This is a genomic window from Metabacillus fastidiosus NBRC 101226, assembly GCF_001591625.1.
GTDB lineage: Bacteria > Bacillota > Bacilli > Bacillales > Bacillaceae > Metabacillus > Metabacillus fastidiosus.
In genome coordinates this window covers 1-57,671 of record NZ_BCVG01000008.1, presented here as the reverse complement: position 1 = coordinate 57,671, position 57,671 = coordinate 1, and the positions used below count along the sequence as shown (strand labels likewise).

The following is a 57,671-nucleotide window of genomic DNA, read 5'->3' as shown; positions in this document are numbered from 1 at the left end:
AAGAGAAATAAAATTATTACCCAGTTGAATAGTATTGGAGTATCTGTTACTGAAGAAAATAATTCTTTTATTACTTCAGATCCTTCAGGTAATCGTATTTACTTACAAGTCTAATTGCTGGGGGAAATACTATTATGGGAAAAGAAGAGAAATTTAAAAATTCAGGAATAGAAATTGGCATTTATACGCTTGGAGATATCGGTCCGGATCCACATAACGGAAAAACAATTAGTTCCGGGCAAAGAATAAAGGAAATAATCCAAGCTGCAAAACTTGCTGACGAAGCTGGACTGGACATTTTTGGTGTAGGTGAGCATCACCGCTTAGACTATGCAACTTCCGCACCTCCTGTTGTTTTAGCTGCTATCGCCCAAATAACGAAACAAATCAAATTGACAAGCGCGACAACAGTATTAAGCACTATTGACCCTGTTCGTTTGTTTGAAGACTTTGCTACCTTGGATTTACTTTCAGATGGACGGGCGGAAATAATCGCAGGTCGTGGTGCATTCGCGGAATCTTTTCCTCTTTTCGGTTACGACATAAATGACTATGATACATTATTCTCAGAACATATCGATTTATTTTTACAACTCAATAAAAACGAGAGAATTACATGGAATGGTCAATTTCGCTCATCATTAAGAAATGCTGAAATTGCACCTAGACCTCTACAAAACCAAATACCAATCTCAATCGGTGTTGGAGGCACACCTGGAAGTGCAGTTCGTGCCGGTGAGCTAGGGATTGGAATGACTTTAGTAATACTTGGCGGCGATCCAATGCATTTTAAGCCATTAGTTGATTTGTACCGCCAAACAGGGATAGAGGCTGGGCATGATCCGGAAAATCTGAAGGTATGTCTAACAGGTCATGGGTACATTTCGAAGACAACTCAACAAGCGAAGGAAGAATTTTATCCATATTATTCAAATTACTGGTCATATGTAAACGTTCAGCGAGGGATGACTGCAAGAAGAATATCCAGAACAGATTTTGAACAATTAACAAATAAGGATACAGCTTTATTTGTGGGAAGCCCACAGCAGATCATCGAGAAAATCCTTCGGCAATATGAGCTTTTTGGCCATCAGCGTTTCATGGCTCAAATAGATATAGGCGGTCTGCCTTTTAAGAAAGTAGCTGAGGGCATTGAATTGCTAGCGACGGAGATAGCTCCAATTGTTCGGAAAGAAACAAGTAAGTAAAAAATAATGGTGGTGTAATAAATGGGATTTTTAAATAAATTATTTGGAAAACAAATCAAGGAGGAAAAAACTATGACAACTAAAAAATTAAACATTGGAATCATTTTAGGCAGTACACGTGAAGGACGTGTTAGCCCGCAAGTAGGAGAATGGGTAAAAAATATTGCTGACAAACGTGGAGATGCTAACTACGAAATTGTCGATATTGCTGATTATAATCTTCCGTTTTTAGGAACAACTGATGGAACAGAACCAGGAATTGCTGCCTGGAATGAAAAACTTGCTGAGTTGGATGGATTTGTATTCATCGTCCAAGAATATAATCACAGCATTACAGGAGCACTGAAAAATGCGCTTGATTTCGCTCGTGAAGCATGGAACAACAAAGCGGCAGGTATCGTAAGTTATGGTTCAACTGGCGGAGCTCGTGCAGCTGAACATTTACGTGGAATTATGGGAGAATTAATGATTGCTGATGTTCGTGTACATCCAACATTGTCCTTATTTACAGATTTCGAAAACGGAACAGTATTCAAACCAGCTGAACTTCATCTAACCAATGTTAATGCTATGCTTGATCAAGTGATCGCTTGGAGCGGCGCATTAAAAACTTTGCGCTAAAAGTCTTAAATGATAAGTAAATAATGAATGGACTATCAGGCACTGATAAAAGTGTCTGATATTTTTAAACTGTTTAACGAACAGCAGGATGTTAGCAGACATGATTAAAAACGAAAGATAAAATATCAAAAACATGCCTAGATTTCTTGGGCATGTTTTATTTTAATAAACAGGATGAGCGGTAGCAATGGGATAAAGTTTTCCGTCAAGCGCGAAGGAAACTCTGCCTGTTTCTTCTGAGACAACTAATACAAGTGCATCAGACTGCTCTGATAAACCTAATGCAGCACGGTGGCGGGTACCAAGCTTTCTTCCTATTATCACTTTATTTGTTAAAGGGAGAACATTCGCTGCTGAAACAATTTGATTGCCATGAACTACCGCTGCCCCGTCATGAAGAGGATTACCGGGATAAAAGATAGCTTCCAGCAATTCAGGTGTTAAAGCAGCTCCTATATCTGTTCCTTTTTGGATAATAGAGTGAATAGAGTCACGCCGCTGGACTGCGATCAACGCACCATGCTGACGGACAGACAGTCTTTGAACACAGAGAGAAAGATCTGCATATTTATCTGTAAAAGCAGATAAATAACAGTTTAAATAAAAAGAAGTAGCAATGGATTCGACTTCCAAAAATTTATCCTTAATTTCTCCGAGCTTGCTTAAGAGACAGTTCTTCTCATTTCCTAATGATTTCAGTTCGCGTAATTTATTAGTAATTTGCTTTATTTCTTCTGAAAATTGCTGTTCCATTATAGAGAAATCACAATTACCTGTGTTCATCTTTTACCAACTCCAATTGATAAATTTTCAAGGATTAAACTTGTCATTATTTTTATATTTATTAGTATTAGGCAAATGAAAAGTTTTATAAATTATTTTTATTTTAAATGAGTGCCTTCGTTAAAAACCTCCTCATGCTTTTGCAAGAGGAGGATATAAATTTATGGTTTCAAGACAACTTTTACAACTTCATCCTCATGATTATTGAAAATTTGGTATGCTTTTGCTGCATCGTCAAGTGGAACTTTATGTGTAATAATTTCAGTCGGATCAAATTCACCATTCGTAATCTTATCAAACAGCAAAGGCATATAGTGGATAACAGGAGCCTGTCCCATTTTAAGTGTGAGGTTACGTTCCCAAATGTGACCGAGCGGGAAAGCGTTGTAAAGGGAGCCATATGCGCCAGTCATCTGAATTGTTCCAAACTTTCTGACTGCATCCATCGCGATCTGAATCGCACTAAGCGTTCCACCCTGCAGATGGAGCTTTTGCTGAACTTTTTCCATTGGCGATTTTTTACCGTCCATTCCGACGCAGTCAATGACAATATTGGCACCACCGTTCGTCAGTGCACGTAAAAACTTTCCAGTATCATCATGTTCTTCAAAATTGCAGATTTCTACATTGTTCATATGTTTCGCTTTTAAAAGACGATAAGGCAGATTATCAACCGCAATAACCCGGTTCGCACCTTTCATCCAGGCGAACTTCTGAACCATTAGCCCGATTGGACCACATCCTAAAATAATAACGGTATCACCATTTTTTACACCGGCATTTTCCACACTCCAATAGGCAGTCGGAAGAACATCTGACATAAACAAAAGAGCCTCGTCTTCAAGCTCGCATGATTCTGGAATAACAAATGGCATGAAGTTTCCGTATGGAACGCGCAAATATTCCGCCTGGCCTCCAGGATAATTCCCATACCTTTCCGTAAATCCGAAGTAACCCGCCGAATCAATGGCAGGATTAGGGTTAGAATCATCACACTGGCTTTCCATATCATGCTTGCAGAAAAAACATTCCCCGCAAGAAATATTGAATGGAATAACAACACGGTCTCCCTTTTTCACCTTCGTTACATCAGAACCAACCTCTTCCACAATTCCCATTGGCTCATGTCCAATAACATAATCAGGATGGGCAGGTAAAGCACCTACATAAATATGGAGATCTGATCCACAAATGGCCGTCGATGTAATTTTGACTATAATATCATCCGGCTTTTCGATCTTTGGATCTTCCACATTTTTAACTTGGATATCCTTTGCTCCTTGAAACGTAACTGCTTTCATATTTTCCCCTCCTCGTACAGACTCTTTCCTCTATACCCTTATTTTTTATGGAATACTTGAAAAAGTGAATTTTCCCATTAGAAGATTCAAAATTTTAATATGACTAATTTTAAAAAATGGGATTGATTTAATAGATTGCGGGTAATCCAACAATATGAAGTTAATGAAAAGGAGTGAAAAAAATGGCAAAAAAAGAATTAGCGATGCATGAAAAGCTTGAGGTGCATGAGGTACTTTTATTTAAAACTGCTTGTGCGACTAAAAGTACAGCAATGCTTGAACTTGTAAAAGACAGTGAGTTGAAAAAATTATTAAAGGATGACATAAAAAACTCTTCAAAAGCAATTGAGGAATTAAAAGAAATTTTGAAGAATGCTAAATAAGGAGGAGATTTGTTATGGCCCAAACAAAGACAGAAACAGAGAAGAAAACAAAAAAAGAGAAAAAAACGAAAAAAAGTAATGCTTTTGCGGAGACAATGGACGATATGGCTATCGCAACTGATTTGTTATTATCAGCAAAGGCAGGTGTAAGAAATTACGCTGTGGCGATTACTGAAACAGCGACACCTGAAGTAAGAGAAGTTCTCAAAAAACAGCTCGATAAAGCAATTGATGCCCATGAAAAGATTGCTCAATATATGATTGATAATGAAATGTATCATGCTTATGATATTAAAGAACAAATATCTCATGATCTTAAGAAAGCTGATAAAGCTTTAGAACTTACAGAACAATAATATTCAAAACTGCCGGCCCCAGTGCCGGCAGTTTTTTTGCAGTTGACTTTTCCCTTAGGGGAAGGTGTATAAAAGAATGGAAGAGATTATTAATATATAAAAACGGAGGTGACCTCTTGATAACGATTGGAGAATTTTCAAAAATATGCGGAGTATCTACCAAAACACTTCGATATTATGATGAAATTGGATTAATTCATCCTGAAGAGATTAATCCTGACAGCGGTTATAGATATTATTCCATCAGCCAGTTAAAAAAGATGATCTTTATTAATCGTTTGAAATCTTATCATTTTTCTCTCGAAGAAATCAAAGCCATTCTGGAATTGGAAGAGGATCAATCAGAAGAGAAGCTTTGGTCTGCTCTTAATCGGAAGAGAAAAGAAATACAGGAAAGGCTAAATACTTTTGAATCTACTCTAAAACAAATGAGCAACGATATTTCAAATTTAGAAAAGGGCATATCCATTATGTCATCCCTTGACAATATAGAAGTACAGCTTGTGGAAACGGAAACTATGAATATTCTTTATACTCGTCAGATGATGAGCAGTGATGACTATGCTTTAGGATATGGAAAGTATTTCAGCAGGCTATATGAAAAGATTGCCACTGAAAAACTAACGTTGCTTGGTATGCCAATAACTATTTATCACAGTCCTGAATATAATCCGACCGGCAATGATACAGAGTTTGCCATCCCGATAGAGGAAACTGTAAAAGGAACAAGAGATTTGCCTGGAGGCCTTTGTGCAAAATCTGTTTTAAAGGGGCCGTATTCGGAATTGACATCCGTATACGCCAAGCTGATGGAATGGATAGAAAAGGAAGGATATGAGCTTGTGAAATCACCATATGAGGTATATGTAACCGACCCAAATCAAGCCGCTGTTCCTGAAGATATTGTGACCGAGGTGTATTTTCCTGTAAAGAAAAAATAGCAATAATAAAAAATGTTTTTTAGAGAGGGATTTATCATGCAAAGAAACTACTGGCCGTCTACAGAATGGCAAGTTGCAGACCCTAAAACTTTAGGAATGGATGCTGAGAAGCTTTCAAAGCTTGATCCTGCTATAAAATCTGAGTACAGCAATATAAACGGCATTGTTATTGTGAAAAATGGATATATTGCCTATGAAAGATATTATAACGGTTATGGAGCGGATAATGCGTACCATATGACATCTGTAACGAAAAGTATCATATCAGCCCTCATCGGTATTGTAATAGAGGCAGGATATATTAAAAATGCAGATCAGAAAGTACTCGATTTTTTCCCCGAATATGTGCCCGACCCTGCTGATAGACAGAAACAAGAAATCACGATACGCCATCTTCTCACTATGACGGCTCCTTATCCATTTGAGGACTGGCATGAACCACTGGACAAAATGTGCATGCAGCCTGATTGGATAAAGTATACGCTGGATATATTAGGTCAAAAGGGAAGTATCGGAACTTTTAAATATTCCACTGCGGGAGCACACCTGCTTTCAGCCATTATTACTCGTAGTACAGGGAAAAGTGCCCGTGAGCTTGCCAACGAATACTTATTTAAACCTATTGGTATGAAAGAAATCCCTGATCATGAAATGAAGTCATTTGGATTTGAAGATTTATTCGGGGAAAATGTGAAAGGGTGGGTGAAAGACCCAAACGGTAACTCTACAGGAGGATGGGGACTCACATTAACTGCACAGGATATGGCAAGTTTCGGTTTTTTATATATAAACAGAGGTATTTGGGACAATAAGCAAATTATCTCAAACAAATGGATTCGTGAATCAACAGTGATGAACCCTAATAATTACGGCTATTTATGGTGGCTGCGTGAAGAGAACGGAATTTTTGCATACTTGGCACTGGGCGATGGCGGCAATGTCATTTGCTGTATTCCGGAAAAAGACCTGGTCATAGCCATTGCATCGGAATTCATCATGAATCCTAGTGACAGGTGGACATTGATTAAAGAACATATTATTACAGCTATAATAGAGTAAGCTTAATAGATTTGGCATATAAAAATTATTTTATATGCTCTTTTTAATAGTTACATAATGTTTTAAAGACAAATGATATAATCTATTTAAAATAGTATGGGGGTGTTCGTTCTGATTAAGATGATAAAGCAAGTGGATGATGAAGTTTTATATTGGGAAGTATGGCAAGATGGTAAAACTTTAATAATCCACTATGGCCCTGTTGGAAATACCGGAGAAACGGAAGAAAAAAAGCTGAGCTTATTTCAAAGAGCGGAAAAAGTGATGGATACATTAGCCGAGGAAAAAACTAATGAAGGTTATAATTATGTTGATGAAGATGAACTAATTGAATTAGTTGTTCAATATAGCTATGAAGAAAAAGACATGGAAGCGGTACTTGAAAAGAGACATCATGTGGAAGACTTAATGAATGAATGTTTAGGATGGACAGGTAATGGTTTTTGCGATGGCGGAGATATTGGCAGTGGAACAGCTAATATTTTCAACTATGTTGTAGATATAGAGAAGGCTGTAACAACGATTATAGAAGAACTAAAGAGTAACGACCTTCTTGAAGGATTAAAAATCGGTTACTCGAACCCTGAAGAAGAATATATTGCTTTATATCCTAAAGGAACAGAATTTGACCTGATGTGAAATTAGTACAAAAATAAGCTTGCTGTATTTCTTCTCGTGCTATTATTGTTTAGTCAGGAGGAGAAAGAGATGAAACAATACATAGGTGACGGAATGCTGCTCACTACAGCGATTATTTGGGGTAGCGGATTTGTTGTGACTGCCATTGCATTAGACTATTTAACCGCTTATCAAGTGATGGCAGGAAGATTTGTTTTAGCTGCACTTATACTTACAATTCTATTTGGCTACAAATTTAAAAAATTCACAAAAACTGTCGTGTGGAAAGGCGCTGTCTTAGGAACTATTTTATATATCGCCTTTGCTTTGCAAACGGTCGGGTTACACTATACAACACCATCTAAAAACGCATTTTTAACAGCAGTCAATGTTGTCATTGTACCACTCATTGCTTATCTCATTTACAAGCGTAAAATTGATCGATATGAAATATTCGGCTCAGGTATAGCGATCATAGGTATCGGCTTTTTATCATTGCAAGGTTCTATGACGATCAACATAGGGGATCTATTATCCCTTGCTTGTGCAGTTGGCTTTGCTTTTGATATTTTTTATACAAATCGTTTTATTCAAAAGGAAGATGCGATTTCACTCACAATTGTACAATTCATAACCGCAGCTCTCATTAGTGTAGTCGTGATGTTCACTCAAGGGGATATACCGACAACGATAGAAAAAGAAGCGGTGTATTCGATTGTATATTTAGCAGTCTTTTCAACAACAATCGCCTATCTTTTGCAAAATATCGCACATCAATACACAACCGCTACAAAGGCAGCTATTATTTTATCAACAGAATCATTTTTTTGTATGCTGTTATCGGTTTTATTGTTACATGAAATGCTGACAGGCCGCATGATTATGGGAGCTGTATTAATTATGACGGCAATCTTAATTGCTGAACTAAAGCCGGCATACTATAAAAAGCATGCATTATGAAATAAGAAATGGTATTTTAAATGATTCCATATAGGTATAAAAATGTTGCGATGTTTTCTGCCTTAGATATATTTATCTAATAATATGAATGAAAGCAGAATAGGAATCTAAGTACGCATTTTCTCGTGAAGGGAGAAATCTTATGAATAAATTAATAAATGACAATCTGTATGAAACGAGAAAGAACCTAGTAGAGGAAATTGATTTATTAAGTAATGCTCAATTTAATAGTAAGCCTGATATGAATATGTGGAGTATAGCACAAGTTTGCCATCACTTAGTTTTAGTGGAAGAGGCATCTATAAAGGCTATAGCATGGGGATTAAAAGAGAATGATCATACTCAAAAAGAACGGAAAAATGTTCACTTTATATTATTGGATAGAACGAAAAAGATTAAAGCTCCAAAAATCGTTGAACCAGATGTAAAATCATTTGAAGTACCGCAAATAATTGATTTGTTAAACGATTCGAGAAAAAAATTGATTACTTTTCTTAGTACTATAGAAGATAAAGCCATATTGAAGGAAAAATCAATGAAGCATCCTGCTTTAGGTGAATTACCTCTTGACCAATGGATTGAACAGATATATTTACATGAACAGCGACATATAGAGCAAATAAAAGAGATAAAATTACTTTTAGATGTGAAGCAATAAACTTAGGGATATAAGCGGGTTCTTCTAATCAAATTGAATTTAAAAACAACAATGTTAGTTAAACTAGAATTTCAAAAGTAATCAAATATTTTATAACCTTTCAAGTCTAATAAGAGCATGTTTTGATCAATCTTTTATCAAAACATGCTCTTTCTGTTTGTTTATTTATGAAAGCTGATGGTGCTAATTTGATCAAATAGTTAGATATGAGTAATACAGTATCTTTTAGATAGCTTTTTGGATAGGTATATGTAATTTCCTTTCATTTCAAATAAAACGGTTGCATGATGTTTCACAGATGTATATAATGTTAATATAGTATATATACATTATATAAAAAGTGTAGTTAATTATATGTAGATCGTTCTTCAATGACAATTAATGAAAGGGGAACAACGACTACACTCGGAGTTGAATTTAGTAAATACTCAAAATGATGAAACATGAGAGGAGCAGTGTTCAAATGACGGGCACAGAAAAAAACACATAATATTAATCTAGCAAAACACTGGATGATCACCATTGGTATTTTTTAATTGTTCAATTGACCTTATTTCTTTCCGTTTTTTTACATGGTCATGACAATTCACTTTACTGTTACACTGATTCCAGTAGTACAGGACATTATTTCAAGTATGTTTCCAAAAAAATAAAGAAGAGGGATTGGCATGCAAATAATTATTTCCAATAGTTCAAAGGAACCTATTTATGAACAAATTACGAATCAAATTAAATCGTCTATTTTAGCAGGGGAATTACAGGAGGGGACAGCAATACCTTCCATGCGTAAGCTCGCAAAGGATTTACAAATTAGTGTTATAACGACGAAACGTGCCTATGAGGAATTGGAGAAGGCGGGATTTATCTACTCCATTGTCGGAAAAGGGTCTTTTGTGGCAGAGCAAAATTTAGAGGTTATAAGAGAGAAGAAACTGAAGGTCATTGAGGAGCAGCTGAGTGCGGTCATAACGAATAGCAGAGAAGTTGGCCTGTCACTTGATGAGCTGCAGCAATTATTAAAGATTTTATATGAGGAGTGAGATGAATGGAGAATGTGGTTGAATTAAAAAATGTAACGAAGAAATTCAAAGATTTTTCCGTTAAAAATATTGATTTACAAGTGAAACAAGGCTTTGTAACGGGATTCATTGGAGCAAATGGGGCTGGTAAGTCGACAACGATAAAAATGATGATGAATCTATTAAAACCAGATGCCGGAGAAGTTAAGATTTTCGGGTTGGACTATAAGACGCATGAGAAGGCGATCAAGGAGCGCATTGGGTTTGTATACGATGGCAATGTATTTTTTGAAGGACTGAACTTAAAGGATATAAAACGCATTGTAGCACCAGCTTACAAACAATGGAATGATACACTATTTTATCAATATGTTGAAAAATTCGAATTACCGCTTAATAAAGCAATGAAAACTTTTTCAAAAGGGATGCAAATGAAGGCATCATTGGCGGTAGCACTATCACATCATGCAGAGCTGATCATTATGGACGAACCAACAGCAGGCTTAGACCCTATTTTTAGACGAGAGTTATTGGATCTTTTACAGGAATTAATGATTGATGGTAATCGTACCATTTTCTTCTCTACGCATATTACAACTGATTTAGATCGTATCGCAGATTATATAGCTTTAATACAGAGAGGTGATTTAGTATTTAATCAGTCCATTCATGACGTAGCTGAAAACTATGCGCTCGTTAAAGGAGGATTGGAACTTCTGGATAGAGACACTGAAAAGGCATTTATTCATGTTCATCGTGCATCAACAGGATTTGAAGCATTAACGGATAATATTAAAGCAGTGAAAAATACTTTCGGAGACACAGTTGTCATTGAACGTGCCTCTCTGGAAGATATCATGTATTACTTGAAAGGAGGAATACAACATGCTTAATTTAATCAGACGTGATGTCATACTACAAAAAAGACAGCTATTAATCTTTATTCCTTTTATTTTATTCTTTATCATTATAGACGTATATCCAGCTTTGACTTTTCTCGTTGCCAGTATTTTTATTCCCTTTAACACATATGCTTACGATGAAAAAGCAGAGACAAATATATTATTAAATTCCTTACCTTATACACGTACGGAAATTATCGCATCACGCTATCTTGGCGCTATTGTTTATATGGTTTTAGCAATTGGGGTGACAAGTCTAGCATTATTTGCTTTCAATAAACCGTTTACGATGACTGATATTGCGATTGGCAGTAGCTTATTCTTATTATTTGCTGCATTTACCTTCCCATTATTTTATATATTTAAACCAGGCTATATTACAACAGTTGTTCTCATTAGCTTTGCTCTTTTAACATGGATAGCACGGCCTATTGCATCGTTTATAGCTGAACATTTAACAGCAATAACTGATTTTATTGTTAATTTATCCGTCCCGGCTTTATATACAGGAGCGACACTTGTTATCGTGATAGTCTATGCTATTTCTTGGGGGATTACCATTATTATTTACCAACGAAAAGCATTCTAAATGCGTTCTTTGTACTAGCTGAAAAATTCAAAATCAACTTTGACTAGATGTATGATGCAAGAAGCAGAGATATTCCTTAAAGATAGATTCATTGGAAGAGGATTAAACGATATATGTTAGAATGATAGAAAATGGGGGTGTTATATTGAATAAAGATAAAGAAACTCCTGCAAGAAAAAGAGAAAGATTAAGACAAGAAGAATTAAAGAGAAATCCAACCGGAAATATGAATGATGCGTTTAATAGGACGGAAACTGGAAATCTCGCTGATTTAGTATCCAGTTTAGGTTGGAAAGGCACCGGAATACTTATCCTTGTAATCATAATAGGTTTTGTAGTCGCATCAATATTCTTAAAGTAAACAGGCCTCTTTTTGAGGTCTTTTATTATTCACTTCTTAACATTTCTACTGTTGTATAATTTGATTTATAAAATTACTGCTTATCTCTCCATAATTACAATTGTTGCGAATAGTATTAGTACGGGTTTTTGTTTTATAGCAATTTTTGCAGAGTTTTTTATGGGACCACCCGCTTAAGCTAATAAGCATGTTGCTCCAACCCTCTTAAACAATATTCACATTTCGAATATTACTAAATGTGAATATTAACATAAGGAAAAATCGATGAAAATCTTAATAAAATAAGAGAATCATTGTTTTTATGGGAGGGAGTTAAATACTTCCTTTTATTCTTTAAAGGGAGCTTTATTAACAAGGAATTAAATTAAGGAGTAGCTGAGCATGGGAAGAATAGAAAGAAAGCAACAGCAAAAGTTATTAAGAAAAACATGGAGTTGGTGGTTCTCTAAAAGCCTCCTATTAAAGATAGTATCAATAATGCTGGCATTTACTTTATGTATTTTATTCGTTCTTAATATCATTATTTGGACGAGCGATGTAAGTAAGTTAGAAGATCCTGTTCCGCAGCCAACTATTATTTACGATCAAAATGGGGACGTAGCAAGTAAGATTTCTGCTTCGAATATCGAGGGAGTGAGTATAAAACAAATTCCCAAACATATGATATATGCTGTTATTTCAACAGAGGACCAGCGCTTTTATAAACATAGCGGGATTAATTATATAGGCATTGGTCGAGCGATGATCATGAATATGACAAAAGGGGAAATTGTAGCAGGAGGAAGTACAATAACACAACAGTTAGTAAAAAACGTCTTTCTCTCACAAGAACGTACATATACAAGAAAATTGAAAGAGGTAGTACTAACTAAAAAAATTGAACGTACTTATTCAAAAGATGAGATCATGGAGCAGTATCTAAATCATATCTATTTTGGAGAAGGGGCATGGGGAATTCAGCGAGCAGCTCATGCTTACTTTGGAAAAGATGTAAGCCAATTAACATTAAGTGAGTCTGCTATACTGGCTGGTTTGATCAAAGCACCGTCTGTCTTGTCGCCTTATAAGAATTTTGATAAGGCAATAGAGCGGAGAAATATTGTATTGTCATTGATGAAGAAGGAAGGATATATCAATCAAAAAGAACTTGAAAAGGCAAGGGAGCAAAAGATTGTATTAAAAGAAATGGAGAATGAAGATTATAAAGGAAAATATCCTCATTATGTAGACCATATAGTCGATGAGGCTATTAACAAATATCATCTTACACCAAATGAAATCCTTTCTGGCGGACTTCAAATTTATACAGAACTAAATCCTGGGATACAGAATGCTGTTGAAGAGGTATATAAAGATGATCACGTATTTCCAAATAGCCAACCAGATCAGCTTCTTCAAAGCAGTGCAATCTTTATTAATCCATCTACAGGAGGAATCAGTGCCCTTATTGGCGGTAGAGGAGAGCATACATATCGCCAATTTAATCGTGCTACACAATTGAAAAGACAGCCAGGGTCAATTATGAAACCTTTGTCAGTGTATACCCCTGCTTTAGAACAAGGTTACGATATCTTTGATACATTAGAAGATACTCCTCTTAATATAAATGGATACGAGCCTCAAAATTATGATAAAACATTTCATGGACAAGTCTCTATGTATGATGCAGTCATTCATTCTTATAATATTCCGGCAGTCTGGTTATTACAAAATATAGGAATAGAGTATGGAGGTAAAACAGTTGAGCGGTTTGGAATACAATTAGATGAAAAAGATTATATTCCCGGTTTAGCTTTAGGAGGAATGAACGAAGGAACTTCTCCATTACGAATGGCTCAGGCGTTTTCAGCATTTCCTAACAACGGGATGATGGTAGAAGCGCATGCAATTGATCAAATCGAGGATATTAATGGAGAGACAATTGGAAAGTGGAATAAAAAAGAAACTCAAGTAATGGACACATTAGTTGCTCAAAAAATGACTTTTATGCTAAAAGGTGTTGTAGAAGAAGGAACAGGGGTAAAAGCTAATATGGAAGATAGAGACATAGCTGGTAAAACCGGAACGACACAGCTTCCCTTTACTACTGAAAATGGAGCAAAAGATCATTGGTTTGTAGGATATACTCCTCAAATTGTAGGAGCCGTTTGGTTAGGATACGATAAAACTGATCAAAACCATTACCTTACTTCTTCCAGCAGCGGAACGGCCACTGTTATTTTCAAAGAAATTTTATCTAAAGCAGACAATAATATATCTTCAAAAACCTTTGATCTCTCATTACTGGGAGGTAAATATAAGAAGGAATTAGGAATAGAAAAGAAAAAAGAAAATATAAAGAAACAAAAAGAAATGCAGAAAAACAAAGAGAAGACAAGCGATGATGAATGGAAGAAAGATGATAAATCAAATCATAAAGAAAACCATTCTAAAAATGATGATAGAAAAAAACATGAAAAGAAAGAACAAAAACAGAAGAAAAACAAGAAAGATAAAGAGAAAGAAAACAAACATGGTAAGAAAGACGATTAAATAATAAACAGTACAAAAAAGTTTATTCATAAGAAAAGGAAGTTTTATTAAATGGAAGCGATGCTTTAGTAAAAGCATCGCTTTGTTCTTCAACAGCCGAAAAATTTATTATCGGCTCTCGAATTTGCTGTACATAATCTCATTCATGGTCTCTTTTAATAATTTTTAAGCTATTTTCATTATCGTTTTCAACAACATGTTTAAGAATTGACAATTTATTATTCCAAAATTGTTCATAATAAGAAAGCCATTGTTGGACTTCTGTTAAGGGTTCTGGCTGCAACTGATAGATTTTTTCTCTACCTACTTTCTTTCCACTTACTAATTTTGCTTCTGAAAGTATATGAAGATGTTTGGCAACGGCTGTCCGACTAATGGAAAAATGAGATGTAATTTCTGAGATAGGTAATTCCTTATTAGCAAGTAATTGAAGCACTGCTCTCCTAGTAGGATCAGCAATAGCTTGAAATACATCATACTTTGCTGCTGCCATTTACCCTTCAACAACCTTTCGAAGTCGTTCATTTACAATTCCGATCCAACCATTGTTCATTCTGTCACGAATAACAGAGCTTTTTTCATTCGGTTTTGGAAGAACAGTATCAGGAGATTTCCATCCACTATGTATAAGTGTAAACTCCGTCTTTTCACCCAGCTCTTTTAAAAGAAATGTAACGACCCATCCATCTGTGTCCCATGAAAAGGAAATTTTATTCGGTTCATTAATCTCTAATACTTTACAGGGTGATGGACCAAATGGAGATTGAATATGAAATTCATGTCCTACTTTAGGTTCAAAGTCGTTTGGCATGAACCATAATGCAATACCTTCCGATGTTGATACTGTATTCCATACTTTTTGAATAGGAGCTTCAAAAGTAATTGTTTGCTTAATATCTTGTAATGTTTCCAAATTATCTTCTCCTTTTTTAAAATCATAAAATAAAACCATTTGGTTTCGCTTTTTGATAATATAACACCTTTTGGTTTCGTGTCAATATTGATTCCCCTTTAATAATATTTATTGAAGAATTTAAAAGAAACTTAAATCTAAATAATTTTAAAATATATTAATATAATATATAAAAAGTAATAACCCGTGATTTTTCGCATTTTCGCTATATTTAAGCATATTAATATATTAATAAGAAGACGTAATAAAATAAAACTCATTTATTATTTGGAGGTATAGATAATCAGCTCTGCAAAAGAAAGAAAATAGATAAAATAGATTAATTAAATTAATTTATAATAATGTTAGGAAATAATTTTGCTATGAGAAAATGAAAAGAGGCGTGTAAAAAATGTTAAAAAAAATATTGAGTTCTATAGGAATTGGTTCAGCAAAGGTTGATACTCAACTTTCTAAAACAGTCTATACTGCTGGAGAAACGATGGAAGGTGTAATAGTAATTGAAGGTGGTAAAACAGAACAACAAATAGATGAAATTTACTTATCTTTAATGAGTACTTATATTCGGGAAGTAGATGATAACAAAGTAAATGAAACAGCATTGTTGGAGAAATACAAATTGGTTGATTCACTTATCGTTTCTCCTAATGAAGTAAAAAGAATTCCTTTTCATATTCCCTTACCTTTTGATGTACCTATTACTAAAGGAAAAACAAAGGTATGGATACAAACAGGACTGGATATCAAAATGGCGATTGATCCACAGGATAGAGATTATATCGAAGTTCAGCCTCACCCGCTTGTTGAATCCTTTTTACAAACAGTTAATAGTTTAGGTTTCAGTCTTCGTGAAGTAAAGTGCGAAGAAGCATCGAGAGCGTTACGTAGAAAATACCCATTCGTACAAGAATTTGAATTTAAACCAACAAGCGGATTATTTAAAGGGCGTTTAGATGAACTGGAAGTCATATTCTTCACTTCAGAACATCAAGTAGAAGTGATTTTAGAGATTGATAGAAAAGCACTTGGATTGAGAGGTTTTTTAGCGGAAGCATTGGAAAGAGATGAAACTCTTGTAAGATTTACGTTTAATTCACATGATATTCCTGCTCTGTCTCAAACATTAGTTAATATAATTAATAAATATAGTTAATAAAGAGCTCGTATTTATCTATCCGGATGAATACGAGCTCTTTTGTTTAACTCAAATTAAAATATTAAGCCATATTACAACAACTATCAGATTGAAACATCTCTGTTGTTTACAGTTTGTTCTTTAATCTTTCCATCAAAAGAGAAATTCGTCCACATTCTCAACAGCATTTCAACCGGGCCGATTTTTGCTGTTTTTAAATATAAATAGCTTCCAGCCATTTGCAAAATATAAAAGGAGACACCAAGTATGAATCCTATTGTTGCACCGAGTTTACCGAAATAGCCTAAACCATAGCTATAAAAGATTGTTGTAAAAACAACTGATTGAAGCAGATAATTTGTTAAGGACAGCCTTCCGACACTTTCAAATCCTTTTAAAATAATAGATTCTTTTGCTCGAGTGTACATAAGAGCAAAAGCGGATATATAGCCAAATGCTAATACGTAAGCACCAATGGGAGCTAATATTCCTGTTACAGCATTGACGGATCCGATATAAAAGGAGGCTTTCATTAATAGTCCAACTAGAATAAGCAGTGTACCAAGCAGATATTTCTTTTTTTCTAAAAGGGGCTTAGTAAACATTTTTATTTTGGCAGCATACATTCCGAACAAAAATAAAGGACCTACAAAAAGTGGAGATAAAAACATCAGTAAAATGGAAATATAGATGGGAATATCCATTGGATTTTTTCCACGCTGGTTCATCATTTCTTCATATGTTCCATTAGTATAAATGTCAGTTGCCGTTTTAACAAATGAGATTATTTTTTCTTCTTCTGCAACATTAGATGCATCAGGTATTAATAGGAAACTTAATACTATCGCTGTAAAAAATAAAAGAATACTTGCCCAAATTAAGATTGTTTTTGTTTTCCTATTGAGAAAGAATAATAAGAAAAAGCCAATGATACCATATAAAAGTAAAATATCACCTTCCCATAGAAAAGATAGGTGCAAAATGCCAAGGATGATGAGCATAATATACCTTCTAATAAAAAATTTCTTTGCCTTTAAACCTTTATTCTGTAAGCTTTCCTTCATTTTTATCGCTGAGTAGCCGAATAAAAAAGCAAAGATCGGCACAAAACTGCCTTCAATTGCGATCTTTGTAAAATAGTAAAAACCATAATCTATATCGCTTAAAGAAAATAATTGTATCTCATCTTTTCCAACGCCTCCATATTGAAAGATAAGTAAATTCGCAAGCAGTATACCTAAAAGACTTAATCCTCTAATCCCATCAATGGCATGTATCCTTTGCTTTTTTATCTCCATTTATTTGTTTTCTCCTTTCAATATTATAAAATCATCTTAATGGAGAAACATTAAACCAACTGGAATTTTTATCTAATTTTACATAAACTAGATTTTTCGCTTATTAATGTTTAAGTAATCTTTTTACAAATAAATACAGACGTAGGCCTATTGAAATTTATGAATATTTACAAATTACATAATGGAATAGCGGATTAACTTAAACATTTGATAAACAACATTAATTTTGGAGAAAGCCTAATGGTCGTTCAACAGTAAATTTACTAAAAGGCAGCTTAATAACATGCTCTGGGAATCTTAGAGATAAGGTGATTAAGTTAATAAGCTTTATGGAATGAAAGGTAAAAAAGTGAATCTAAAGAAGTAGGATCATTAAGTATGAAGAAATATTCCAGTTATGATTAAGGAAACAAAAGGAGAAGCGGAAGGAAGAGCTTTAATTATTATTCAGTTTACATAACAAAGTAATAAAGTGAATATAGGGAGTATCAACAGAAAGTGATGAATTAATAAAATCTAATTTACAGAAGAGCTTGTAAACAATAGTTAAAACAATTTATAAATCAAACAATAACAAAAAGAAATAATTTTGAATTTATATATATGAATAATTACTAAATTGATTTTATCAAAATTTGAATTTAATTTATTTAATTAGCTTGGCTAAATTAAAGCACGGAAAAACAGATTAATTAATTTATAATATTATTGATATTTTTTTAATTCTGTCTCACTATCTTAAGTATACTTATCATTTGAGACAGAGTTTTTGATTATTATTATAACTTCGTAGAATATATATTATGTAAACTAGATTTTTTTTAAAATATGAAAAGTTAATCTTTATCCCCTTAAGTCCCCATAATATCAATTGTTATGCACTTATTCCTCCTGGTACATCATAATTTTTTCGTTAAACGAATTATCAATCTTTGAACAATAATTATTGTTTTTTTCAACTAGTTATAACGTTTTGTTTATTATTACTGGAGGTGCTTTATATGTTATTGCAACATGCAATGCAATAGATGAATTTTTACTTTACTTAGAAATCAAAAAAACTATTCACAACACACTCTTAATGGCTATTCATATGATCTTAAATTGTTTAAAGACTTTTTAGAGTGAAACATGATTGTTCACTTGCACTAAATGACATTAGTAAGACTCTTGTTCGTCGTTTCCTTCAGGAAAAAATTACAAAAGACAAAATGCGAGCGCGAACTATCCATCACAAGATTTCATGCTTAATTATGGCAATAATCGTAATATGTAAAGACGGCAGCATAATAGTACTGTTCCATAATTTGAATTCCATACTGTATTCCCCCCTATTTGTAGTTATATCTTTCTTTTACTAATCTGTCCTTCAGTTCAATATCACTTTAAAATCTCACAATCAGTGTTTTAGATTCCTCTAGTTAACATAAATGACATATTACAAAGTAAAAAAAGACCAGATCGACAAGTGACTAGAGCCTTCATATATCAGTAGTATTAAACCTAATAAAAGCAGCACAGAAACGAAAATAAAAGCGAGAAACTGCCTTCTTAAGCCTTGACGCAATCCCCATTCTTCCTTCTCATCAAAGAACAGCAAGCGAAACGTAGCAGCACTTCTTCTAAGTAACTACACTAATAAACAAGGAAAATACGAATTTACAACATTAAGGAAATTTCAATATTAAAAAGCCTAATTTCTCATTTTTATGCTGAGAAATTAGGCTTTTCATTGTTCCATTAAAGCGCCCTTTAATGGAATATCAAAAATTATTAGTACTGTTGCAAATCTATTGATTTTACTTAATACATATCCTTTATAAACATTATTGCTAATGTACGTTACTTAAAATCTACTATCGTGGGTTCTACCATATCTTTTCTTCGATAAACATTCAAAATTAGTCCCAAAACAGCAGCGTAAAAGAGAATCCCACTTCCTCCATAACTAATAAACGGTAGGGAAACTTCCATTATCGGCACGATTCCCAAGCCCATCAAGATGTTCCAGGTAGTAGGAACGGCAAATAATGCAGCACCACCGATTACTATCAATCTCCCATAAAGGTCCTTTGTTTTAAAAGCATTTTTTGAGATTCTTGAAACAAATATCAGCAGGATAAAACAAAGGACTATTCCGAATGCCCAACCAAGAGAATAAACGAGGAAGGGGAAAGCAAAATCTGTATGCGTTTCTGGTAGCAATTGAAAATTTAAATCGTTGTAAAGTCCGTTACCGAACCAGCCTGCTTCTGTAAGGACATTCCTCACTGCAATATAAAGATATCCGGCTCCATTTGGATCGGCATCTGGGTTTATAACAGTAAATAATCTAGTAAACAAATAGCTTTGGTGCGAGGTCATAATGAAAATAATTATGAAAAGGATCCCAGCTACTATATTGGTTACGATAAGATTGATATCTAACTTCTGATGTACTCGAGCACAAGCAAACATCCCAAGCAAACAGAAAAAGTAAATGATACTATTCATTAAGTTGGGCACCATCATGTAGAACAAGATGGGAGTCCAAAATAAAACAAAAAGGAGACCTTGTTTTTTCCAACTCTGAAACTCATTAATTTTGTTAAAAATACCAGCCCAAGCAATAAAAAATAAAAATAAGCTGATCATGGTTCCATCGACCGTTAGACCTGACAGAGAAATCCACTTTTTCGCTCCACTAGTTGTATTTCCAAATAGATGTAGATATAAATGGACCAACAGACCGCCAGCATAAAAGTACATCCACCAGTTCTTTAATTTTTGGTAATCAAAGAACAGGAATCCAAGGATTACAGGAACAGCAATGGTGTACCAGATAGCCTGCTGCCCCACAAAATAGGTACTTGATAATGAAATCTCAGGAACTCCGCCAACTAACGGAAGAAAACTAATACCAGCAATAATAATAAATATAACAATAAGAACCCAATCCATTTTTGGCTTATGAAGTGCATTTAAATTCTCTCCAATAGTAAATGGATTTCCCATTTCTTGAATTGTCTTTTCGTCTGCATCCTCTTTAGAAAATCCTCTATTTTTGTAAGATTGGCTTAACTCTTGCAGATGATTAGTAAGCTCCTTTTTTATCATATTACGGGCTTCCTTGTATTTCACTTTGGAAGTTACTTTACTTAGAAATTCTTCAAATTTGGGAGAACTCATAAGGACGCCTCCTCTATTAAGTGTTTAAGGGATAGATCTTGTTTTGAGTCTTGTTTATAAGTAGCTAAGTATTTTTTTCCTTTGGAATTTAAGGAATAATACTTCTTTTTATTTAACCAATTTGATGTAAGAATTTCTTTATTTTCTAGTAGATGCAGAAGTATATAAAGTTGGCCTTCATTTTCTTGGAAAGTAAGTTCATTTTTTTGAAAAAGTTGGATAGAAATATTGTAGCCGTCCTTTGATTCATACTGAATACACTCTAATATGGCTATAATAGTTTTTATCTCCCAAGAATGAAATTGTTGTTGAGATTGATTCATACGAATGACTTCTTTCACGGCACTTTTTCTTTCATTTGAAAAAGAAAAATCCTTAAAAATTGATTTTTTCATCGAATTCTTCAGGTTAGAAAATGGATCATTCATCTCCTAAACCTCCTTTATCATCTTGTCTTTTAATAGTTCTTTCGCACGCTTTAATCTGGTTTTTATTGTATTTATATTAACTGTAGTAATCTTACTTATTTCTGCTAAAGAAAGTTCTTCATAATAATGCAGAAATACTATTTCTCTGTACTTTAGAGGCAAATTCATGACAGCATTAGTTAAGATGTTTTCTTCACTGTTCTTGATAATTTCCTCTTCAACCTGTTTTGATTTCGAAGGTAAATAATCCGAAATTTTGTCGCTGAGCATTATTTTTCGATAATGCCAGCTTCTTAAGTAATCTTTACAATGATTACTAGCAATACGGTATACCCAAGTTTTTATTGTTGCCTGCTGATTAAACTGATTCAACTTTTCATAACACTTTATAAATATCTCTTGCGTTAAATCTTCTGCTGTAGCTCGGTTTTTAACATATGTATATACGAGATGTAGGATATCATCGCTATATTCATGCATTAATTGATCAATTATCTGCTCTCTCTCGTCCAACATACTTTCGTCTGTCACCGCCAATTGTTTTAGTCCATTCAACTAGTTATCACCCTCTCACATATTTTAGACGAAGCTAACCTTCATCTGGTTTGAAAAAACAATAGTTTTTCTATGAACATATGTAATCTAGAGTATAAATAAAAAGGAACAACCTCTTATCAGATTGTTCCAGAATGTTGTAGGCAGGCTAGATGGCTTATAAAATAATTATTCAACTAATGATTCCTTATTTTTAAAAATCTACAGTTTATATACCTCTAGTTTACATAATTGACATTTTACAAAGTTAAAATTCGAGTCAATCGCTGAATTCACCCATATTCGGGCAAATTCAGCGATTTTTTGGTTGGGAAATAACGAAAAAATGAGGTCTAGAAAACAAAAGGCCGATCTCTCTTTTTCTTTCATTTTCTCGATTTTTCGTATAGCCCTTTATTTTTTAACTAAATTCGTATGTTTTTTCTTTTACTAACTTGTTATTTTTATAAAGTTGAATTTTATATGTACCTTTATTTAATTTAGTTATATCAAGTGAAAAGCTATATCCAGAAGTAATATTATCTTCTTCCCAATGTTTCTCAAAAACTATTTCCTCAGTTTTTGATTTTTTTACAATTAACTTTCTCATCACCAATTCTTCATTATTCATGTCCTTTGGATATTGATAATCCACTGAAACTAAAATCTTTTTCTCTAAGTCTAAAGGTTCTTTTGTTTTCTCCATTTTTTGAGATTCTTCATCTATTTTATAACCTAAGTCGAAATTTTCTACTTGCTTTCCGTCATCAAAATAAATAAATGTAATTACTACGATTAATAATAAAATTGGAACTAAAAATAATAGAACTTTTTTCATAATGTCACCTCATTGAATATAGAAATAACATACAAAGAAGTTGTATTGTTATAACATTTGCTTTATTTCCATTTTACTCCTTTATTCTCACACATTTGAGCTTTTTTAACTGTTATCCCTAAGAATCATAGAGTCTTCATGCGGCTAAGAAGAAAGGTAGAATTTTTACATGTATCGAAAATACTTTACCAGTTCATTTAATGAAAAAATGTTGCCTTGAAGGCAACATCAAGCAGCTTAATCTGCTGACTATTTATAGTCATTAAATATAAACTTATTGAACTTCAATAACAAATGCAGAAGTTGAATCTCCTTTTTCCCATCTTGCATGAACATCATATATGTAAATTCCTTTTTCTTTAGGTGCTATCAAGGTATTCCCTTTTAAATTTGCATCTTCTACTTCTTCTCTATTAATCCACCTAGTTGCACTCAAAGTATTTGCTTTAGGTTTATTCTTAAAAGCTATATTTAATTCAGCTCCAGGTGAAACAATCACCGGTTTTAAATCACTGTTTGCCACAATCTCAAATGGAGAAATCATATCTACACATACTGCATTCATAAATCCACTCCAGCAATATGTTCCTTGTTCAGTAGGAACAGTTATATCTCCTACTGTTATAACTGGAGAAGGTGGTTTACCTGGAGGAATTGGGGAAGATAACTTAGATGAATTAGAAAATGCAATAATGCTATATATCCCAATACCTGTGACCATTAATAATAAAACAATAAGTGATCGTTTTTTCATTCATTTCTCTCTCTTCTTTACTAATTTCATATTGTTTGCTCTTTTTTGTTTGTTTTATAAATTATCTTATCTGCTTCTTTTGATTTCTCAACATCAATATCTAATAATTTCTCTTTATGCTTTTCTACCAGTTCTTTCATACCATAAGCTATTTGTTCCGCCTGATCTTCCCCAACAATATCAAAATACTTCTCAAAAATAGCCCCGACTTCAATTAGTCGTTTCGTTCTCGCTTTTCGCTCCTTCTCTCTCATCTGGCTTTCAAGCTGCTGCTTTCTTGCCTTAATTTTCTCTATCTGTTCGTCCAATTCTCGCAGTCTCTCTTCCTCTGTTTTTTTCGCCGACTCAAAAAACCTTTCCCTATGTCTGTTGTACATCCTATTATATCCTGAATTGGTCTATGATCCCATTTCATTATATACTACCACAATGGAGTTTGGTATAATGTCTGCGATAAACAATAAGAGAAAGGGCTTGCTTCTTTCTTTTTGGATTCCTTCTTTTTGTTGTTCCTTTTCGATAACGGACTGTTCTTCTTGAAGCAATTGGTATTCATATCATTCTGTAGCAGACTCAGCTCTTATAGTGGGTGCATTAATAGCAAGAAATACAGGGATTAACATAATCGCATGGGATATCTTATAGATGATTCTCTTCTTTATGATGACAGTAAAAAAGGGAAGCACCCTAAATCGTGATAAAATCACTACTTAGGGTGCTTCCCTTTTAAAACTATTCACTTATTTATATGTATATATTAACAATATAGGGATTTTAAGTCAATATTCAAATTGGCTGTCCTGTTAATTAAATGTTTTTCTAATTTTTGTTATCTATCAAAAAATAAATCATAAATAAAAGGGTTTTAATTTCTTAAGTTTACATAATAGACATTTTACAAAGTGAAAAATGAGTATAATTAAATTAAAATGATATTCAGGTGAGAAAATGGACAATTGTTATAAAAATTATTTTTATAAAAAATTCACTAAAGTATTCTTTATAGTCATCTTATTCTTTATAGTTGTTGATATTATGGACTCAGGTAAGATTACACTCTTTTCTTTTGAAAATACATGGAACTTTATATTGTTTCAAATTATTTTCTCTTTAATTGCTTTAGGGGCTTTTAGTGCCTTTATTACAAACTTGATTTGGAAAATAAAGAGAAAATCAGATGTGGAAAAACTCTAATAACTATAATGTTTTATATCACTTCGGTTAACAAAATACAGATTTCAGGAATTAAAAAAGGATTTTCCAATTGAAAAACCTTTTAGTTGTTTATTAACTTAATGTATCCTTTATTTCAAAAATCTAATCACTCTTATCTTGGGTTAAACTCCTTTTTAAATCGTAAAATTTATAATTTTGAAATGTCTAATCCTTTTTATCTTTTTTGGGAAAATCGATCCAAGTAATCATAGCCTTCTTTGGGAGAATTTCTTGTTCTACTAAATGCCCATCTATATTTACTTGTATTTCAGTAATTTTATTTTCGTGGTTAGACACATACATAAGTTTAGGTCTTATGGTGTTAGGGAGAAGAGGGAGAAAAGAACTTAATGTTTCATCTTGTCTATCCTCAATACTTCTCCATTTATAATTACCTCTATTATTTTTATGGAATTCGATATAAGCTGGTCTATCGTTATATAGAAACCCAACAATTCTTACATCATCGAAATCTTTAATCTCTAAAATTTCAATTGATTTATCTTCATATCCTTTAATTGATTTAATAACTTTAACAATGGACTCTTTATCATTCCCATATAAAGTATTGCTAAATTGATAAATTGAAAACCCAACAACCAATATTATTAAAATAATTAAAAATGTCAAATCCCTTTTTTTCAAGAATTTAATCTCCCTTTGATATTTATTTAATTTAATCCATCTCATAAAGCAATCCACTACTTAGTTGAATAAGAATTTAAAATACCTTAATAAGTGCTTTATAACAATCTAGTTAACATAATCCACATTTAAAGCAATAAAAAGAATCTTTTAAAATTAAAGATCCCTTTAATTAGATAAATTATTGAAAAACACCAACTATCCAAACAATTAAATAAAGTGGAACTGCCACAATTATCATTCCTACAAGTAAATAACTAATAGATCTTATAATAAATTTAAAAATATCATATATAGAACCTGCTACGTCTTCAACAAACCTCAAACTAAAACCCCTTTCATTATATATACTATTAATCCTAATTTCACTATTATTTCTCTTCATTTTATTAAGTAAGATGAAAAATATTTGTCCTAATTAACATAAAGCATATTATCGGCGGCAAAAAAAGGATCTTCAATTGTAAGAGGAACCCCTATTTCTATTAATGAACCTTTCATGTATAATACATTAGATGTAAAGTACATCATTATAGGAGGAGATACGTTTGAAAAGAGAAGAAGCTCTAAAATTAAGAAAAGATATCATGAAATTTGTAAGAATGTTTGGGTTTATGGATTCTCTCAAAAAACCTTTAGGAAGACCTTTATCGGTTTCCCAGGTAATGGCATTAGAAGAATTAGAATCCACCAAGCTAACTGTTTGGGAATTAGCCAATAAACTTATGTTGGAGCGTTCGTCAGTGAGCCGATTAGTAGATAAATTGATAAAAGAAGGGTTAGTTTGTCGTGAAGAAAATGAGAAAAACAGAAGGGAAATTCACCTCTCTCTGACAGATAAAGGTCAAATAACCTTTCATCAAATAAGAGAACAATCAGTTGAATTTTATCAAAATGTTCTAATGAGTTTATCCGAACTGGAACAAAAAAAGGTTGTTGATGGTTTCGAATTACTTATTAAATCTATTTCCGATTTAACATGCAAAACAAATGAAGAACATTAAAAACAGTATTTAATTTTCAAAATATAATTTCTTTTATTCACAATTATTCACACTAGAAATGGAGGTCAAACATGAGTCTAGACTTCGAGCGTCCTATAATTGAGTTAAGAAAAAAAATTTCTGAATTACAGAAGTTTATGATAGAAAACAATCTGAATTTATCGTCTGAAATCGATAAATTACAAGAACGTTTAAAAAAATTAGAAGATGAAATATATGAAAATATTACCCCTTTTCAAAGAGTTCAAATTGCAAGACTTCGAAATCGACCTACAACATTGGACTATATCCCTCTATTGTTTACAAACTTTTTAGAACTTCATGGTGATAGACTTTATGGAGACGATAAAGCAATAATAGGTGGAATTGCCAAGTATAAAGAAGTACCCGTTACTATCATCGGTCAACAAAGGGGGAGAAATACGAAGGAAAGTATCGAACGAAATTTTGGATATCCACATCCTGAAGGTTATAGAAAAGCTCTAAGACTTATGAAACAAGCTGAAAAATTTAACCGTCCTATTATCACATTTATCGATACCGCTGGAGCGTACCCTGGAAAGGAATCTGAAGAACGTGGAATATCAGAAGCCATAGCTCGGAATCTCTTTGAAATGAGCAATCTTAAAGTTCCAATTATATCTATTGTAATCGGCGAAGCTTCAAGTGGTGGAGCCCTTGGTATCAGTGTTAGTAATCATATACATATGTTAGAAAATTCATGGTACTCAGTTATTTCTCCTGAGGCTGCCGCCTCTATACTATGGAAAGATTCTGCACATGCTATTAAAGCAGCTGAACATATGAAAATTACTGCACCAGATGTAAAAGAATTAGGAATTATTGATACTTTAATCCCTGAGGTTAAAGGTGGAGCACATAATGACATAGAATCACAAGCGAAAATGATTGAATCTACAATCGAATCTTCTCTTAAAGAATTGTTATCATTATCTTTAGATGAGCTTATACAACAACGTTATGAAAAGTTTAGAAATATAGGTGTATTTAGAATTGGAGAAGGGAACCCCCTATCTTTTTAAAAAAGAGATGAGAGTCTGCTTTGTCTAAAAATCTCTTTGTAAAATTGTAGTGGGAAATTTTCTCCCTCCCCATTTTCTGTTATTTTTACTAATTTACCGAGTAATAGGACAAAGACAATATAATGAAAGGAATTTTGAAATAGTGAATAATGCCCAAATGGTTTTAGCCAACTATTATAATGCATTAGGTAGTAAACAAATTGATAGAGTGATTGAAATAGTTCACGATGAAGCAAAATTTATTATTCTTAAAAAAGAGCCATCTGACGAAATCCCTTTATATGGAATATATGAAGGTAAAGAGGGAGTTGAAAAATATTTAAATATTTTAGCTGAAGTATATCAAATAGAAGTATTTGTTATTAATAAAATAATCGGTGATCAAGATACAGCATTTGCATGGGGAAGTTTTCGAATCAAAGTCCAAGTAACTGGAAAAGCTTTTGAGAGTGATTGGGCAGCAGTTTGTGAAATTGAAGAAGAAAAGATTAAGTTATTTCAATTCTTTGAAGATACAGCTGCATTAGAAGAAGCTTTTGATTTAACTTAATCAAATAATGATTGAATATTTACGGTTAAAACTCTAGTTAGTTTCAAATATTTAACAGAAACTCACCAATTAATCTGCCTTGTTAATTAAACAAGGCTTTTATATATTTTAAATACGTACTTTATATCAATCTAGTTAACATAATGGACATTTACAAAGTAAAAAAGGATCTTTTTAAAGATCCTTTTAGTCCTTTATTAAATTAAAACATCCATTAGCATATTAAAAAATAAACAATTAATCATTACAAATTCTCTAGTTTCTATATTTTTTATATAAAAACATAAATATCACTATAATGAATGTAGCCATTATTGAGTACTTTAGAATCATAAAGAAAAAATCCGGATAAGATGTCTCTTCAACTGAACCCATTCCATTTACATCTGTTGTATACCTAACTCTTTGTATCAAGACTAACAACAATGAAAAAGAAGTAATAAATGAATATATAGCAGTTTTCACTAAAGTTTTTTCCACAATAATCCTCCTTATATCTTTTATTGAATATTTTACTATAAAAACCAATTATATTATTATTTTAGACTGCTCCACTAGTTGAATAAGATCCTTAAGTTTCAAATGACTACTTTATATCAATCTAGTTAATATAATTGACATTTTACAAAGCTAAAAGGGATCTTTCATCGAAAGATCCCTTTAATTATTTATTGAATTAAAGCATCTATTAGTTAAAGAAGTCTTAGTGTTTAAGAAATGTATATTTATAAAATATCAGGTAGATGGTGTTTATACATTTCTAATGCATTTGTATTTTCATTTAAAGTTGCAATCGTTTTGGCATTTGGTTCAAAAAAGATAATTGGATAATCTTCTTCATCAAAACTTTCTTGAATTGGGAATGCTAAGATTTCTTCATCTATCGAGAATTCGGCTTGGACTCCGGGTTTGTTTCCACGAGCATCTAAGCGAATCCATCGGTTTAGTGAATGAAGGAATACTGCATTTAGTGTATGTAGCGAGTAGCCCTTATCTGGTATATCGAATAGCATTAGTCTTTGATAACAAAAACCCGTCGGTATACCTTGCGATCTTAATAAAGCTGCCAATAAATTTGATTTTGCATAGCATATACCTTCTTTATATTTAAGTACATCTGAAGCTTTACAAGTAACTTTTGAACTTCGAATGTCCCAAGAATGAGATATTTTATCTCTTACAAACTCAAAAGCAGTCTTAGCTTTTTCAATTTCTGTCTGTTCATCATTAAACAATTCAGTAACGACTTCCTTAATCAAAGGATCCGAAAAATCTACTACATTCAATTCTTTCAAATAATCTTTTAAGTCTGTCGATTCCATTATAAGCTCCAATAAACTCCACTCCACATTAATATTATGTATAATTACACACAATTATATATTAATATACAATATTAATGTTTAAATTAGTGACTTATTGAACTTCAATAACAAATACAGATGTTGAATCTCCCTTTTCCCATCTTGCATGAACATCATATATGTAAACACCTTTCTCTTTAGGTACGATTAATGTATTCCCTTTTAAATTTGCCTCTACCATTTCTTCATCATTAATCCATCTAGTTACAGTCAAAGTGTTTGCTTTAGGTTTATCCTTAAAACTTATATTTAATTTGGCTTCAGGAGAAACAATAACTGGTTTCAAATCACTGTTTTTCACAATACCAGGTGGAGAAATCATATCTACACATATTGCATTCATAAATCCACTCCAGCAATATGTTCCTTGTTCAGTAGGAATAATTATATCTCCTACTGTTATAACTGGAGAAGGTGGTTTACCTGGAGGAATTGGGGAAGGTAACTTAGATGAATTAGAGAATGCAATAATGCTATATACCCCAATACCTGTGACCATTAATAATAAAATAATAAGTAAAAGTTTTTTCATCCTTTTTTCTCTCTTCCTTGCTAATTTCATATTGTTTGCTCTTTCTTGTTCATTTTATAAATTATCTTATTTGCTTCTTTTGATTTCTCTACATCAATATCTAATAATTTCTCTTTATATTTTTCTACAATTTCTTTCATCCTATAAGCTATTTTCTCGGCCTGATCTTCTCCAATAATATCAAAATACTTCTCAAAAATAGCTTCGACTTCAATCAGTCGTTTCGTTCTCGCTCTTTCTCTCTCATCCGGCTTTCAAGCTGTCGCTTTCTATCCTTAATCTTTGCCATCTGCTCGTCCAGTTCTCGTAGTCTCTCTTTCTTTGTTTTTCTCGCCAACTCAAAAACCTCCCCTGTTCCTTTTAACTCTCCTATTATATCCTAAATTGGTTAACAAACCCTATTCATCATATGAACTGCCACACTCCATTGTGATAGTCCATGATGAACAAAGAGAAGAAGGGTGAAATTATACAAACTATCATTTGTCGTGCGGTTGCTTTGCAACAAAAAGAGAAAGAACTTAAAAGTCCTTTCTCTTCTCTTAACACCTTATAAAATTTTTTTCCGTAAAGATAAAATCCTAGAATTTGAAATATTTTTATTCATCAACTTTTATATCATTTTGTTTACCTTTAACTTCTTCATAAAATTGAGCATACGTCACTGAATAGTAGGGATATATAAATAAGAATCCTAATCCTAAAGTTATAATTCCTAATAAAAACCAACCAATGAAAGATAAACTTAAAAGAAAAGCTTTTCCTTTATATCCATTTATCATTTTGCGTGATTCTGTTATTGCTTGTATTGCTGGAAGTTCTGGACGATCCTTCAAAATATACAGAGTAAATGAATAAGATATTGCTTTTATAATTCCTGGAATAATAAGCAAAAGAGTCCATAAAAAAGTAAAAAATCCTATAACAATACTTACCCAGATACTTTTCCAAAACATTTTAAAAAATGGTTCAAACAACATTGCCATTTCTACATTTTTATTTCTTGTTATTTCTAAAGTAAGCCAAAACCATCCAACACTTAGTGGAATTAATAATATAGATAAAATAAGAGTAGTAAAATCGATAAATTGCTGTAATGCAGTTAATGATTCTTCATCAACATATGTTGCTGGTGAAATTAAGCTTGGTATGGAATTCAACATAGTTAATATTAATCCAGCTCCAACCATAAACCACCATCGACCTTGTAATGCCTGTTTTGCTGCTCGTTTACATTGTGAAATCAAGTATATTCGTCCTTTCTATGTATAAAATAATAAACTCTTATTATACATGAATTTCAAAATATATATATAAATTTTGATAAAAGATGTAACTAGAATTAACAAGTCAATGTAATCTAGATTTTTGCCTGATTGCGGTTATTTTGCTGATTGATGGTGAACATATAAAAACATCCAAAATTCTTAAAAAAGCTTTAAATTGAGCTTTCATTCCCCAATTTTCTCTTTGCTTCGATAGGGAACTTTTTTAATTGTATATCATGAATTCTTAATAAAGTTATCCTATCTTTCACATTTTCAGGCATATTTTTAATTTCATTTGTGCATTTTAACGATAAATATATAAATGCAGAGGAGAAAATTTAATGTCTACACAAAATTCCGAACAAATAGAGAAGTATGTGCTATTTAATAAAAACCACCTTCCATTTAAAAAAAATCGAATTTTACAAATTATTATTTTTTTATTTTTAATTGGGTGGATATTAACTGCAATACGTCCTGCTAATTGGACGTATTATTTACTAGAAAATATTCCTATGGGGCTTATTATAATAATTCTTTCCATCTTCTACAAAAGGCTTAAGTTAAGTAATTTCTCCTATCTGTTAATTGCCCTGTTTTTTCTTATGAACGCCTTTGGTGCGCATTATGATTATGGAAAGACACCAATAGACGAATGGTTGAAAGATTCATTTGAAATAAAAGGAAAATACTATGATTTGATAGTCCATTTTGGTTATGGACTATTAATGGCCTATCCAATAAAGCAGCTTTTATCCCAATATACGAAGCTGCATACCTTTTGGCTATACATTTTCATCTTCTCATTGATTGTTTCCCTTAGCGGGACTTTTGAGATTATTGAAATGTGGGTGCATAAAATAACTCATCCCAATAATCCTGAAAAGCACCTAGGACTTCATCGCGATCCCTTTAATTCACAAAAAGATATGTCAATGGTTTGGTTAGGGACCTTTCTTGCAATAGTTATTATGATAATAGTTAATTCAAGAAAAAAAAGAAGATAAGAATAAATTATTGAGAGTACTTAAGTCTGTAACTAAGAAATAATTATTGCCGCCTAACTTTTTGCTAACGATTCCAGCATTTCCACATTGTTTGTCTACATACTATTAATCCAGAATCCAAAATACTATTACTTAGAGCCGGGTTTAAAATCTTCTTTTAGGAATTCAAATCTAAGTTCTTGTCCTTTTTCAATTTTAGAACCATCAGCATTCACAATACTTGGTGAATGGTACAACGAGGATATTAATTAAGAGGTATATTTACAATTTACGAAGCTGTCTCCTTAAATCTTAAAAACCTAAAAGCCTCACAAAAGTTCAATGAGCTTTTGTGAAGCCTTTTTCAAACTAAGGGTTATTCTTTTTTTATTTAACTATTATCGGATGGAAAATATAGACTTGTGGGTTTTCTTACACACGTGCCTTCACCAATACAAGCTGTCTCCCCTTCTCGACTATATTCCCCGCCGAATCCATCGTCTCCATCAAGGGAAGAATTTTGTCCGAGGTTCTCTATATTTGTAACTTCTTTTTTATTGTTCATGTTTTATCACCTCCTGAAAACTATTATCTTCTCAATTTGTTTGTTTATTAAGGAAATAAATGGAGGGTTGTTTATCGCACTAACCTACACTGTTAGCTTTAAGTACATTTCTTCACAATCTCTTCTCTATACAATCCAACCTGTTATTCAAGGATATGACACGATTATAGAACAAAAAATCCAGCAATACTGAATGTTTGATCAAACTTTTTATAAACAGCGTGACTTTATTTCAAACCTACAGTTATTTAATTTTGATATAATAATATAAGAACCTTTCTACAATAAAATGTAGAAAAGTTCTTTAAAGTTGTTTAATTCTTATTCAGCTAAAGCATCCGTTAGTTAAAGAGCAACGCTTATGTATTGTGCAATATTGTTGTACTGATGACAAAAAAGACAGCCTATTTAATGGGGCTGAGGTTTATAGTCCACTATGTCTGCCTCGTCATAAGCTTCTTGAAATAATGGCGGCGTTTTCGCTTCAGACTGATTTTGTGATGAAGGACGAATACCATTTCCAGCTAAGATATCCAAAATTTTTTGAATATCTTCTTTGGTTGAAGGTGCTTTATTTGGCTTCAAGATAGTCGATATTTTACCATTGGGCTCTAATATTGCTAATTCAATATCTTGGACACTTCCTATTTTTTGTTGGCGAAGTGCACCTTCAATCTCATCTGTCGTTAATCTGGCTTTTCTTAGCTTTTCTTAGCTCTTCTAACATCATCTTTCCATCTTTAATTAGTATTGATGGTACTCCATTGATAAACTTCCTGGATTTTGGAAACCATTAAATCTATACAGGATATGTAGATGATTTTTGAAAACTAGGTAATAACAAAAATTTATGTATAAGTGTTTTTCAGAATATAAAATAAAGGCTAATTACTAATCTTCTACATATGATACAAGCACAACTGGAACATAGCTCTTTAAATACAATGTCGATTTACACTAATTCAACATTAGAAGAATTAAAAAAGGAGATCGATAATTAAACAAACTTCATTCTACAAATATAATAAAAAAAACCGGCAGACGCCGGCTTTTTTTATTATGACAATATCAGCTCTTTTGAGCATTCATTGCTTCCCATTCTTCTTTGCTAGGACCATATACGCCAGGAACTTTCAAATCTGCTTGTCTCATAAGGACAGTCAATTGTCCGCGATGATGAGCCTGATGCTGAATGAGCAGACGGAAAACAGCCTGAACCTGCATGTCCCTTCCAAATAAATTTACCATTTCGGTCATTTTTTCATCTGAAACCTGTTCAGAAAAAGCTTGTGTTAACCGTTGACTTACTGTTTTGTATGTCTCAGTGATTTCAGCAGCTGATTTCGGTGCCTCTTTTTGAAGATCAGGAATCTCAAATTTTAATCCAACCTGTGAAGGAAAGTAGTAAGTTGCTCCAGTAATGTGCCAAGCCAGGCTTCCAATGCTGTATAACCCTGGAAAAACCTCCTGATTCAATGATTCATCTGTCAGTACATCCAGCACTTTTTGGGTAACAGCTGCTTCTTGTTTCCATTCGTTTAAGAAATCATTTACTGATGTAAACATTCTATTCCCTCCTTAAATTAGCAAATCCTTCATTTTTTAAAACAAACCTTTCGAATTCATTATATCATGTTCAGTTAACCATCCGCTTCTCTCAAAGGCTTATTAATCAAAGGATATTTTGCTATTCTTGCAAAACCCTATTCAGTAATCCGGCCCAATTGTGGAACAACTCTATCTTAGCATTGTAAATCCGCATTTTCCTGATTCTATCCCTAAATGTAATATTAGATTTTATTTTGAATCAATTGTTCATACTAATATAAAATATCTGTTTCAAAAGGAGATTATATGCCAAATCAAAAAAATAATCGCCATAATCCAGTCCTACATAAAAATCAAGTTAATCGATTAAATAAAGAAGATGATATATATGGAATACTCAAACAAACAATGGAAGTGGATACAAATGTCAATGAAGACCCAAATCGGGAAAGATTATTGGATGAATCAGTCGATGCTTTTCTAGAATCAAAAGAAGAACAGTTTTAGCTTTAAAATAAAGTTTAATCAAATAGGCAATACGTTATTGTTTAGAAATACGACTTTTGAAAAAAACGGCTCAGTTTCAATCGACAGACATCACCTAAGTAAGAAGAGGAAAGGTTACCTTCGCATTATTAAATAACTCAGATAGAGAATTAGCAATTAATCTTTTTACTGATAAAATTTCATCGGGTTGTTCACTAACACAGTGATATACCCGATAAACAGGTGGATTTTCATCCTTATCTAAAGATATATAAACCTGTTCTCCTTTTCCTAAAGCATCATATAAGTTTAAACTAAAGATGGAAAGGTGTTTGGAAACTTGATAGAAAATGCAAAGCAAGCTTCTAATGTATAATAAAAATTGATTTAAATAGAAAAGATTCAGTTTCATTTTGCGAAAATATGTAAGACGTTGTTCTCATCTTACAAAATAAAATACCGCAATTTATACACCCTATTCAATATTTGAATTCTATGCATCCCCCTTTTAGAATGCGATATGCTTGATATTACCATCCCCTATATATCTACTTATTTGTTACAATTTTTATATTCAAAAATTTTAGAGAGGAATGCATCTATGAAAAAACGAAGTCTCCTCCTTTTATTAGTTGTGGTTATTATTTTTACGGGTGGCTTTTATTCAGGAATATTATTTTCTACTATTAAAAATGAACAAGAACACACAGAAAAGGCTGAGAACGTGAAAATGCATATTGCACCATTTTCTGAAAAAAATCCTATCAATAAACAAATACCAAAATTGGAAACAAAACAAACAAAAAAATTAATTGGCTATATTCAAGATTTTCGTGATCCTAATCTGGTTGATTATTCGAATTTAACACATATTATTTTCTCCTTTGCACATCCAACTGTTGATGGGAAAATTTTATTAAATGGAGAATCTGCATTGAATAACCTACGAGCAATTGTTTCAAAAGCACATCAACATAACACAAAAGTAATGTTAGCTGTAGGTGGTTGGTACCACATTTCTGGCGGAGAATCGTATATGTATTTTAAAGAAGCAATTGCGGATCCTGCTTCTCGTAATAACCTTATTAGTGAGTTAGTGAATTTTGCAAATCGTGAAAATCTAGATGGCATAGATATAGATTTTGAACATCCACGTTCAAAGAATGATGCTCTAAATCTAAATGTCTTCATTAAAGGCTTAAATGAGAAGCTTCACAACAGGAATAAAGAATTGTCGATAGCAGTAAATGCAAAAGTTCATAGTGTCACAGGTACAGAAATTAATAATGTAGTTTATGATCCATCTATGTTTAATTATGTTGACCACGTAAATATTATGGCTTATGACGGTCAATGGGATGGTGGATATAATGCAGCTAATTTGTCACCTTATTCATATACTAAAAATATTGTAAACTATTGGACAAACTTGTTTGAAAACCACAATATTTCAAAAGAAAAACTTGTTTTAGGAATTCCCTTTTATGCACAACCAGAAAATAAAGACATTAAGCAAGTCTCGTATGCGGCAATCATTGAAAGAAATCCAAAAAATGCAGGACGCGATACTGTCAACATGAATGAAACAACATATCATTATAACGGTGAAAAAACTGTTCAAAAGAAAACGAAGCTTGCACTTGACAATGGTTTTGGTGGAATGATGTTATGGGAGCTTGGACATGATGCAGAAGGTCAACATAGTTTGAGTGGTGTAATTGCTGAAGAGATGGAAGAATTAAATATTTATGTATTAAAGTAAGGAAATTAAAGAGAGGTTTAGAAATTATTTACCTCTCTTTTGTTTTTTCTTTGCAATCATAAGAACTTATGTGCAAATCCTACATTGAATTAAAATTTTGAAAACTCTTCCACTAACTCATCAAACCGTTTTAGAGCATTTTCTATTGGGTATAGAGTTGTCGAGTCAACCCTTGTCTTCTTTAATAATTCGATAGGAAGGCTCTTTTATAAAGAAATGATTTGATCAAAGTCCTAATAGATTTTTCAACATAAGTTTTAGGAAATATAATCCAATATAAACTTAGAAAATTGGACAATTTAGTTCATGCATATTAATAACAAACTCCCCGTTTATATGACCCTGCCTGAGTTACAGCAGTTATTCAAGTTTCTTGATAGTGATACAGGTCGGCTTCCTAAAAGGAATAATGTCATGTTTAAGCTACTTGCTACGACTGGTATGCGCCGATCTGAAATAGTTGACATAACATAGGGACAGCTTAATTTATCTAACAATACAGAGTTCATTAAGGAAATACTTTTTTATATAGAAGAATATATGGATTTTAAACTTATGAAATCATCCCCCTCTACTCTTCTCGCTTATGTTAGAGAGAAAGATGCGATTAATCAAAAAATAGCGGCTTTAAAGACCCTCTTCCGCTATCTAACAATGGAAGAAGATTGTAAGCAGCATTTATTGGAGTTATGCTTCTATTTCTGATAAGTGATTAATAATCTCATTGTTAACTTGGGTTGGGTTATCAAGGTTTGTAGCATGATGGGCGTTCTTTATATAAACCAATTTGGATAGGGGAATACGTTTAGCCATTTCTTGTTGTTGTCTTTCTGTCATTGTGTCATGATCACCCTGAAGTATTAAGGTGGGGCAACTTATTTCATGTAAATCATTCCCACTTTCCATTGTGGAAACTGAATTCCATATACGTATCCAATGGTTTAAAGGTATTGAGGTAACCGATTCTTTGATATATTGTTTGTTTTTGCTATTGAACTTAGAGAGCATTCTTGCCTGAATTATTGCCATTACCCTCATAGGTATAAAAATGCTTGACCATCGATTTATGGGAACAAATACCTTCTCAAACCAATTGTATGTATTAGTAAAAGGCGTACCAATTAATATAAGTGATTTTACAAATTCCGGGTGCCTAATTGCTGTTTGAAGAGAGATATGCCCTCCCATTGATAAGCCGCAAAGATGAGCCTGTTTTACATTTAAATGGGCTAATAATCCAATTAAATCTTTGCTAAAGTCCTCAGAGTCCACTTTACCTTTTGGTAATGAAGATTGACCATGTCCACGTACATCCCACGTAATGGTTTTGTATTGTTTAGCTAATTCATCAATCTGTGGTTTCCATTGTCGATGATCCCATGAAGCACCATGTGTAAAAACAATTGCATTACCAGAACCTTTTACTTCATAATACAATTCTACATTATTTATTTTGACTTTAGGCATTTCTTCACTCACTTTCCCCTAATATGTATTTCACCCTTTATTATATATGAAATGTCACAACTATCTGCTCTTTATTCATTAGCCATTATTAAACAATCTGCATCGATTGTTTAATAAATGCGAGTCATTCTATTAAACAACTTTTTTGTTACTTAACAGCGTCCTTTAATGAAATAACTTATTATCACTCAACAGTTCTTAATCGATATTTCAATTCAGACGTTCTTTTCCTTTTTACCATAAAAACACCCCTTTAGATAAGCCATATCCAAAGGGGTAAAACAGTGCAACCTTTTTATAAACGGTACGACTTTATTTCAAATCTAGACTAAACTCACTTAAGAAGTTGACTTTGTTTAGTCATCGTTTCAATTGAAAACGTCATTGACTCTAACACTCTTAATATTGCTGTTGCTGTATCAAGTGATGTTAAACAAGGAATTCCGTTCTCTACAGACTCACGACGAATTTTAAATCCATCTCTTTCAGGCTGCTTACCTTTTGTTAGTGTATTGATTACAAATTGCGTTTCACCTTTTCGAATTACTTCAAGTATGTTTGGCTCATCCGTGCCAATTTTATTAACGATTTTCGTTGGTATTCCTTTTTCACCTAAAAATTCAGCTGTACCGCTCGTTGCTAAAATACGGTAGCCGATTTGATGGAATCTTCTCGCGATTTCCACTCCTTCTTCTTTATCTTTATCAGCAACTGTTAAGAGGACGGAACCATGATTTTGAATATTGATACCAGATGCAACTAGCGCTTTATATAGGGCCTTTTCTAATGTAATATCTTTCCCCATAACTTCACCTGTCGATTTCATTTCAGGTCCTAATGTAATGTCTACGCGACGTAGTTTTGCAAAGGAGAATACCGGTGCTTTAACATACACACCCTTGCTTTCAGGATGTAATCCCGTTTTAAATCCTAATTGTGGCAGCTTGTTACCTAAGATGACTTTTGTAGCCAGCTTAGCCATAGGGATATCTGTAATTTTACTTAAAAATGGAACTGTACGGCTTGATCTTGGATTTACTTCTAAAACATACACTTCTTCTTTTGAAATAACGAATTGAATATTTAAATGACCAATAATATTTAATCCTCTTGCTATTTTAATTGTGTGATCAACAATTTTCTGCTTAATTTCTGCAGTCAATGATTGTGGTGGATAAACAGCAATTGAATCCCCAGAGTGAACACCAGCACGTTCAATATGTTCCATTATTCCAGGTATTAATACTGTTTCTCCATCAGAGATAGCATCAACCTCAATCTCTTTACCTGTTAAATATTTGTCGATCAAAACCGGATGCTGTGGATTTATTTTTACTGCATTCTCCATGTAGTGAAGAAGTTCACTTTCTTGATAAACAATTTCCATTGCCCGACCACCTAGGACATAAGAAGGTCTTACTAATACTGGATAACCAATATTTGTAGTTATTTTTAAGGCTTCCTCTACAGAAGTTGCCGTTTTCCCTAATGGCTGTGGAATTTCAAGTGTTTGTAACGTATGTTCAAATTTATTACGATTTTCGGCACGATCGAGATCTTCAAGTGAAGTTCCTAAAATCTTCACTCCATGTGCTTCTAATTCACAAGCAAGATTAATCGCTGTTTGACCGCCAAACTGAACGACGACTCCCTTAGGTTTTTCCAAATCAATAATGTGCATAACATCTTCAATCGTTAATGGTTCAAAGTATAATTTATCTGAAATACTAAAGTCTGTTGATACTGTCTCAGGGTTATTATTGACAATGATCGCTTCATATCCAGCCTCTTTTATTGCCCACACTGAATGAACTGTTGCATAGTCAAATTCAATCCCTTGCCCAATTCGGATTGGACCTGAACCTAGTACAACTACACTTTCTTTTGATGTCACAATTGACTCATTTTCATCTTCATATGTTCCATAATAGTAGGGTGTTGCTGATTCAAATTCTGCTGCACAAGTATCAACCATCTTATAGACAGGGATGATACCTGCTTGTTTACGCATTTCATATATTTCTAATTTGGTAGTATTCCAAATTTTTGCGATCACCAAGTCAGAAAAACCTAATTCTTTTGCTTCATACAAGCTTTGCAGGTCATAACGATTCTCTACTAATTTTTGTTCGAATTTAATAATATTCTCAAATTTCACAAGGAAAAATAAATCAATTTTACTCCATTCATGAATTGTCTGAATGGATACACCTCTTCGAATCGCTTCAGCTAAATAAAATAGACGTTCATCTTCAGCATTGCGGATTCGTTTTTCGATTAAATCATCATCAAATTTAACTGCATCTTTTAAATCTAAATGATAAACATCAATTTCTAATGAGCGAACGGCTTTAAGGATTGATTCTTCAAATGTACGTCCGATTGCCATTACTTCACCAGTAGCTTTCATCTGCGTTCCTAATCTACGATTTGCAGATTCAAACTTATCAAATGGCCAGCGAGGAATTTTAGTAACAATGTAGTCTAGTGCTGGTTCAAAACAAGCATAAGTCCGTCCAGTAACAGGATTTAACATTTCATCAAGTGTTAAACCCACTGCAATTTTTGCAGCTAATTTTGCAATCGGATAACCAGTAGCTTTTGACGCAAGAGCTGAAGAACGACTTACCCTTGGGTTTACTTCGATAATATAATATTGGAAGCTATAAGGGTCAAGAGCTAGCTGGACGTTACATCCACCTTCAATTTTCAGTGCGCGAATGATTTTCAATGAAACATTTCTCAATAATTGATATTCACGATCGCTCAATGTTTGACTTGGTGCAACAACAATTGAATCCCCAGTATGTATTCCTACTGGATCGATATTTTCCATGTTGCACACAACAATGGCATGGTCATTAGAATCACGCATTACTTCATATTCAATTTCTTTAAAGCCTGCAATGCTTTTTTCTAATAAACATTGAGTTACTGGACTGTGTTTTAATCCACTTTTAACAATCTCAATAAGTTCTTCCTCATTGTTGCAGATTCCCCCGCCAGTTCCACCTAATGTATAGGCTGGTCTTACAATGACAGGATAGCCAATTTGAGCTACAAAATCATACGCTTCTTGTAGGTTATGAATAATTTCACTTTTTGGTACAGGTTCATTTAACTCGTTCATTAATGTTCTAAACAGATCACGGTCCTCTGCCTTCTTAATAGCTGATAGCTTTGTACCTAGAATTTCTACTCCACATTCTTCTAAAACACCTGATTCATGAAGCTCGACTGCCATATTTAAACCTGTTTGACCACCTAATGTTGGAAGAAGTGCATTGGGACGTTCTTTACGAATAATATTACTTAAAAACTCTACTGTTAACGGCTCGATATAGACCTTATCAGCAATTTCTGGATCCGTCATAATTGTTGCTGGATTTGAATTTACTAAAATAACTTCATATCCCTCTTCCTTTAATGCTAAACATGCTTGTGTACCCGCATAATCAAATTCTGCTGCTTGACCGATAACAATTGGACCTGATCCAATTACTAAAATTTTCTCGATATCTTGGCGTTTTGGCATTATTTAATCCCTGCTTTCTTATTTGATTCAATCATTTCTAAAAATTGGTCAAATAAACTATTTGCATCTTCTGGTCCCGGTGATGCTTCTGGATGATACTGTACTGTAAATGCAGGTGCAATTTTATGTTTTAACCCCTCAACTGTGCCATCGTTTAAGCCAATATGTGTAACTTCTAATATATCCTTATTAATTGAATCTTCTGTTACTGTATAGCCATGATTTTGAGCAGTAATTGCAACCTTGCCTAGCAAAAGTTCTTTTACAGGTTGATTAGAACCACGATGCCCGAACTTCATTTTTTCAGTATCAGCTCCACATGCTAATGCAAATAGTTGATGGCCTAAGCAGATACCGAATAAAGGTATTTTCCCTAAGATTCCTTTGATCATTTCAATTGTAACTGGAACATCTTTCGGATCCCCCGGTCCGTTTGAAAGCATAATACCGTCCGGCTGGAGTTGTATTACTTCACTTGCAGTGATCGTATGTGGAACAACAACAACATCGCAGTTTCGTTTATTCAACTCACGAAGGATGCCATGCTTCATTCCATAATCAACTAGCACTACACGATGACCTCTTCCAGGACTTGGATAAGGTGTTTTTGTTGACACTTTATTGACTTGATCTGTTGGAAGTTCATATCTTTGTAAATTTTTGATGATTTCCTCAGGGTTTTCTTCAATATCACAAATCGTACCTTTAAGTGTGCCATGCTGACGGATAATTCTTGTCAGCTTGCGCGTATCAACACCCGAAATACCTGGAATATTTTTTAATTTAAAGTATTCGTCAATTGTATATTCACATCTCCAATTAGATGGAAACTCACAGTATTCCTTTACGACAAATCCTTCAATAAATGGAGTAATTGTCTCAAAATCATCTCGATTTATTCCGTAGTTTCCGATTAATGGATATGTTAATGTAACAATTTGACCACAATAGGAAGGATCAGATAAAATTTCCTGATATCCTGTCATTCCTGTATTAAATATAACTTCACCAATTGTTTCTTTCTCGCTACCAAAACCTTTTCCAATAAATACTGTTCCGTCTTCTAATACTAATTGTCTTTTCATAAACAATTTCCTCCTATGCTCCAAACTATGTTTCCGCTAAAACCTGTTGGTGCTGGACATTTTTAAAACAGATCCAGTAAATGTTATATTTTTATCTTTTGATAAAAAGGGATTAGGATCAATTTTATTTTCACCTTCTAGATGTATGACAGTTAAATCTGCTTTAATCCCTACTTTTAGACTTGGTCAAGCTAATCCAAATGCATCAGTAGGTTTCCAAAATGATCGCTTGATTTTTCGCCAAATTAAGCTGTCTCCGTTTCATCATGTCTTGTTTGTTAGTATGGAAGAATTGACGGTTTCAATAAAAAATCTCTTTATGAGCGCATAAAGAGATTATAGTTCGTAAGACTAACACGGATGCTAGCCACCTTGTTATTCCTCTCTTTGAAGCCTCACAGGACTACTTTTAAAAAGGATGTATTTAGTTTTTAATGGTATCCTCTATATTTTATTTATAAGTTTCATTATTATTATCTTATTTTCCTTATAAAGTTTAGAGGCAATTCACAGTGCCGGCTGATTAATAAATACCGAAAAACATAATACAATGGTTTTAATATGTTGACTGACCAGTTATCGCCTTAAGGGGTTCACTTTATTAGCATTCTATACAAGTCTGCTTTTTTCACTATTTATCGAATAATAATAACTTACTAATCATCGCCTACAGCGTCAGCCTGGGCATTGGTATAAGTGTTATTCCTGGCTTATTAGATAAAATGCCTGAGATCATTCAATTATTATTCGGAAACGGCATTTTTACAGGTACTTTCACCACCATCCTCCTGAACGTTTACTTTAATTTCAAAGATATCAAGAATTACTCTGAATCTCCTGAAATAGAAAACTCTAATAATGAGGTTGATCCGGGATTGGTAGATGTTTGATTCGGACGTTAATTAATGAAAATAATAGATGTAAAGGACAGATCCACGAGGTCTGCCTTTTATTTTTTGGTTCACTACTCATTTGCAAATTAAATCGTAAGATTACATATTTTTGTCTAATAAAGAAAAGATTATTTGGACATGCTTATACATAGAAAAAATTACACATCAACAAGCTATTTTATATTAAAATCGTTCCTTATCTGCAATATCCGGGGAAGGGGAAATTATTCATTGCTAAAGTGGCTTAATCAAACCAAAAAGAAATCTATCAAACATAATACTGAAGGTAATCTTGAAGATTTAATTAAAGCTTTAAAACCATCAAAAGACTTTAATCGTTTTGAGTTTGAAACAAAGAACGGTTCATGCTGGGTTAGCTACTTAAAGACAATGGTGAGCCCAGACTTCATTCATCGAGATGTTTTTCCTTATTTAACTGAGCATTCTTTTACTAATATTTATGATATAAAAAATTTACTTCCGATCGAACAAAAATTAATTACAGAAAATGTTACGGAAATCCAAAAGAAGATTATGTCCGGGTCAATTATGATCCAGTTTAATGAGCATGATACAAAATGTCTTTTGATCTCTGCAGTTACAGTTGAAACACGACAAGTTGCAATGCCTGAAGTTGAGTTTACAGTAGTAGGGCCTAAAGAAGCTTTTGTGGAATCACTTGATACTAATATCAACTTAATTAGAAAGAGACTTCTCCTACCACAATTACAATTAAAAGAAATCGAGGTAGGAAAATTATCAAAAACAAGAATCGCCATTCTCTATATTGACGGTATCGCGAATCAAGAAAATATAAATACCGTAATACAACGGATTTCTGATATTGAGTATGACCATATTATTGATAGTTCTTATATTACTCAAATGATTTCTGATAATAAAAATTCACCTTTCCCACAGCTGCTTGATACAGAACGTCCTGATCGTCTAAGTGCAGTATTAACGGAAGGGAAAATTGCGATAATTGTTGATGGGTCACCACACGCTCTTTATGCGCCGATTACAATCGTTGAATTTTTTTCGGCTTTCGAGGATTATTTTCAAATTTGGCATATGTCATCATTCTTTCGATTACTTCGTTTATTCGCAGTAACGTTCTCGGTTTTTTCAACACCTTTTTATGTTGCAATTTTGACACATCATTATGAAATGATCCCAATGGATTTATTAGCAACTTTAATATCTACGAGGGCAGATGTACCTTTCCCTCCGGTCATGGAAGTATTAATAATGGAAGTGGTTATCGAACTATTACGAGAGGCCGGGGCAAGACTTCCAACGAAAGTAGGCCAAACAATCGGTATCGTTGGCGGTATTGTAATCGGGACAGCTTCCGTAGATGCCGGCTTAACGAGCAGCATTTTATTAATAATTATAGCGCTAGCAGCGCTTGCATCCTTTACAACACCTGTTTACCAAATGAGCAACACAATCCGTTTAATACGCTTTCCATTTATTTTGTTTGCTCAATTATGGGGATTAACGGGAATTGCTATTTTCTTTGCTTTTATGGTCGGCCATCTGTTAAATTTAATATCCTTGGGAAGACCTTTTATAGAACCGATTTTCCCGCCGCGTTTAACTGATTTAAAAGATGCTTTTTTCCGTTTGCCTTTTAATCGGCAAGCTAAACGGCCGATCTATCAAAGGCCTGAAGATCCTAACCGTGCAAATGCTAAACGTATTAATGAAAAGCATGATAATGAAAAATAAAAATTCTGGAGATTAGTCACAAGAAAGAGTTTTTACAGGAAATAAATAAAAGTGACAAGCTCCGATAGAAATTTGGTGAGGATATGCGTAATCTTCTAAAGGAAAATCTTCTCATTTCACCTTTTCTTGTCTTTTACGTCATTAATTCGATGCAATTAGGAGGGGGAGCACTTTTTGACTTAAGAGGAATGAGTCAACATGCTGGGTATGATACGTGGATTTCGATTATTGTTTCAGGTTTAAGTATTCATATCCTTATATGGCTCTTATATCGAATTTTAAATAAGGGAAAAGGAGATATAATCGCAATCCATCGTGATCTATTCGGAAAATGGGTTGGCGGTTTTCTTAGTTTGCTTTTTATCTCTTATTTTTTGATCCTCGGTATTTTTACTTTACGTATATATATTGAAGTCATACAAGTGTGGATATTTCCTCATTTAAGTCCATTTTTTTCTCTTTAATTTTACTCTTAGTAATTAGTTACTTCGTTATCAAAGGGTTTCGGGTAGTTACTGGTATTTGTTTTTTAAGTATTCTTTATATGCTGCCGATATTATTATCAATGTTATTTCCTTTAGAATTTGCTCATTATAGTAATCTTTTTCCTATAATGGACCATAGTTATAAAGATATTTTACTCTCATCGAAAGAAGTAACACTAAGTATGGTTGGATTTGAATCATTATTACTCTTTTATCCATTTATTAAAAATCCTGAAAGGTCTGCAAAATGGGCTCATCTAGCTATTATCTTTACTACCATCATTTATGTTTATGTGGCAATCATTACTTTTACATTTTATAATCAAGAACAATTACAGCATACTTTATGGAGTACGGTCGTTTTATGGCAAATTATTGAGCTCCCGGTTTTAGAAAGATTTGAACATTTAGGTTTATCCGCATGGTTACTTATCGTTTTGCCAAATCTTTGTGTGATATTGTGGGGAGTGCATCACGGAATATCACAATTAGTTACAATTAATAAAAAAATTCTGCTCATTGCTATCATATTCATAATAGCAATTGTTTCAGGGTTTATTAATAAACGGACAAGCATAGAACAATTAAGTAATTTAGTTAGTGAAATTAGTTTTTATATTGTTTACGGCTACATACCATTTCTGTTTCTAGCACAAAAAATTATTTACAGGCTAAAAAGGGATAACTAAACATACTGATGTTATCTCCTTCTGAACTTTTCTAAATTTATTAATAACTTATTCCGGATTCAATAATATCGAGAGTGAAATTTATTTGAACTGGAGCATTCGGATACAGTTGCTCCCATTTATCCGATTTCCATCCCCTCGTTTGACTTCTTGCCCTATCTGCAATACCAAGAGGGTCGATCTCTTGTTCTTTGAATTGTTTAATCATTTGTTGACCCTTCTCCGTAAGATCTTTCTCTAATAACCTTTCAAGCTTCTCTATATCCGACTTCGTATGATATTCAACGCTTGAGACAGTCTCATTCACGAATGCACTCATTTGAACTTTAATCTTAATAACTGGATTTGTCATTGAGTTCGTTATCCTATAATCTACGTTAGACTTTATTGTTTCTAGTACCACATGTTGATTATTTTCAAGAGATGCCTCGTAATCACCCATTTTAACATTTTCATAAAGCATTTTAAAAATGAGTAGTTTATCTGGATAAAGTTTATCGACATATTTGTCGCCATTGAAAAGTGCAAGTCCTGATACCTCTATTTTATCCTGATGTTTTTTAATAATGGCATAATAGGATCCTGCGTTTTTGAGTAATAACTATACATAAATTTATGAAGATTAGTATTAGGTAAATTTCTTTTTTCTCTTTGGTTAAGGAGTTCCTTTATATATCGGGAAACTGTCTGGTCCAAAGGATAATCTCCTTCTAATAATTCCTTAACGTTTCCTTCGATCACACAAAGATCCATTCTTTTCCCAATTGTTGGATCCCTTTTTTCCAAAACTCTCTCAATACCTTTTTTCGCCAAATCTTCTCCGAATAAACTGGCTAACATTTTTCCGCGAGCAATAGGTTTCGATGAACTTCTTTCTATATCGATAAGGCTTCCAAATCTGGAAGTGCCATTAAAATCAATCGTTTCACTTTTAAATTCGGAACCACCTTCACTAGGCTTAAATATAGCTACAGCCACAGTTGTTTGAAATTTATCTCCCTCTGCTAAGTCATAACCCATACTTTCAACAATTTGAACCTCATCAACCGTTTCCGGAGGAATACAGCTACTCAGCAATATACAATAGCTAATCGAAATAAAGGCTTTTTTTATCATCATTATTCTCCTTAAACTTGCTTGTACAATTTTCTTTTATAAACAGTTTTTCAATCAATGTAGGAAAATAAACAAATTAATACTATTTATAAAAAATAAAGATTAATAAAGTAGATGGTGAATACTCCCTTTATTACTTTTCTCAAGACTTTTAAGGGAAGCAATGAAGTATAACGCTAAAAACTCAATTGATTCAGTGAGAAGAGAAATGATTATCCCATTTCCAATATTAAAAGAATAACAAAAATAAGTTCAATTAAATATTCCATAAATATGTTTCTTTTTAATATCATTATCAAACGTTCGTTCTCGATATATTCACTTACATTAAAATTAATGAAAAATAACTTCAGCTTATAGACCTGCTTAGGTAAATCAATAATTAACCTGTTAAATTTCTATACCCTCTTCAATTTACATAAAATTACCTGTTTTTTTTCACCTAAAAATCAATCATAGATTTAAGGAGGTGAATAGATATGAAAAATCAAAATGTTGGGTTTGGAATAACCGGTAATTCAAGTACAAAACAACAAGCAACATCTGATTTATCAAGTAATAATAAAGTTAAAGAACCAGTACAGTTAAGAGATGGAGATCCTGCAAGAAGTCCTGATGGTTCTAAACATGGAGTGGACTTAGGTTAAAGAGAATAATCAGACCATGAACCATGAGTACATTAAGAACCTAATTATGATTTATTTCCACGCTTAGCTCAAATGAAGGATAAGCATTGATTTTGCTGTTCTTTCGTTTGTACTTTCACAAACAATTATGTGGAGAGATAATAAAATTGTTTAATTTTAAAAGTTCAGACAAGCATAACCCCGTTCTAAATGTAGGACGGGGTTAAAAATAAAGTTGTGTAATTTTAGCGTAGAAATAAAATTTGATCAAAAATACCTAAATCCAAAACAATTTTCTGGATAGTCTCTAATCCTTGGAAAACATAATAAAGACTCCTTCCTTATCTCCCCTGAATCCCTATTAGCAAAGTAGAAGTTACCAAGGAGAATAGCTACATCCATTGGGTTTTCACTAATTTCAATGAAGAAAAAGAATGATCAAGTACAAAATTGGCTGGATTCCTCCACTTGGGCTTTTGCCTACTCTAATATTCTCCTTTGATCACAAAAAACGAGCCACGAATTGTTCCAGCCAGTTTAGACTTCTGCCTAGCAAACTTAAACTTCCCTTCTAACTCCTTTGGTACCTCCATCCCCTCAGAAAGCTTAAAACCAACCGCTCGCTTCTTAGGATCATCAACTGTATACATGACGTTTACCGCAAGACCGTCCTCATAAAAGACGTAGGCAAATTTGATATTTTCCACTTGAAAACGCGACGTTTCTAACGGTTTGGCTGCAAACTCAATATCACGTTCTTCTTTCAAAATTCGGTTCACATAATCAAGTGTCTCCTGGCTTTCGCTAGTTGGTACAACTGTAAATTCATGTGTGTATTTGTTCATAAAGTAGCGGGCTTCATTAGCACGTAAACCAGCAAGCGCTTCTACTACAGGTGAAAATTCTAAACCAACGGTAGACACATTTTTAAAATCAACGATATAGGACATTTCCATCCCTCCAGTTATCTCTTTATTTCCTAACAACAGGAATCCACATTTCACCAAAGACTAAACCGTTTCGCTGCCCCATCTCAACCGTTGCATTTGGTCCACCAACATAGGCAAAATTCTTTGCTTCTGGTAAGACTTGACCGAAGGCTAGGCCAGCAAGTTTATTATTCAATTCATCAGCGGTCTTTCCTTCCCCTTTCACAACTAGGTATTCCCCCTTAGGAAATTGGATAATTCTAGATTCTCCTAGTGCTGGTGCTGATGCCTCTGTCATGACTCCCGCATAATACATCATCTTATTATTCACCGCTTCGTTCACGGCAAAAACGTAGTTATTCGTGGCTATGGATTTTAAAGTATCAAGCCTTCCATCTTGGCTGAAGGCCTGCCAAAAGTCTGACTTTTCCTTGTTTAAGCCAGCAAAGTCTGTGTAATCGCTCTTAAGCTCAGTTCCAAAACCTAAAACAGTAAATCTGTCTTTTTCTTCTAAGATATAATCTGCCATATTCAAAACCTTCCTCTTTTTTAAATTAATCAAATGATTTTGACTTATTCAATTGATAGGTATATCATAATCTTAAATCATGTCAAAAAATGATACTGTTTAGGAGTCCAAATGAAAAAAGTTGAACGGATTAATATCATCATGCGATATGTCAACAACCGCTCCCATTTTACAATTTCTGAAATTATGCGAGAATTCAACATCTCTCGTTCGACAGCTATTAGAGATATTAGAGAAATTGAAGCCATGGGGATGCCACTTGTCGCTGAAGTTGGAAGGGATGGGGGTTATTTTGTCATGCACAATTCTATCCTGCCCGATGTTCGCTTTACCGATAATGAGGTCAAAGCTCTTTTTATTGCCTTTATGGCCACAAGAAATCAACAACTTCCCTATCTAAAGAGTCGTCAGTCTTTAGCTGAAAAATTACTCGGTCTCATCTCAGAAAACCAGCAAGATGACCTTGTTCTTTTAAATCAAATCTTGCTATTTGAAGGGACCAACCCGAATAATCCTGACTTACTTGAACTGTCAGACCTCCCCCATCCCATGTTAGAAAAACTCATCCAAGTTCTTCTTTTGGATAGCTATTTATTGATTACCATCGAAGAAGAGAAGGTAATAAAGTCTTATCCAATTTATCTCTTGCACCTTTATCATAAAAAAAGCCTTTGGCTGATTGAAGGCTTTGACTTAAAGGAAGAAAAGAAGCAGATTTTTCCTGTCGACAATCTCACCAATGTCGAACCCTACCCGTCGAAAAAAAGATTAAGTAAGAAAAAGATTTTAGAAAAATTAAGTAAGCAGGAAGAAGTAACCAACCTTGTCCTTGAACTTGGTCCAAAAGCGATTGCCCAGTTCAAAAAATACCACCCTTTAAAAGTTTCAATTTCCTATACGAATCCTTACCAAACCACCGCCATTCTAAAGACTTTTATCAATGTTAATAAGCCCGAAGAATTGACTGAAATAACAAATTGGCTACTTTTCCTAGGTGATGATATCAAGGTCAGGGAGGTTCCAGAAGAAGTCTTAAAAGGTTTAAAAGAGAGATTATGCTTATACTTCCCATAGGCAGTGGCCAGAAAACCTTGTTTTTAGAGTGCATTTACCTACATACTGCTTAAACTTAACTTCATGTAATATTAACTTTGACATAGTGAGATAATAATTAGAGCTTAAAATAATCGGAAAGGAGTAAAAAGTGGAAAAACAAAATATTTTATTTAACCTCGACGATACGTTAGCATACTGTAATAGATATTTTAACCAAGTAATAGGTGAGTTCGCTGACCAAATGACCACATGGTTTGACTCCATAACCAAGGAAGAAATAAAACAGAAACAACTTCAAATTGATGTTGCAGCGATTAGTCAACATGGTCTAAAATCGGAACGGTTTCCCGAGTCATTTATTGGTACTTATAAATACTTTTGTGACTTAACAGGGAAGGAAAAGAAGAAAGACGAAATCCAATATTTAAGAAAATTAGGGTTAAAGGTATTTGAAATTCCTGTTGAACCAATTCCGTATATGAACGAAACACTACAACTTTTAAAAGAAGAGGGACATGAATTATATTTACACACAGGTGGAGATGAGGCTAATCAACGCAGGAAAATTGCCCAGTTAGAACTCGCTACATATTTTGAGAATCGCGTTTTTATTTCGGAACATAAAGATACGACAGCTTTATCGGATATTTTAAAAACAATTAATGCTGACCCTAAAGTAACATGGATGATTGGAAATTCATTAAGAACTGATATTGTTCCAGCACTTGAAATGGATATCCATGCAATATATATTCCAGCTGAAACAGAATGGCAATATAACGTTGTTGAAGTTAACGTTGAGCATAGCAGTGCTTTTTTGACAGTAAACTCACTTCAAGAAGTACCTGCTATAATTTATCAAAGTATCAATGAGCAAACAATGTCAACTTACAGATAATGTACTAAATCACATAGATCTGCAATGGAGTAACGAAAATATGGGTTTATTCCTAAACTCGCTTATAGCTTATTGAACTAACGTACCCTATAGTTTAAGTGATAACATTCAAAATTTCATATAAAAAAGCGAATCTCCATATTTTGAAAATCGACCATGTTAGTTTCAAATGCCGACAATAGACGAAGCGACAACACTCCCAAGCTAACTAACAAACTGTTGACCAGTTTCCCATGTAAAAAGCGACGTAAAGGTATGTTTTACGTCGCTTCATATTAATAATATTAATGGTGATGATGGTCATGTACCGGTTCATTTTTTGCCTGACAAAAGATTGAATCGTCATGTTTGTGTACTGTAGTTTCCATTTGAATGGTCACATGTGTAATTCCTTTATGTTCAAGGTTATGTTCAATTTTGCGGAGAATTCTTTCACTTTCTTTAATAGTAAGGTGATTGTTCACAACAGCATGACAAGAAAGTGCATTCAGACCACTTGTAATTGACCATATGTGTAAATCATGAATACTTTGAATCCCTTGGGTCCTTTCGATTGTTTGTACAACATCATCCACATCCACATTTTGTGGTGTTCCCTCCATTAATACATGAATAGAAGCTTTTGTTACAAAATAACCACTTCTGAGAACAAGAATAGCAACAATTACACTTGCCAATGGATCTGCCCAACCCCAGTCAAAAAACATTATAAGTAATGCCGCCACTATCGCACCTACCGAACCTAGCATATCACTAAGTACATGCAAGAAAGCTCCGTGCATATTTAAATTTTCTTTCGTATCTCCGCCGCGCATCATAATCCATGCAACCAGAATATTCACCATTAAACCAATAAAGCTAATAATGAGCATTCCATTTGTTGCTACTTCTGGCGGGTTTGCAAATCGTTCAATCGATTCATAAAAAATATAAAGTGCTATCAATATTAAAGTGACACCATTTAATACAGCCGCTAAAATTTCGAATCTTTTATAGCCAAATGTCTTGCTATGATTTGCTGATTTTTCAGCTAATTTAAATGCGATAAGGGCTATCATTAAAGAAATTGAATCACTTAGCATATGCCCTGCATCCGATAAAAGGGCAAGACTATTTGTTATAAACCCTCCCATGGCTTCAATAATCATATAACCCGTTATAATTATAAATGAAATCAACAATACTTTTTTATTTGCACTGTGAGTATGATTATGATCATGTCCCATTGTTCTTCCCCCTAAATTTGGATCAATTTATTTTATTATTACCCTTTTTACAAAACACACCGAGAATTCATAATACCGTATCTAATTATCGTATATGAGCATATACTCATATATAAGCGTGTGATATATTAATTTCTTAATACTTGTCAAACTAATTGATAGTATTTCTTTCGGTAAATACGTTAGTAATATATCTCTTGCTATTACTGTTCCATTTACTTGTTCTTCAAATTAAAATGATATGTTCCTTTTAATAATGAAAAAGGAACTGAAATACTCCTTCAAATAGGAAGCTCGACCTACCCCTTTTGTGTCATTAACTAATCGAAATGCTTTGTGGTCTTTATGCCAACCCATATACTGTTGCTCATCCATTTCTAAAAACTAATTAATAATTTCAAAAACAGTATTACTATAAGTGGCCATTTTATCATCCCCTTGTTTACATATATTCAAATGATCGTTTGAATATATTGTACTTAAAAAAACCCTAACATTCAAATGTTTATTTGAATGTTAGGGTTTTTTAAGTAATTATTTATAATATAAAATTTTATTTAAGCTCTTTACAGCATTAAAAATGTTTAATAGCAAAGGCTTCCGTCGAACCACAACCATCCCAATACTTATTGGCGCTGTCACCCTAAATAAAATTAATACACATCACGCTGATATCGTTTTTCCTTTTGCATGACTGTTAATTGTGCTTCTGCTTCTTCTCGACTTATATTGCCTTCTTGTTCAATAATAGTAATCAAAGTTTCGTGAACATCTTTCGCCATTTTTTCCTTATCTCCACAAACGTAGAAGTGTGCTCCATCTTGCAGCCACTGATATAATTCCTTACTATTTTCAAGCATTTTATGTTGTACATACACTTTCTTCTCTGTATCACGGGAGAATGCGGTGTCTAATTTTGTCAGTATACCTTCTTTTTGATATTTTTCTAACTCAGCTTCATAAAGGAAATCTTTTGCTGAATATTGATCTCCAAAGAATAGCCATGATCTTCCACTTACTCTGTTTACTGCACGTTCCTGAATAAATGAACGAAGTGGTGCGATACCAGTTCCTGGACCAACCATGATAATATCTATCTCTTCCGACTCTGGCAGTTTGAAATGTTTATTTGGTTGGATAAATATAGGGAGTGTATCACCTACTGAAACACGTTCCGCGCATTGAACCGAACAAACCCCTTTTCGGTCTCTCCCATGAGCCGTATAGCGTACAGCACCAATCGTTAAGTGTACCTCATCTGGGGTAGCTGCAAGGCTGCTAGATATTGAATATAGACGTGGAGGGATTTTTCTTAAAAGTGATACAAATTCTTGAGCGGTAAACTTCCATGGTCCAAAGTCTCTTAGCATATCAAGTAAATCACGTCCATATATGTATTTCTTTAGTTCGGTTGCGTTTTCTATAGACACAAGATTTTTTAATGCTTCATTAGCAGTGAATTCTACAGCTTGTTGTAAAATCTTCTTTGTTAGTAATGTAATCTCAAAGTATGTTGTCAATGCTTCTCTCAATGGAAGCGTATCACCTTGTTTATTAATAATTACAACCAGTTCTTCGTCCCACTTCATTTCTGCAAGAAGGGATTCCACTAGTTCTTGTTCATTTACTGGAACAATACCTAGAGTATCACCTGGAATATAAGAAAAACCTGAACCTTTTAAAGATAATTCGATATGTCTTGTTTCTTTACTTGAGCCAACACGATTTAAATTAATATTTTTGAGAACTTTCGCTTGAAATGGGTTATTCCTTGAATATACTGGAATTTCCTTACTTTCTTTTGTTTGATTTATAGCATGTTGCATATACGCTTCATCTCCCTTATTTTATGTATGAGAATAGTATAAAGATGATTCTCCATAGTCATCAACAACTAATTGTAACCATTTCATTTAAAAAGTAGAAGTTAAATTTATTTATTGCACCAATAATTTATTTGAAAATGTATTCGACATCGTTATCTTTCTTAATGATATCCAAATCATATTCTTTCAAGAACCATGAGTCTTCAACACTAAAATAAAATGTTATTCCTTCCACTACATTCTTTATACCAATACTTCCTTCTTTTCCAATTGAAATACCAAGATAATAATCCGGATGGACAGTTGGTATCCCTCCATATATCTTAACGACAAATTGAAGATAATCTCCTGGTTTCAAATCCATTTCTGAAGCATACCATTCTGCTGCCTCTCTCGATACGTTTAAATTCATATATTCACTACCTCCATTTTTCTCATCTTATTCTATTGGAAAGTCTCTTCGCTCTGTTATTTCTAATTTACTTATTATTTTTCCATTGCTTTTCTATGTAATTCATTCAATCTTATTAAGATTTTTTTATTATCATCTTTTTTGAAGTTTTTCAAAATATGTTATTGGGGTTTTATTATTAAAACCCTAATAACATTAAAGATTATTAAGTCTTAATGTCATTAGGGTTAAAAAATTGTAAGTCCTTACTTTGAAGTATGAATATCAATTAGGTAGCTATAAGCTGAAAGAAGCCTTGTATACACTTTTTTCAATTAGTAACCAGACGCATTTTAGGGAAAAAATGCGTTTTCTATACATACGCGATGAAAAAAATGTCTCCATCTCAGGTCTTACGTACCGTCTGATCACACTAATGCAGCTTTATAGAGTTTGTTAACTTCATCCCAATTAATAAGGTTAAAGAAAGCACCAATATAATCTGGACGCTTGTTTTGATAGTTTAGGTAATAAGCATGTTCCCAAACATCAAGACCTAGAATCGGTTTTTCACCTTCCATTAGCGGACTATCTTGATTAGCTGTGCTTGTAATCGATAATTGTCCGTTTTCCACAACAAGCCAAGCCCAGCCAGAGCCAAAACGGCCAGTTGCTGCTTTAGTAAATTCTTCTTTAAATGAATCATAGCTTCCAAAAGCCTGTTCAATTACTTCTGCAATTTCACCAGTTGGATTTCCTCCACCATTTGGAGAAAGGATATTCCAAAATAGACTATGATTTGCATGGCCACCACCATTATTGCGGACAGCAGTACGAATGTTTTCAGGCACTGCATCAAGGTTAGAAATTAATTGTTCTACAGGTTGATTACCCAAATCATTCTGTCCTTCAAGTGCTGCATTTAGGTTATTCACATAAGTAGCATGGTGACGGTCATGGTGAATAATCATCGTTTGCTCATCAATAAATGGTTCAAGTGCATTGAATTCATAAGGTAAAGCAGGTAGTTCAAATTTAGACATTTTATACTTCCTCCTAATATGTAAGTTATTTTATATTACAAAGTTGATTATAATTTAACATTAGATACTTTTTCAACTAAAAAGTTTAAAAAGTATCTAATGTTTTAAAAAAAAGAGAAAATTATGACTCTGATTACCGTATAGTACATGTGCAGCAAATTTTTCTGTCTTAATAAATGAATCATACATCGAAACCCATTTATCAATTAACCATAAAATAACTAACACATCTATAGAACCAAAGAGAATGAATTACAGACCGTTTTCGACAACAGTTGGATAATTACTCATTACCTCTTTAACTAAAGATTCTTTATTATCATTCATAACAAATCTCTCAATACTTTTCATACCTAAGATTACGGTAATTTTTCCTTATTTATAATTTCAATATATTGTTGAAGTTTATACAAATACAAACAAGTTTAAAAATAAGATATAAATTTTTATATTGAGCATCGCCTTTATTAAAGACGTTTATGTATGTTAAAATACATTTTACTATGTTGTTAAACTTTTTATTTGAAAGTTTTATATTAATATTTTTCTATAATAAAAAGATTTTTATTATAGAAAAAAGACAGGTGGATTAACATTGAATGGTAGAATTTCAACTAAAGATAAAATAATGGAGTTATTAAAAAAGAAAGCAAATTTAACTGTTAATGAACTATCCAAATCTTTAGGAATCACCGAAATGGCAGTAAGAAAACACTTGAATATTTTAGAGAGGGATTCCCTTCTAACAATAAATGAGATTAGACAACCAATGGGAAGGCCGCTTCTTATTTATTCATTGTCTTCAAAAGCTGATCAATTTTTCCCAAATAATTATGAAAACTTGACTGTAGAATTCCTTCATGATCTTAAAGAATTACATGGAGAAGAAGTTATTGAATATCTCCTAGAAAAGAGAAGTGAAAGACAGAAAAAGAACTACCTTCCTCAAATAGAAAATTTGAGCTTTGATGAAAAGATTAGAAAGCTAAATGATATTCAAAATAGTAAAGGTTATATGGCAGAACTATCCAAAGTTGATGATCACACATATGAATTAATAGAGTATAACTGTCCTATTATCGCTGTTGCTAAAGAATATAAAAAAGCTTGTGCATGTGAAACCGAAATGTTTAAAGAAGTATTAGGTACGGAACAAGTAAGAAGGGTTACTTGCAAAACTGAAAACGGAGAACATTGCAGATTCTTAATAAGGGATAATTCATTTATTGAACATACAAACCGGATATAGTTGTGGCATGTTCAACAATTATAAACTGTACTATGTTACTACTACTAGTTTTTCAGCTAAAAATAACTACCTGATGATAAATTAAAAAGCCAATTTCTTTAACGTACAGGAAATTGGCTTTTTAATTCGATTTATCAATTATTTTTTGAATTTTGAAATGATTATCACCCAATCACCCCATAATTTTCAAATTGATCTAGCTGCTGTACCTTGTCTATTTTTAATAAACATGCAATTTCATCTTGAGCTAATCCTTAATTTTGATATAAAAGTTTTCCTTGGCGAAGTTGAATGCTACTTTCATCAGCTTCTTCAACAGACCTATTCCCTGAACTTCGGGTATAATGTATAGCTTTTGCAACTCACAAATCATCTTTTTCTTCCATTTCACGAGTCTACATTGTTTCATTTTCTATATCTATTTTCATTGATTTTCAAAAGATCAAAACGAAAATCCCGTCTCATATAAGAGACGGGATTTGAACTCGCGGTACCACTCTTGTAGTCTCAAAATAAAATCAATAGTAATTGATTTATCCCAGCCTTAACGGGCCTCAACTAACTATC

At 33.1% G+C, this 57,671-nt stretch carries 58 protein-coding genes and 2 pseudogenes (1 of these 60 running past the window's edge); 30 read left to right on the top strand and 30 right to left on the bottom strand.

The features are described 5' to 3' along the window. The 3 genes in view from BFA01S_RS03885 to BFA01S_RS03875 are tightly spaced (at most 21 nt apart) and all read left to right on the top strand, a layout consistent with a single transcriptional unit that may run on beyond the window. Positions 1–114, top strand: the final stretch of a protein-coding gene (locus tag BFA01S_RS03885) for a VOC family protein (RefSeq protein WP_066226005.1). It extends 735 nt beyond the left edge of the window; only the last 114 of its 849 coding nucleotides appear in the window; the start codon falls outside the window, past its left edge; its stop codon occupies positions 112–114. 20 nt (positions 115–134) lie between these two features. Beyond that, positions 135–1,208 (top strand): LLM class flavin-dependent oxidoreductase, encoded by a 1,074-nt coding sequence (locus tag BFA01S_RS03880; protein ID WP_066226002.1) that lies wholly within the window; start codon positions 135–137, stop codon positions 1,206–1,208. A 21-nt stretch (positions 1,209–1,229) separates the two neighbouring features. Then, complete coding sequence (locus BFA01S_RS03875) at positions 1,230–1,829, top strand: NADPH-dependent FMN reductase (protein ID WP_066225999.1); 600 nt, start codon at positions 1,230–1,232, stop codon at positions 1,827–1,829. Between the two features lie 162 nt (positions 1,830–1,991). Here BFA01S_RS03875 and cdaS read toward each other — a convergent pair whose 3' ends face one another. Next, positions 1,992–2,612, bottom strand: coding sequence for a sporulation-specific diadenylate cyclase CdaS (cdaS, locus tag BFA01S_RS03870; RefSeq protein ID WP_066225997.1), 621 nt, complete (start codon positions 2,610–2,612; stop codon positions 1,992–1,994). 161 nt (positions 2,613–2,773) lie between these two features. Continuing rightward, entirely contained in the window at positions 2,774–3,913 is a 1,140-nt protein-coding gene (locus BFA01S_RS03865; RefSeq protein ID WP_066225994.1) for a zinc-dependent alcohol dehydrogenase, read from the bottom strand. A 182-nt stretch (positions 3,914–4,095) separates the two neighbouring features. Between BFA01S_RS03865 and BFA01S_RS03860 the strand changes: the two genes are divergently transcribed. The 12 genes from BFA01S_RS03860 (at position 4,096) to BFA01S_RS03805 (ending at position 14,291) form a co-directional block, all read left to right on the top strand. After that, on the top strand, positions 4,096–4,296 hold the full coding sequence (locus BFA01S_RS03860) for a spore coat protein (protein ID WP_066225993.1): 201 nt from the start codon (positions 4,096–4,098) through the stop codon (positions 4,294–4,296). A 95-nt stretch (positions 4,297–4,391) separates the two neighbouring features. Beyond that, positions 4,392–4,652 (top strand): spore coat protein, encoded by a 261-nt coding sequence (locus BFA01S_RS03855; protein ID WP_066226103.1) that lies wholly within the window; start codon positions 4,392–4,394, stop codon positions 4,650–4,652. A gap of 116 nt (positions 4,653–4,768) precedes the next feature. Next, positions 4,769–5,593: a MerR family transcriptional regulator gene (locus BFA01S_RS03850; RefSeq protein ID WP_066225991.1), complete on the top strand. Its 825-nt coding sequence runs from the start codon at positions 4,769–4,771 to the stop codon at positions 5,591–5,593. A gap of 36 nt (positions 5,594–5,629) precedes the next feature. Beyond that, on the top strand, positions 5,630–6,652 hold the full coding sequence (locus tag BFA01S_RS03845) for a serine hydrolase domain-containing protein (protein WP_066225988.1): 1,023 nt from the start codon (positions 5,630–5,632) through the stop codon (positions 6,650–6,652). A gap of 111 nt (positions 6,653–6,763) precedes the next feature. Then, positions 6,764–7,291 (top strand): WGR domain-containing protein, encoded by a 528-nt coding sequence (locus BFA01S_RS03840; protein ID WP_066226100.1) that lies wholly within the window; start codon positions 6,764–6,766, stop codon positions 7,289–7,291. A 69-nt stretch (positions 7,292–7,360) separates the two neighbouring features. After that, positions 7,361–8,230, top strand: coding sequence for a DMT family transporter (locus tag BFA01S_RS03835; protein ID WP_066225985.1), 870 nt, complete (start codon positions 7,361–7,363; stop codon positions 8,228–8,230). A 142-nt stretch (positions 8,231–8,372) separates the two neighbouring features. Beyond that, complete coding sequence (locus BFA01S_RS03830) at positions 8,373–8,888, top strand: DinB family protein (RefSeq protein ID WP_066225982.1); 516 nt, start codon at positions 8,373–8,375, stop codon at positions 8,886–8,888. A 668-nt stretch (positions 8,889–9,556) separates the two neighbouring features. Further along, positions 9,557–9,928 (top strand): GntR family transcriptional regulator, encoded by a 372-nt coding sequence (locus BFA01S_RS03825; RefSeq protein ID WP_066225979.1) that lies wholly within the window; start codon positions 9,557–9,559, stop codon positions 9,926–9,928. 5 nt (positions 9,929–9,933) lie between these two features. Continuing rightward, entirely contained in the window at positions 9,934–10,800 is an 867-nt protein-coding gene (locus BFA01S_RS03820) for an ABC transporter ATP-binding protein (RefSeq protein WP_066225977.1), read from the top strand. Next, positions 10,793–11,398 carry an ABC-2 transporter permease gene (locus tag BFA01S_RS03815; RefSeq protein WP_066225972.1) on the top strand — a complete coding sequence of 202 codons (606 nt, stop codon included), beginning with the start codon at positions 10,793–10,795 and terminating at the stop codon, positions 11,396–11,398. The genes BFA01S_RS03820 and BFA01S_RS03815 overlap by 8 nt, the downstream gene beginning before the upstream one ends. A 145-nt stretch (positions 11,399–11,543) precedes the next feature. After that, positions 11,544–11,759: a DUF6366 family protein gene (locus BFA01S_RS03810; protein ID WP_066225969.1), complete on the top strand. Its 216-nt coding sequence runs from the start codon at positions 11,544–11,546 to the stop codon at positions 11,757–11,759. Between the two features lie 381 nt (positions 11,760–12,140). Next, on the top strand, positions 12,141–14,291 hold the full coding sequence (locus tag BFA01S_RS03805) for a transglycosylase domain-containing protein (RefSeq protein ID WP_066225967.1): 2,151 nt from the start codon (positions 12,141–12,143) through the stop codon (positions 14,289–14,291). Positions 14,292–14,430: 139 nt separating this feature from the next. On the opposite strand, the gene BFA01S_RS03800 is transcribed toward BFA01S_RS03805, so the two are convergent. Continuing rightward, a complete protein-coding gene (locus BFA01S_RS03800; RefSeq protein ID WP_066225964.1) occupies positions 14,431–14,784 on the bottom strand; it encodes an ArsR/SmtB family transcription factor in 354 nt (117 codons plus the stop codon). Further along, on the bottom strand, positions 14,785–15,243 hold the full coding sequence (locus BFA01S_RS03795; protein ID WP_066225961.1) for an SRPBCC family protein: 459 nt from the start codon (positions 15,241–15,243) through the stop codon (positions 14,785–14,787). Positions 15,244–15,595: 352 nt separating this feature from the next. Here BFA01S_RS03795 and BFA01S_RS03790 point away from each other — a divergent pair, with 352 nt between their 5' ends. Then, the gene (locus BFA01S_RS03790) at positions 15,596–16,357 is read left to right on the top strand and encodes a sporulation protein (RefSeq protein ID WP_066225958.1); all 762 of its coding nucleotides are present in this window, start codon (positions 15,596–15,598) and stop codon (positions 16,355–16,357) included. A gap of 86 nt (positions 16,358–16,443) precedes the next feature. Here BFA01S_RS03790 and BFA01S_RS03785 read toward each other — a convergent pair whose 3' ends face one another. Then, positions 16,444–17,637 carry a DUF418 domain-containing protein gene (locus BFA01S_RS03785; RefSeq protein WP_066225957.1) on the bottom strand — a complete coding sequence of 398 codons (1,194 nt, stop codon included), beginning with the start codon at positions 17,635–17,637 and terminating at the stop codon, positions 16,444–16,446. Positions 17,638–18,669: 1,032 nt separating this feature from the next. Between BFA01S_RS03785 and BFA01S_RS23625 the strand changes: the two genes are divergently transcribed. Next, positions 18,670–18,765 carry a site-specific integrase gene (locus BFA01S_RS23625; protein ID WP_082799845.1) on the top strand — a complete coding sequence of 32 codons (96 nt, stop codon included), beginning with the start codon at positions 18,670–18,672 and terminating at the stop codon, positions 18,763–18,765. A gap of 714 nt (positions 18,766–19,479) precedes the next feature. Here BFA01S_RS23625 and BFA01S_RS03780 read toward each other — a convergent pair. The 7 genes from BFA01S_RS03780 to BFA01S_RS03745 all read right to left on the bottom strand — a co-directional run bounded on the left by BFA01S_RS03780 (position 19,480) and on the right by BFA01S_RS03745 (position 25,264). Beyond that, a complete protein-coding gene (locus BFA01S_RS03780; RefSeq protein WP_066225955.1) occupies positions 19,480–20,805 on the bottom strand; it encodes an FtsW/RodA/SpoVE family cell cycle protein in 1,326 nt (441 codons plus the stop codon). Next, on the bottom strand, positions 20,802–21,233 hold the full coding sequence (locus BFA01S_RS03775) for a PadR family transcriptional regulator (protein WP_066225952.1): 432 nt from the start codon (positions 21,231–21,233) through the stop codon (positions 20,802–20,804). The genes BFA01S_RS03780 and BFA01S_RS03775 overlap by 4 nt, the downstream gene beginning before the upstream one ends. A 3-nt stretch (positions 21,234–21,236) precedes the next feature. Continuing rightward, a complete protein-coding gene (locus tag BFA01S_RS03770; protein WP_066226098.1) occupies positions 21,237–21,749 on the bottom strand; it encodes a sigma-70 family RNA polymerase sigma factor in 513 nt (170 codons plus the stop codon). A gap of 439 nt (positions 21,750–22,188) precedes the next feature. After that, positions 22,189–22,605, bottom strand: coding sequence for a hypothetical protein (locus tag BFA01S_RS03765; protein WP_066225949.1), 417 nt, complete (start codon positions 22,603–22,605; stop codon positions 22,189–22,191). Positions 22,606–22,879: 274 nt separating this feature from the next. Then, a complete protein-coding gene (locus BFA01S_RS03760; RefSeq protein WP_156483526.1) occupies positions 22,880–23,359 on the bottom strand; it encodes a hypothetical protein in 480 nt (159 codons plus the stop codon). 26 nt (positions 23,360–23,385) lie between these two features. After that, complete coding sequence (locus BFA01S_RS03755; RefSeq protein WP_066225946.1) at positions 23,386–23,736, bottom strand: hypothetical protein; 351 nt, start codon at positions 23,734–23,736, stop codon at positions 23,386–23,388. Positions 23,737–24,739: 1,003 nt separating this feature from the next. Beyond that, positions 24,740–25,264 (bottom strand): hypothetical protein, encoded by a 525-nt coding sequence (locus BFA01S_RS03745; protein WP_066225940.1) that lies wholly within the window; start codon positions 25,262–25,264, stop codon positions 24,740–24,742. Between the two features lie 503 nt (positions 25,265–25,767). Between BFA01S_RS03745 and BFA01S_RS03740 the strand changes: the two genes are divergently transcribed. The 3 genes from BFA01S_RS03740 to BFA01S_RS03730 all read left to right on the top strand — a co-directional run bounded on the left by BFA01S_RS03740 (position 25,768) and on the right by BFA01S_RS03730 (position 27,816). Then, complete coding sequence (locus BFA01S_RS03740) at positions 25,768–26,223, top strand: MarR family winged helix-turn-helix transcriptional regulator (RefSeq protein WP_066225937.1); 456 nt, start codon at positions 25,768–25,770, stop codon at positions 26,221–26,223. Between the two features lie 71 nt (positions 26,224–26,294). Continuing rightward, positions 26,295–27,266, top strand: coding sequence for an acetyl-CoA carboxylase carboxyltransferase subunit alpha (locus BFA01S_RS03735; RefSeq protein ID WP_066225935.1), 972 nt, complete (start codon positions 26,295–26,297; stop codon positions 27,264–27,266). A 142-nt stretch (positions 27,267–27,408) separates the two neighbouring features. Beyond that, complete coding sequence (locus BFA01S_RS03730) at positions 27,409–27,816, top strand: nuclear transport factor 2 family protein (RefSeq protein WP_066225930.1); 408 nt, start codon at positions 27,409–27,411, stop codon at positions 27,814–27,816. Between the two features lie 725 nt (positions 27,817–28,541). On the opposite strand, the gene BFA01S_RS03720 is transcribed toward BFA01S_RS03730, so the two are convergent. From BFA01S_RS03720 to BFA01S_RS03710, 4 genes are all read right to left on the bottom strand, one after another. Further along, complete coding sequence (locus BFA01S_RS03720; protein ID WP_066225923.1) at positions 28,542–29,150, bottom strand: transglutaminase-like domain-containing protein; 609 nt, start codon at positions 29,148–29,150, stop codon at positions 28,542–28,544. Positions 29,151–29,232: 82 nt separating this feature from the next. Continuing rightward, a complete protein-coding gene (locus BFA01S_RS03715) occupies positions 29,233–29,712 on the bottom strand; it encodes a hypothetical protein (protein WP_066226093.1) in 480 nt (159 codons plus the stop codon). A gap of 214 nt (positions 29,713–29,926) precedes the next feature. Continuing rightward, positions 29,927–30,049 (bottom strand): hypothetical protein, encoded by a 123-nt coding sequence (locus BFA01S_RS23390; RefSeq protein ID WP_268874804.1) that lies wholly within the window; start codon positions 30,047–30,049, stop codon positions 29,927–29,929. Positions 30,050–30,311: 262 nt separating this feature from the next. After that, a complete protein-coding gene (locus BFA01S_RS03710; protein ID WP_066225920.1) occupies positions 30,312–30,959 on the bottom strand; it encodes a DUF975 family protein in 648 nt (215 codons plus the stop codon). Between the two features lie 362 nt (positions 30,960–31,321). Between BFA01S_RS03710 and BFA01S_RS03705 the strand changes: the two genes are divergently transcribed. Continuing rightward, the gene (locus BFA01S_RS03705) at positions 31,322–31,987 is read left to right on the top strand and encodes a DUF2238 domain-containing protein (RefSeq protein ID WP_066225918.1); all 666 of its coding nucleotides are present in this window, start codon (positions 31,322–31,324) and stop codon (positions 31,985–31,987) included. 370 nt (positions 31,988–32,357) lie between these two features. Here BFA01S_RS03705 and BFA01S_RS22250 read toward each other — a convergent pair whose 3' ends face one another. The 3 genes and pseudogenes from BFA01S_RS22250 to BFA01S_RS03695 all read right to left on the bottom strand — a co-directional run bounded on the left by BFA01S_RS22250 (position 32,358) and on the right by BFA01S_RS03695 (position 34,097). After that, a complete protein-coding gene (locus BFA01S_RS22250) occupies positions 32,358–32,531 on the bottom strand; it encodes a hypothetical protein (protein WP_156483525.1) in 174 nt (57 codons plus the stop codon). 408 nt (positions 32,532–32,939) lie between these two features. Continuing rightward, a pseudogene (locus BFA01S_RS23720) lies at positions 32,940–33,230 on the bottom strand (YetF domain-containing protein); the annotation flags it as partial. A gap of 369 nt (positions 33,231–33,599) precedes the next feature. Continuing rightward, a complete protein-coding gene (locus BFA01S_RS03695) occupies positions 33,600–34,097 on the bottom strand; it encodes a DinB family protein (RefSeq protein WP_066225916.1) in 498 nt (165 codons plus the stop codon). A 288-nt stretch (positions 34,098–34,385) separates the two neighbouring features. Here BFA01S_RS03695 and BFA01S_RS03690 point away from each other — a divergent pair, with 288 nt between their 5' ends. Both BFA01S_RS03690 and BFA01S_RS03685 read left to right on the top strand, forming a co-directional pair. Further along, positions 34,386–34,586: a hypothetical protein gene (locus BFA01S_RS03690; RefSeq protein WP_066225913.1), complete on the top strand. Its 201-nt coding sequence runs from the start codon at positions 34,386–34,388 to the stop codon at positions 34,584–34,586. 580 nt (positions 34,587–35,166) lie between these two features. Then, positions 35,167–36,327, top strand: coding sequence for a glycosyl hydrolase family 18 protein (locus BFA01S_RS03685; protein WP_066225910.1), 1,161 nt, complete (start codon positions 35,167–35,169; stop codon positions 36,325–36,327). 687 nt (positions 36,328–37,014) lie between these two features. Here the strand turns inward: BFA01S_RS03685 and BFA01S_RS03680 are convergent. From BFA01S_RS03680 to BFA01S_RS03670, 3 genes are all read right to left on the bottom strand, one after another. Continuing rightward, positions 37,015–37,806 (bottom strand): alpha/beta fold hydrolase, encoded by a 792-nt coding sequence (locus BFA01S_RS03680; protein ID WP_328014406.1) that lies wholly within the window; start codon positions 37,804–37,806, stop codon positions 37,015–37,017. A 322-nt stretch (positions 37,807–38,128) separates the two neighbouring features. Then, positions 38,129–41,329, bottom strand: coding sequence for a carbamoyl-phosphate synthase large subunit (gene carB / locus BFA01S_RS03675; protein WP_066225907.1), 3,201 nt, complete (start codon positions 41,327–41,329; stop codon positions 38,129–38,131). Then, a complete protein-coding gene (locus tag BFA01S_RS03670; RefSeq protein ID WP_066225902.1) occupies positions 41,329–42,414 on the bottom strand; it encodes a carbamoyl phosphate synthase small subunit in 1,086 nt (361 codons plus the stop codon). Before BFA01S_RS03670 ends, carB begins: the two co-directional genes overlap by 1 nt. A 49-nt stretch (positions 42,415–42,463) precedes the next feature. Here BFA01S_RS03670 and BFA01S_RS22735 point away from each other — a divergent pair, with 49 nt between their 5' ends. From BFA01S_RS22735 to BFA01S_RS03655, 3 genes and pseudogenes are all read left to right on the top strand, one after another. Continuing rightward, positions 42,464–42,745, top strand: coding sequence for a hypothetical protein (locus BFA01S_RS22735; protein WP_169800429.1), 282 nt, complete (start codon positions 42,464–42,466; stop codon positions 42,743–42,745). Between the two features lie 793 nt (positions 42,746–43,538). Further along, positions 43,539–45,041 (top strand): spore germination protein, encoded by a 1,503-nt coding sequence (locus BFA01S_RS03665; protein WP_066225898.1) that lies wholly within the window; start codon positions 43,539–43,541, stop codon positions 45,039–45,041. 83 nt (positions 45,042–45,124) lie between these two features. After that, a pseudogene (locus BFA01S_RS03655) lies at positions 45,125–46,215 on the top strand (GerAB/ArcD/ProY family transporter). 40 nt (positions 46,216–46,255) lie between these two features. Here the strand turns inward: BFA01S_RS03655 and BFA01S_RS03650 are convergent. Both BFA01S_RS03650 and BFA01S_RS03645 read right to left on the bottom strand, forming a co-directional pair. Next, entirely contained in the window at positions 46,256–46,759 is a 504-nt protein-coding gene (locus tag BFA01S_RS03650) for a Ger(x)C family spore germination C-terminal domain-containing protein (RefSeq protein ID WP_235842962.1), read from the bottom strand. Further along, complete coding sequence (locus tag BFA01S_RS03645) at positions 46,756–47,331, bottom strand: Ger(x)C family spore germination protein (RefSeq protein ID WP_066225885.1); 576 nt, start codon at positions 47,329–47,331, stop codon at positions 46,756–46,758. Before BFA01S_RS03645 ends, BFA01S_RS03650 begins: the two co-directional genes overlap by 4 nt. Before the next feature lie 479 nt (positions 47,332–47,810). Here BFA01S_RS03645 and BFA01S_RS22240 point away from each other — a divergent pair, with 479 nt between their 5' ends. Next, the gene (locus tag BFA01S_RS22240; RefSeq protein WP_156483523.1) at positions 47,811–47,978 is read left to right on the top strand and encodes a hypothetical protein; all 168 of its coding nucleotides are present in this window, start codon (positions 47,811–47,813) and stop codon (positions 47,976–47,978) included. 464 nt (positions 47,979–48,442) lie between these two features. Here BFA01S_RS22240 and BFA01S_RS03640 read toward each other — a convergent pair whose 3' ends face one another. Continuing rightward, positions 48,443–48,907 (bottom strand): phage tail protein, encoded by a 465-nt coding sequence (locus tag BFA01S_RS03640; RefSeq protein ID WP_066226087.1) that lies wholly within the window; start codon positions 48,905–48,907, stop codon positions 48,443–48,445. Between the two features lie 22 nt (positions 48,908–48,929). Beyond that, a complete protein-coding gene (locus tag BFA01S_RS03635) occupies positions 48,930–49,415 on the bottom strand; it encodes a GyrI-like domain-containing protein (RefSeq protein WP_066225883.1) in 486 nt (161 codons plus the stop codon). A gap of 111 nt (positions 49,416–49,526) precedes the next feature. Here BFA01S_RS03635 and BFA01S_RS03630 point away from each other — a divergent pair, with 111 nt between their 5' ends. Next, a complete protein-coding gene (locus BFA01S_RS03630; protein WP_066225881.1) occupies positions 49,527–50,489 on the top strand; it encodes a helix-turn-helix transcriptional regulator in 963 nt (320 codons plus the stop codon). Positions 50,490–50,619: 130 nt separating this feature from the next. Beyond that, positions 50,620–51,369, top strand: coding sequence for an HAD family hydrolase (locus BFA01S_RS03625; RefSeq protein ID WP_066225879.1), 750 nt, complete (start codon positions 50,620–50,622; stop codon positions 51,367–51,369). A gap of 284 nt (positions 51,370–51,653) precedes the next feature. On the opposite strand, the gene BFA01S_RS03620 is transcribed toward BFA01S_RS03625, so the two are convergent. The 4 genes from BFA01S_RS03620 to BFA01S_RS03605 form a co-directional block, all read right to left on the bottom strand. Next, positions 51,654–52,595: a cation diffusion facilitator family transporter gene (locus tag BFA01S_RS03620; protein ID WP_066225875.1), complete on the bottom strand. Its 942-nt coding sequence runs from the start codon at positions 52,593–52,595 to the stop codon at positions 51,654–51,656. A 653-nt stretch (positions 52,596–53,248) separates the two neighbouring features. After that, positions 53,249–54,421, bottom strand: a complete 1,173-nt coding sequence (locus tag BFA01S_RS03615) for a sulfite reductase subunit alpha (RefSeq protein ID WP_066225873.1) — start codon at positions 54,419–54,421, stop codon at positions 53,249–53,251. A gap of 127 nt (positions 54,422–54,548) precedes the next feature. Further along, on the bottom strand, positions 54,549–54,833 hold the full coding sequence (locus tag BFA01S_RS03610; RefSeq protein WP_066225871.1) for a HesB/YadR/YfhF family protein: 285 nt from the start codon (positions 54,831–54,833) through the stop codon (positions 54,549–54,551). A gap of 407 nt (positions 54,834–55,240) precedes the next feature. After that, entirely contained in the window at positions 55,241–55,855 is a 615-nt protein-coding gene (locus BFA01S_RS03605) for a superoxide dismutase (RefSeq protein WP_066225868.1), read from the bottom strand. Between the two features lie 595 nt (positions 55,856–56,450). On the opposite strand from BFA01S_RS03605, the gene BFA01S_RS03600 reads away from it, so the two are divergent. Next, a complete protein-coding gene (locus BFA01S_RS03600) occupies positions 56,451–57,104 on the top strand; it encodes a helix-turn-helix transcriptional regulator (RefSeq protein ID WP_082799839.1) in 654 nt (217 codons plus the stop codon). Positions 57,105–57,671 lie beyond the last annotated feature (567 nt).

What these genes read in the sequence shown, in the direction of transcription:
- cdaS (WP_066225997.1), bottom strand. Translation starts at nt 2,612, where the DNA reads ATGAACACAGGTAATTGTGATTTCTCTATAATGGAACAGCAATTTTCA.
- BFA01S_RS03695 (WP_066225916.1), bottom strand. Translation starts at nt 34,097, where the DNA reads ATGTTTACATCAGTAAATGATTTCTTAAACGAATGGAAACAAGAAGCA.
- BFA01S_RS03880 (WP_066226002.1), top strand. Translation starts at nt 135, where the DNA reads ATGGGAAAAGAAGAGAAATTTAAAAATTCAGGAATAGAAATTGGCATT.
- BFA01S_RS03820 (WP_066225977.1), top strand. Translation starts at nt 9,934, where the DNA reads ATGGAGAATGTGGTTGAATTAAAAAATGTAACGAAGAAATTCAAAGAT.
- BFA01S_RS03735 (WP_066225935.1), top strand. Translation starts at nt 26,295, where the DNA reads ATGAGTCTAGACTTCGAGCGTCCTATAATTGAGTTAAGAAAAAAAATT.
- BFA01S_RS03705 (WP_066225918.1), top strand. Translation starts at nt 31,322, where the DNA reads ATGTCTACACAAAATTCCGAACAAATAGAGAAGTATGTGCTATTTAAT.
- BFA01S_RS03715 (WP_066226093.1), bottom strand. Translation starts at nt 29,712, where the DNA reads ATGAAAAAACTTTTACTTATTATTTTATTATTAATGGTCACAGGTATT.
- BFA01S_RS03685 (WP_066225910.1), top strand. Translation starts at nt 35,167, where the DNA reads ATGAAAAAACGAAGTCTCCTCCTTTTATTAGTTGTGGTTATTATTTTT.
- BFA01S_RS03835 (WP_066225985.1), top strand. Translation starts at nt 7,361, where the DNA reads ATGAAACAATACATAGGTGACGGAATGCTGCTCACTACAGCGATTATT.
- BFA01S_RS03825 (WP_066225979.1), top strand. Translation starts at nt 9,557, where the DNA reads ATGCAAATAATTATTTCCAATAGTTCAAAGGAACCTATTTATGAACAA.
- BFA01S_RS03770 (WP_066226098.1), bottom strand. Translation starts at nt 21,749, where the DNA reads ATGTTGGACGAGAGAGAGCAGATAATTGATCAATTAATGCATGAATAT.
- BFA01S_RS03690 (WP_066225913.1), top strand. Translation starts at nt 34,386, where the DNA reads ATGCCAAATCAAAAAAATAATCGCCATAATCCAGTCCTACATAAAAAT.
- BFA01S_RS03830 (WP_066225982.1), top strand. Translation starts at nt 8,373, where the DNA reads ATGAATAAATTAATAAATGACAATCTGTATGAAACGAGAAAGAACCTA.
- BFA01S_RS03755 (WP_066225946.1), bottom strand. Translation starts at nt 23,736, where the DNA reads ATGTACAACAGACATAGGGAAAGGTTTTTTGAGTCGGCGAAAAAAACA.
- BFA01S_RS03610 (WP_066225871.1), bottom strand. Translation starts at nt 54,833, where the DNA reads ATGAATTTAAACGTATCGAGAGAGGCAGCAGAATGGTATGCTTCAGAA.
- BFA01S_RS03615 (WP_066225873.1), bottom strand. Translation starts at nt 54,421, where the DNA reads ATGCAACATGCTATAAATCAAACAAAAGAAAGTAAGGAAATTCCAGTA.
- BFA01S_RS03745 (WP_066225940.1), bottom strand. Translation starts at nt 25,264, where the DNA reads ATGAGATGGATTAAATTAAATAAATATCAAAGGGAGATTAAATTCTTG.
- BFA01S_RS03860 (WP_066225993.1), top strand. Translation starts at nt 4,096, where the DNA reads ATGGCAAAAAAAGAATTAGCGATGCATGAAAAGCTTGAGGTGCATGAG.
- BFA01S_RS03855 (WP_066226103.1), top strand. Translation starts at nt 4,392, where the DNA reads ATGGACGATATGGCTATCGCAACTGATTTGTTATTATCAGCAAAGGCA.
- BFA01S_RS03875 (WP_066225999.1), top strand. Translation starts at nt 1,230, where the DNA reads ATGGGATTTTTAAATAAATTATTTGGAAAACAAATCAAGGAGGAAAAA.
- BFA01S_RS03620 (WP_066225875.1), bottom strand. Translation starts at nt 52,595, where the DNA reads ATGGGACATGATCATAATCATACTCACAGTGCAAATAAAAAAGTATTG.
- BFA01S_RS03780 (WP_066225955.1), bottom strand. Translation starts at nt 20,805, where the DNA reads ATGAGTTCTCCCAAATTTGAAGAATTTCTAAGTAAAGTAACTTCCAAA.
- BFA01S_RS22250 (WP_156483525.1), bottom strand. Translation starts at nt 32,531, where the DNA reads ATGAACAATAAAAAAGAAGTTACAAATATAGAGAACCTCGGACAAAAT.
- BFA01S_RS03865 (WP_066225994.1), bottom strand. Translation starts at nt 3,913, where the DNA reads ATGAAAGCAGTTACGTTTCAAGGAGCAAAGGATATCCAAGTTAAAAAT.
- carB (WP_066225907.1), bottom strand. Translation starts at nt 41,329, where the DNA reads ATGCCAAAACGCCAAGATATCGAGAAAATTTTAGTAATTGGATCAGGT.
- BFA01S_RS03795 (WP_066225961.1), bottom strand. Translation starts at nt 15,243, where the DNA reads ATGGTTTTATTTTATGATTTTAAAAAAGGAGAAGATAATTTGGAAACA.
- BFA01S_RS03630 (WP_066225881.1), top strand. Translation starts at nt 49,527, where the DNA reads ATGAAAAAAGTTGAACGGATTAATATCATCATGCGATATGTCAACAAC.
- BFA01S_RS03645 (WP_066225885.1), bottom strand. Translation starts at nt 47,331, where the DNA reads ATGATAAAAAAAGCCTTTATTTCGATTAGCTATTGTATATTGCTGAGT.
- BFA01S_RS03800 (WP_066225964.1), bottom strand. Translation starts at nt 14,784, where the DNA reads ATGGCAGCAGCAAAGTATGATGTATTTCAAGCTATTGCTGATCCTACT.
- BFA01S_RS22240 (WP_156483523.1), top strand. Translation starts at nt 47,811, where the DNA reads ATGAAAAATCAAAATGTTGGGTTTGGAATAACCGGTAATTCAAGTACA.
- BFA01S_RS03845 (WP_066225988.1), top strand. Translation starts at nt 5,630, where the DNA reads ATGCAAAGAAACTACTGGCCGTCTACAGAATGGCAAGTTGCAGACCCT.
- BFA01S_RS03785 (WP_066225957.1), bottom strand. Translation starts at nt 17,637, where the DNA reads ATGGAGATAAAAAAGCAAAGGATACATGCCATTGATGGGATTAGAGGA.
- BFA01S_RS03805 (WP_066225967.1), top strand. Translation starts at nt 12,141, where the DNA reads ATGGGAAGAATAGAAAGAAAGCAACAGCAAAAGTTATTAAGAAAAACA.
- BFA01S_RS03635 (WP_066225883.1), bottom strand. Translation starts at nt 49,415, where the DNA reads ATGGCAGATTATATCTTAGAAGAAAAAGACAGATTTACTGTTTTAGGT.
- BFA01S_RS03670 (WP_066225902.1), bottom strand. Translation starts at nt 42,414, where the DNA reads ATGAAAAGACAATTAGTATTAGAAGACGGAACAGTATTTATTGGAAAA.
- BFA01S_RS03605 (WP_066225868.1), bottom strand. Translation starts at nt 55,855, where the DNA reads ATGTCTAAATTTGAACTACCTGCTTTACCTTATGAATTCAATGCACTT.
- BFA01S_RS03790 (WP_066225958.1), top strand. Translation starts at nt 15,596, where the DNA reads ATGTTAAAAAAAATATTGAGTTCTATAGGAATTGGTTCAGCAAAGGTT.
- BFA01S_RS03760 (WP_156483526.1), bottom strand. Translation starts at nt 23,359, where the DNA reads ATGAAAAAACGATCACTTATTGTTTTATTATTAATGGTCACAGGTATT.
- BFA01S_RS03775 (WP_066225952.1), bottom strand. Translation starts at nt 21,233, where the DNA reads ATGAATGATCCATTTTCTAACCTGAAGAATTCGATGAAAAAATCAATT.
- BFA01S_RS03640 (WP_066226087.1), bottom strand. Translation starts at nt 48,907, where the DNA reads ATGTCCTATATCGTTGATTTTAAAAATGTGTCTACCGTTGGTTTAGAA.
- BFA01S_RS03765 (WP_066225949.1), bottom strand. Translation starts at nt 22,605, where the DNA reads ATGAAAAAAGTTCTATTATTTTTAGTTCCAATTTTATTATTAATCGTA.
- BFA01S_RS03815 (WP_066225972.1), top strand. Translation starts at nt 10,793, where the DNA reads ATGCTTAATTTAATCAGACGTGATGTCATACTACAAAAAAGACAGCTA.